Annotated in this window: 55 protein-coding genes, 2 tRNA genes, 4 pseudogenes and 1 riboswitch (2 of these 62 cut by a window edge); of the genes and pseudogenes, 41 read left to right on the top strand and 20 right to left on the bottom strand. The window is 71.7% G+C overall.

Going from position 1 to position 55,144, the window contains the following annotated elements; translation table 11 throughout:
- From dxs to ACZ5C2_RS21915, 4 genes are all read left to right on the top strand, one after another.
- Positions 1–1,316: the 3' portion of a 1-deoxy-D-xylulose-5-phosphate synthase gene (dxs, locus tag ACZ5C2_RS21930; protein WP_468793394.1), read on the top strand. It extends 598 nt beyond the left edge of the window; the window shows 1,316 of its 1,914 coding nt (coding positions 599–1,914); the start codon falls outside the window, past its left edge; its stop codon occupies positions 1,314–1,316.
- Positions 1,313–2,728, top strand: coding sequence for an aspartate aminotransferase family protein (locus ACZ5C2_RS21925; protein WP_468793391.1), 1,416 nt, complete (start codon positions 1,313–1,315; stop codon positions 2,726–2,728). The genes dxs and ACZ5C2_RS21925 overlap by 4 nt, the downstream gene beginning before the upstream one ends.
- A gap of 82 nt (positions 2,729–2,810) precedes the next feature.
- Positions 2,811–3,452 (top strand): helix-turn-helix domain-containing protein, encoded by a 642-nt coding sequence (locus ACZ5C2_RS21920; RefSeq protein ID WP_468793388.1) that lies wholly within the window; start codon positions 2,811–2,813, stop codon positions 3,450–3,452.
- On the top strand, positions 3,449–3,577 hold the full coding sequence (locus ACZ5C2_RS21915; RefSeq protein ID WP_468793386.1) for a DUF6126 family protein: 129 nt from the start codon (positions 3,449–3,451) through the stop codon (positions 3,575–3,577). The genes ACZ5C2_RS21920 and ACZ5C2_RS21915 overlap by 4 nt, the downstream gene beginning before the upstream one ends.
- A 47-nt stretch (positions 3,578–3,624) precedes the next feature.
- Here the strand turns inward: ACZ5C2_RS21915 and ACZ5C2_RS21910 are convergent, their stop codons facing one another.
- Positions 3,625–4,422: a tyrosine-protein phosphatase gene (locus ACZ5C2_RS21910; protein ID WP_468793383.1), complete on the bottom strand. Its 798-nt coding sequence runs from the start codon at positions 4,420–4,422 to the stop codon at positions 3,625–3,627.
- Between the two features lie 170 nt (positions 4,423–4,592).
- Between ACZ5C2_RS21910 and ACZ5C2_RS21905 the strand changes: the two genes are divergently transcribed.
- The 8 genes and pseudogenes from ACZ5C2_RS21905 to ACZ5C2_RS21870 form a co-directional block, all read left to right on the top strand.
- On the top strand, positions 4,593–6,665 hold the full coding sequence (locus ACZ5C2_RS21905) for an alpha-galactosidase (RefSeq protein ID WP_468793380.1): 2,073 nt from the start codon (positions 4,593–4,595) through the stop codon (positions 6,663–6,665).
- 313 nt (positions 6,666–6,978) lie between these two features.
- A riboswitch (cyclic di-AMP (ydaO/yuaA leader) is annotated at positions 6,979–7,143 on the top strand.
- A 2-nt stretch (positions 7,144–7,145) separates the two neighbouring features.
- Entirely contained in the window at positions 7,146–8,111 is a 966-nt protein-coding gene (locus tag ACZ5C2_RS21900) for a M23 family metallopeptidase (RefSeq protein WP_468793376.1), read from the top strand.
- A 204-nt stretch (positions 8,112–8,315) separates the two neighbouring features.
- Entirely contained in the window at positions 8,316–9,101 is a 786-nt protein-coding gene (locus tag ACZ5C2_RS21895) for an SGNH/GDSL hydrolase family protein (RefSeq protein ID WP_468793406.1), read from the top strand.
- Between the two features lie 24 nt (positions 9,102–9,125).
- Positions 9,126–9,581, top strand: coding sequence for a GNAT family N-acetyltransferase (locus ACZ5C2_RS21890; protein WP_468793373.1), 456 nt, complete (start codon positions 9,126–9,128; stop codon positions 9,579–9,581).
- Positions 9,582–9,643: 62 nt separating this feature from the next.
- Positions 9,644–10,837 carry an MBL fold metallo-hydrolase gene (locus tag ACZ5C2_RS21885; protein ID WP_468793370.1) on the top strand — a complete coding sequence of 398 codons (1,194 nt, stop codon included), beginning with the start codon at positions 9,644–9,646 and terminating at the stop codon, positions 10,835–10,837.
- A 405-nt stretch (positions 10,838–11,242) separates the two neighbouring features.
- A pseudogene (locus tag ACZ5C2_RS21880) lies at positions 11,243–11,647 on the top strand (aldo/keto reductase); the annotation flags it as partial.
- Positions 11,647–11,979, top strand: coding sequence for a hypothetical protein (locus ACZ5C2_RS21875; protein WP_468793367.1), 333 nt, complete (start codon positions 11,647–11,649; stop codon positions 11,977–11,979). The pseudogene ACZ5C2_RS21880 and the gene ACZ5C2_RS21875, both read left to right, overlap by 1 nt.
- Positions 11,976–12,455: pseudogene (locus tag ACZ5C2_RS21870) on the top strand (amidohydrolase family protein); the annotation flags it as partial. The gene ACZ5C2_RS21875 and the pseudogene ACZ5C2_RS21870, both read left to right, overlap by 4 nt.
- A gap of 115 nt (positions 12,456–12,570) precedes the next feature.
- Here the strand turns inward: ACZ5C2_RS21870 and ACZ5C2_RS21865 are convergent.
- On the bottom strand, positions 12,571–13,263 hold the full coding sequence (locus ACZ5C2_RS21865) for a FadR/GntR family transcriptional regulator (protein ID WP_468793364.1): 693 nt from the start codon (positions 13,261–13,263) through the stop codon (positions 12,571–12,573).
- Positions 13,264–13,944: 681 nt separating this feature from the next.
- Between ACZ5C2_RS21865 and ACZ5C2_RS21860 the strand changes: the two genes are divergently transcribed.
- The 11 genes from ACZ5C2_RS21860 (at position 13,945) to ACZ5C2_RS21810 (ending at position 22,936) form a co-directional block, all read left to right on the top strand.
- The gene (locus ACZ5C2_RS21860; protein ID WP_468793361.1) at positions 13,945–15,825 is read left to right on the top strand and encodes a sensor histidine kinase; all 1,881 of its coding nucleotides are present in this window, start codon (positions 13,945–13,947) and stop codon (positions 15,823–15,825) included.
- 68 nt (positions 15,826–15,893) lie between these two features.
- Positions 15,894–16,328, top strand: coding sequence for a roadblock/LC7 domain-containing protein (locus tag ACZ5C2_RS21855; RefSeq protein ID WP_468793358.1), 435 nt, complete (start codon positions 15,894–15,896; stop codon positions 16,326–16,328).
- A gap of 2 nt (positions 16,329–16,330) precedes the next feature.
- Entirely contained in the window at positions 16,331–16,702 is a 372-nt protein-coding gene (locus tag ACZ5C2_RS21850) for a DUF742 domain-containing protein (RefSeq protein WP_468793355.1), read from the top strand.
- Positions 16,680–17,309, top strand: a complete 630-nt coding sequence (locus tag ACZ5C2_RS21845) for a GTP-binding protein (protein WP_468793353.1) — start codon at positions 16,680–16,682, stop codon at positions 17,307–17,309. Before ACZ5C2_RS21850 ends, ACZ5C2_RS21845 begins: the two co-directional genes overlap by 23 nt.
- A gap of 60 nt (positions 17,310–17,369) precedes the next feature.
- Positions 17,370–17,945, top strand: coding sequence for a GAF domain-containing protein (locus ACZ5C2_RS21840; protein WP_468793350.1), 576 nt, complete (start codon positions 17,370–17,372; stop codon positions 17,943–17,945).
- 227 nt (positions 17,946–18,172) lie between these two features.
- Positions 18,173–19,201 (top strand): L-threonine 3-dehydrogenase, encoded by a 1,029-nt coding sequence (gene tdh, locus ACZ5C2_RS21835; RefSeq protein WP_468793346.1) that lies wholly within the window; start codon positions 18,173–18,175, stop codon positions 19,199–19,201.
- A gap of 29 nt (positions 19,202–19,230) precedes the next feature.
- A complete protein-coding gene (locus ACZ5C2_RS21830; RefSeq protein WP_468793343.1) occupies positions 19,231–20,430 on the top strand; it encodes a glycine C-acetyltransferase in 1,200 nt (399 codons plus the stop codon).
- Positions 20,431–20,466: 36 nt separating this feature from the next.
- Positions 20,467–21,372, top strand: coding sequence for a LysR family transcriptional regulator (locus ACZ5C2_RS21825; RefSeq protein WP_468793340.1), 906 nt, complete (start codon positions 20,467–20,469; stop codon positions 21,370–21,372).
- A gap of 44 nt (positions 21,373–21,416) precedes the next feature.
- Positions 21,417–22,004 (top strand): helix-turn-helix domain-containing protein, encoded by a 588-nt coding sequence (locus tag ACZ5C2_RS21820; RefSeq protein WP_468793337.1) that lies wholly within the window; start codon positions 21,417–21,419, stop codon positions 22,002–22,004.
- The gene (locus tag ACZ5C2_RS21815) at positions 22,001–22,546 is read left to right on the top strand and encodes a GNAT family N-acetyltransferase (protein WP_468793334.1); all 546 of its coding nucleotides are present in this window, start codon (positions 22,001–22,003) and stop codon (positions 22,544–22,546) included. The genes ACZ5C2_RS21820 and ACZ5C2_RS21815 overlap by 4 nt, the downstream gene beginning before the upstream one ends.
- A gap of 30 nt (positions 22,547–22,576) precedes the next feature.
- On the top strand, positions 22,577–22,936 hold the full coding sequence (locus ACZ5C2_RS21810; protein WP_468793331.1) for an MmcQ/YjbR family DNA-binding protein: 360 nt from the start codon (positions 22,577–22,579) through the stop codon (positions 22,934–22,936).
- Between the two features lie 298 nt (positions 22,937–23,234).
- Here ACZ5C2_RS21810 and ACZ5C2_RS21805 read toward each other — a convergent pair whose 3' ends face one another.
- The gene (locus tag ACZ5C2_RS21805) at positions 23,235–24,158 is read right to left on the bottom strand and encodes a transketolase family protein (protein ID WP_468793328.1); all 924 of its coding nucleotides are present in this window, start codon (positions 24,156–24,158) and stop codon (positions 23,235–23,237) included.
- 40 nt (positions 24,159–24,198) lie between these two features.
- Positions 24,199–24,906, bottom strand: a complete 708-nt coding sequence (locus ACZ5C2_RS21800) for a transketolase (RefSeq protein WP_468793326.1) — start codon at positions 24,904–24,906, stop codon at positions 24,199–24,201.
- 135 nt (positions 24,907–25,041) lie between these two features.
- Here ACZ5C2_RS21800 and ACZ5C2_RS21795 point away from each other — a divergent pair.
- The 7 genes and pseudogenes from ACZ5C2_RS21795 (at position 25,042) to ACZ5C2_RS21765 (ending at position 30,940) form a co-directional block, all read left to right on the top strand.
- Positions 25,042–25,115, top strand: a tRNA-Pro gene (locus ACZ5C2_RS21795).
- Positions 25,116–25,484: 369 nt separating this feature from the next.
- Complete coding sequence (locus ACZ5C2_RS21790) at positions 25,485–25,805, top strand: hypothetical protein (RefSeq protein ID WP_468793323.1); 321 nt, start codon at positions 25,485–25,487, stop codon at positions 25,803–25,805.
- 438 nt (positions 25,806–26,243) lie between these two features.
- Positions 26,244–26,546: pseudogene (locus tag ACZ5C2_RS21785) on the top strand (response regulator transcription factor); the annotation flags it as partial.
- A 159-nt stretch (positions 26,547–26,705) separates the two neighbouring features.
- A complete protein-coding gene (locus tag ACZ5C2_RS21780; RefSeq protein WP_468793321.1) occupies positions 26,706–27,989 on the top strand; it encodes an ABC transporter substrate-binding protein in 1,284 nt (427 codons plus the stop codon).
- Between the two features lie 5 nt (positions 27,990–27,994).
- Positions 27,995–28,903 (top strand): carbohydrate ABC transporter permease, encoded by a 909-nt coding sequence (locus ACZ5C2_RS21775; protein WP_468793403.1) that lies wholly within the window; start codon positions 27,995–27,997, stop codon positions 28,901–28,903.
- Positions 28,903–29,736 (top strand): carbohydrate ABC transporter permease, encoded by an 834-nt coding sequence (locus ACZ5C2_RS21770; RefSeq protein ID WP_468793318.1) that lies wholly within the window; start codon positions 28,903–28,905, stop codon positions 29,734–29,736. Before ACZ5C2_RS21775 ends, ACZ5C2_RS21770 begins: the two co-directional genes overlap by 1 nt.
- A gap of 25 nt (positions 29,737–29,761) precedes the next feature.
- On the top strand, positions 29,762–30,940 hold the full coding sequence (locus ACZ5C2_RS21765) for an ABC transporter ATP-binding protein (protein WP_468793315.1): 1,179 nt from the start codon (positions 29,762–29,764) through the stop codon (positions 30,938–30,940).
- A gap of 9 nt (positions 30,941–30,949) precedes the next feature.
- On the opposite strand, the gene ACZ5C2_RS21760 is transcribed toward ACZ5C2_RS21765, so the two are convergent.
- The 6 genes and pseudogenes from ACZ5C2_RS21760 to ACZ5C2_RS21735 all read right to left on the bottom strand — a co-directional run bounded on the left by ACZ5C2_RS21760 (position 30,950) and on the right by ACZ5C2_RS21735 (position 34,212).
- Entirely contained in the window at positions 30,950–31,486 is a 537-nt protein-coding gene (locus ACZ5C2_RS21760) for an NUDIX hydrolase family protein (RefSeq protein ID WP_468793312.1), read from the bottom strand.
- 22 nt (positions 31,487–31,508) lie between these two features.
- Complete coding sequence (locus ACZ5C2_RS21755; RefSeq protein ID WP_468793310.1) at positions 31,509–32,321, bottom strand: SAM-dependent methyltransferase; 813 nt, start codon at positions 32,319–32,321, stop codon at positions 31,509–31,511.
- Positions 32,322–32,436: 115 nt separating this feature from the next.
- Positions 32,437–33,097, bottom strand: a pseudogene (locus ACZ5C2_RS21750) (HhH-GDP family DNA glycosylase).
- Between the two features lie 2 nt (positions 33,098–33,099).
- Complete coding sequence (locus tag ACZ5C2_RS21745; protein WP_468793307.1) at positions 33,100–33,432, bottom strand: DUF3140 domain-containing protein; 333 nt, start codon at positions 33,430–33,432, stop codon at positions 33,100–33,102.
- Between the two features lie 40 nt (positions 33,433–33,472).
- Positions 33,473–33,955, bottom strand: a complete 483-nt coding sequence (locus tag ACZ5C2_RS21740; RefSeq protein WP_468793304.1) for a Dps family protein — start codon at positions 33,953–33,955, stop codon at positions 33,473–33,475.
- On the bottom strand, positions 33,952–34,212 hold the full coding sequence (locus tag ACZ5C2_RS21735; protein ID WP_468793302.1) for a WhiB family transcriptional regulator: 261 nt from the start codon (positions 34,210–34,212) through the stop codon (positions 33,952–33,954). Before ACZ5C2_RS21735 ends, ACZ5C2_RS21740 begins: the two co-directional genes overlap by 4 nt.
- A 168-nt stretch (positions 34,213–34,380) precedes the next feature.
- On the opposite strand from ACZ5C2_RS21735, the gene ACZ5C2_RS21730 reads away from it, so the two are divergent.
- Both ACZ5C2_RS21730 and ACZ5C2_RS21725 read left to right on the top strand, forming a co-directional pair.
- Positions 34,381–35,568, top strand: coding sequence for a thiolase family protein (locus ACZ5C2_RS21730; protein WP_468793299.1), 1,188 nt, complete (start codon positions 34,381–34,383; stop codon positions 35,566–35,568).
- An 82-nt stretch (positions 35,569–35,650) separates the two neighbouring features.
- Positions 35,651–36,424 (top strand): sulfite exporter TauE/SafE family protein, encoded by a 774-nt coding sequence (locus ACZ5C2_RS21725; RefSeq protein ID WP_468793296.1) that lies wholly within the window; start codon positions 35,651–35,653, stop codon positions 36,422–36,424.
- Here ACZ5C2_RS21725 and ACZ5C2_RS21720 read toward each other — a convergent pair.
- Positions 36,410–37,858 (bottom strand): diacylglycerol/lipid kinase family protein, encoded by a 1,449-nt coding sequence (locus ACZ5C2_RS21720; RefSeq protein ID WP_468793293.1) that lies wholly within the window; start codon positions 37,856–37,858, stop codon positions 36,410–36,412. The genes ACZ5C2_RS21725 and ACZ5C2_RS21720 overlap by 15 nt on opposite strands.
- Positions 37,859–37,980: 122 nt before the next feature.
- Here ACZ5C2_RS21720 and ACZ5C2_RS21715 point away from each other — a divergent pair, with 122 nt between their 5' ends.
- On the top strand, positions 37,981–38,730 hold the full coding sequence (locus ACZ5C2_RS21715; RefSeq protein ID WP_468793291.1) for a cobalt-precorrin-6A reductase: 750 nt from the start codon (positions 37,981–37,983) through the stop codon (positions 38,728–38,730).
- Between the two features lie 121 nt (positions 38,731–38,851).
- Here the strand turns inward: ACZ5C2_RS21715 and cobF are convergent, their stop codons facing one another.
- Positions 38,852–39,625 carry a precorrin-6A synthase (deacetylating) gene (cobF, locus tag ACZ5C2_RS21710; protein ID WP_468793288.1) on the bottom strand — a complete coding sequence of 258 codons (774 nt, stop codon included), beginning with the start codon at positions 39,623–39,625 and terminating at the stop codon, positions 38,852–38,854.
- A 56-nt stretch (positions 39,626–39,681) separates the two neighbouring features.
- Entirely contained in the window at positions 39,682–40,206 is a 525-nt protein-coding gene (locus tag ACZ5C2_RS21705) for a DUF309 domain-containing protein (RefSeq protein ID WP_468793286.1), read from the bottom strand.
- 99 nt (positions 40,207–40,305) lie between these two features.
- On the opposite strand from ACZ5C2_RS21705, the gene ACZ5C2_RS21700 reads away from it, so the two are divergent.
- Together ACZ5C2_RS21700 and ACZ5C2_RS21695 are read left to right on the top strand one after the other, a co-directional pair.
- A tRNA-Pro gene (locus ACZ5C2_RS21700) sits at positions 40,306–40,379 on the top strand.
- 137 nt (positions 40,380–40,516) lie between these two features.
- Positions 40,517–41,191 carry an NUDIX domain-containing protein gene (locus tag ACZ5C2_RS21695; RefSeq protein ID WP_468793284.1) on the top strand — a complete coding sequence of 225 codons (675 nt, stop codon included), beginning with the start codon at positions 40,517–40,519 and terminating at the stop codon, positions 41,189–41,191.
- Here ACZ5C2_RS21695 and ACZ5C2_RS21690 read toward each other — a convergent pair.
- Complete coding sequence (locus ACZ5C2_RS21690) at positions 41,178–42,119, bottom strand: endonuclease/exonuclease/phosphatase family protein (protein ID WP_468793282.1); 942 nt, start codon at positions 42,117–42,119, stop codon at positions 41,178–41,180. The two genes, ACZ5C2_RS21695 and ACZ5C2_RS21690, sit on opposite strands and share 14 nt — an antisense overlap.
- Before the next feature lie 208 nt (positions 42,120–42,327).
- Here ACZ5C2_RS21690 and ACZ5C2_RS21685 point away from each other — a divergent pair, with 208 nt between their 5' ends.
- The gene (locus ACZ5C2_RS21685) at positions 42,328–43,308 is read left to right on the top strand and encodes an aldo/keto reductase (protein WP_468793280.1); all 981 of its coding nucleotides are present in this window, start codon (positions 42,328–42,330) and stop codon (positions 43,306–43,308) included.
- A 15-nt stretch (positions 43,309–43,323) separates the two neighbouring features.
- On the opposite strand, the gene ACZ5C2_RS21680 is transcribed toward ACZ5C2_RS21685, so the two are convergent.
- The 5 genes from ACZ5C2_RS21680 to iolC are packed head-to-tail and all read right to left on the bottom strand — an operon-like array spanning position 43,324 to position 48,833.
- Positions 43,324–44,109: a GntR family transcriptional regulator gene (locus ACZ5C2_RS21680; protein WP_468793278.1), complete on the bottom strand. Its 786-nt coding sequence runs from the start codon at positions 44,107–44,109 to the stop codon at positions 43,324–43,326.
- 52 nt (positions 44,110–44,161) lie between these two features.
- Positions 44,162–46,033 (bottom strand): 3D-(3,5/4)-trihydroxycyclohexane-1,2-dione acylhydrolase (decyclizing), encoded by a 1,872-nt coding sequence (iolD, locus tag ACZ5C2_RS21675; protein WP_468793276.1) that lies wholly within the window; start codon positions 46,031–46,033, stop codon positions 44,162–44,164.
- On the bottom strand, positions 46,030–46,923 hold the full coding sequence (gene iolB / locus ACZ5C2_RS21670; RefSeq protein ID WP_468793274.1) for a 5-deoxy-glucuronate isomerase: 894 nt from the start codon (positions 46,921–46,923) through the stop codon (positions 46,030–46,032). The genes iolD and iolB overlap by 4 nt, the downstream gene beginning before the upstream one ends.
- 28 nt (positions 46,924–46,951) lie before the next feature.
- Entirely contained in the window at positions 46,952–47,827 is an 876-nt protein-coding gene (locus ACZ5C2_RS21665) for a Cgl0159 family (beta/alpha)8-fold protein (RefSeq protein WP_468793272.1), read from the bottom strand.
- Between the two features lie 13 nt (positions 47,828–47,840).
- Positions 47,841–48,833: a 5-dehydro-2-deoxygluconokinase gene (iolC, locus tag ACZ5C2_RS21660; RefSeq protein ID WP_468793270.1), complete on the bottom strand. Its 993-nt coding sequence runs from the start codon at positions 48,831–48,833 to the stop codon at positions 47,841–47,843.
- A gap of 318 nt (positions 48,834–49,151) precedes the next feature.
- Here iolC and ACZ5C2_RS21655 point away from each other — a divergent pair, with 318 nt between their 5' ends.
- The 5 genes from ACZ5C2_RS21655 to ACZ5C2_RS21635 are packed head-to-tail and all read left to right on the top strand — an operon-like array spanning position 49,152 to position 54,107.
- Positions 49,152–50,171 carry a sugar ABC transporter substrate-binding protein gene (locus ACZ5C2_RS21655; RefSeq protein WP_468793268.1) on the top strand — a complete coding sequence of 340 codons (1,020 nt, stop codon included), beginning with the start codon at positions 49,152–49,154 and terminating at the stop codon, positions 50,169–50,171.
- Positions 50,171–51,247 (top strand): ABC transporter permease, encoded by a 1,077-nt coding sequence (locus tag ACZ5C2_RS21650; protein ID WP_468793266.1) that lies wholly within the window; start codon positions 50,171–50,173, stop codon positions 51,245–51,247. Before ACZ5C2_RS21655 ends, ACZ5C2_RS21650 begins: the two co-directional genes overlap by 1 nt.
- A 5-nt stretch (positions 51,248–51,252) precedes the next feature.
- Positions 51,253–52,158: an ATP-binding cassette domain-containing protein gene (locus ACZ5C2_RS21645; RefSeq protein ID WP_468793264.1), complete on the top strand. Its 906-nt coding sequence runs from the start codon at positions 51,253–51,255 to the stop codon at positions 52,156–52,158.
- A gap of 1 nt (position 52,159) precedes the next feature.
- Positions 52,160–53,062 carry a sugar phosphate isomerase/epimerase family protein gene (locus tag ACZ5C2_RS21640; RefSeq protein WP_468793261.1) on the top strand — a complete coding sequence of 301 codons (903 nt, stop codon included), beginning with the start codon at positions 52,160–52,162 and terminating at the stop codon, positions 53,060–53,062.
- A 25-nt stretch (positions 53,063–53,087) separates the two neighbouring features.
- On the top strand, positions 53,088–54,107 hold the full coding sequence (locus tag ACZ5C2_RS21635; protein ID WP_468793259.1) for a Gfo/Idh/MocA family protein: 1,020 nt from the start codon (positions 53,088–53,090) through the stop codon (positions 54,105–54,107).
- A gap of 47 nt (positions 54,108–54,154) precedes the next feature.
- On the opposite strand, the gene ACZ5C2_RS21630 is transcribed toward ACZ5C2_RS21635, so the two are convergent.
- On the bottom strand, positions 54,155–55,144 hold the 3' portion of the coding sequence (locus ACZ5C2_RS21630; RefSeq protein ID WP_468793256.1) for a Gfo/Idh/MocA family protein. Its footprint extends 183 nt past the window's final position; the window shows 990 of its 1,173 coding nt (coding positions 184–1,173); the start codon falls outside the window, past its right edge; it ends in the stop codon at positions 54,155–54,157.

The raw sequence follows: 55,144 nt of genomic DNA, 5'->3' as shown, positions 1-55,144 counted from the left end.
GTGTGCTGGCCTGGGGGAAGGACGTTCTCCAGCGCACGCCCGTGGTCGGCCTCACCGTCTACGAGGCGTTGCACGGTGCGAAAAAGGGCTTCAAGGACGCCTTCGCCCCGCAGGGCCTCTTCGAGGACCTCGGTCTGAAGTACCTCGGCCCGATCGACGGCCACGACATCCTGGCCGTGGAGTCCGCGCTGCGCCGCGCCAAGCGGTTCCACGGACCCGTTCTGGTCCACTGCCTCACCGAGAAGGGCCGCGGCTACGAACCCGCCCTCGCCCACGAGGAGGACCACTTCCACACCGTCGGCGTGATGGACCCCCTCACCTGCGCGCCCCTCGCCCCGCCCGGTGGTCCGTCCTGGACCTCCGTCTTCGGCGAGGAGATCGTCCGGATCGGCGAGGAACGCGAGAACGTGGTGGCGATAACCGCCGCCATGCTGCATCCGGTGGGCCTCGGTGCCTTCGCCGAGCGGTTCCCGGACCGGGTGTGGGACGTCGGCATCGCCGAGCAGCACGCGGTCGTGTCCGCGGCCGGACTGGCGACCGGCGGCCTGCACCCGGTCGTCGCCGTCTACGCCACCTTCCTCAACCGCGCCTTCGACCAGCTGCTGATGGATGTGGCGCTGCACCGCAGCGGAGTGACCTTCGTCCTGGACCGGGCCGGAGTGACCGGCGTCGACGGGCCCTCGCACAACGGCATGTGGGACATGTCCGTCCTCCAGGTCGTCCCCGGCCTGCGCATCGCCGCGCCGCGCGACGCCGACCAGTTGCGCGCCCAGCTGCGCGAGGCGGTCGCCGTCGACGACGCTCCCACCCTCCTGCGGTACCCGAAGGAGTCCGTGGGCCCGGCGATTCCCGCGCTGGGCCGTGTCGGCGGCATGGACGTGCTCCTGCGGCCGGACGCACCCGAGGTGCTGCTGGTGGCCGTCGGCGTAATGGCGCCGGTCTGCCTCCAGGCCGCCGAACTGCTCCGCGCGCGCGGCATCGGATGCACGGTCGTGGACCCACGCTGGGTCAAGCCGGTCGACCCGGCCCTCCCGCGGCTCGCCGCCGGGCACCGTATGGTGGCCGTCGTCGAGGACAACAGCAGGGCGGCCGGGGTGGGTTCGGCGGTGGCGCTGGCACTGGGCGACGCCGAGGTCGACGTACCTGTACGGCGGTTCGGCGTCCCGGAGCAGTTCCTCGCGCACGCCAAACGCGGTGAGGTGCTCGCCGACATCGGCCTCACTCCCGTCGAGATCGCCGGACGGATCAGCGCGAGCCTCGCCGTCGGCGAAGAGCTCGGGAAACAGCCACAGGACCCACAGGAGCACCAGGCATGACCACCGCGGAGTCCGTGCCGGACTCGTCGGAGACCGGGGATTTCGACCTCGGCGCGCTGCTGGCCGAGCGCGGGGCGGAGCGCTACGAGCTGCACACCCGGTACCTCAACCACCAGCTCCCGCGCATGCTGCACACCATCGGCTTCGACAGGGTCTACGAGCGGGCGGAGGGCGCCCATTTCTGGGATGCCGACGGCAACGACCATCTGGACATGCTCGCCGGGTTCGGGGTGATGGGGCTGGGCCGCCATCACCCCGTGGTCCGCAGGGCGCTGCACGACGTCCTGGACGCCTCCCTCGCCGACCTCACCCGTTTCGACTGCCAGCCGCTGCCCGGCCTGCTGGCCGAGAAGCTCCTCGCGCACAGCCCTCACCTGGACCGGGTGTTCTTCGGCAACAGCGGCACCGAGGCGGTCGAAGGCGCCCTGAAGTTCGCCCGGTACGTGACCGGCCGACCGCGTGTCCTGTACTGCGAGCACGCCTTCCACGGCCTGACCACCGGCTCCCTGTCCGTCAACGGGGAAGCGGGCTTCCGGGACGGCTTCGCCCCGCTGCTGCCGGACACGGCCGTACCGCTCGGGGACCTCGACGCCCTGGAGCGGGAGCTGCGCCGGGGGGACGTGGCGGCCCTGATCGTCGAGCCGATCCAGGGCAAGGGCGTGCACGAGGCGCCGCCCGGTTATCTGCGTGCCGCGCAGGACCTGCTGCACCGGCACAAGGCCCTGCTGATCGCCGACGAGGTGCAGACCGGGCTGGGCAGAACCGGCGACTTCTACGCCTACCAGCACGAGGAGGGGGTCGAGCCGGACCTGGTGTGCGTGGCCAAGGCGCTCTCCGGCGGCTATGTGCCGGTCGGCGCGACCATCGGCAAGGACTGGATCTTCAAGAAGGTCTACTCGTCGATGGACCGGGTGCTGGTCCACTCGGCCAGCTTCGGGGCCAACGCTCAGGCCATGGCGGCCGGCCTCGCGGTGCTGTCGGTCATGGAGAACGAGCAGATCGTCGCGAAGGCCCGGAGCACCGGCGAGCTGCTGCGGACCCGGCTGGCCGCCCTGACCGGCACGTACGAGCTGCTCGCCGACGTCCGCGGCCGGGGCCTGATGATCGGCATCGAGTTCGGGCGGCCCCGGTCGCTGAAGCTGCGCTCACGCTGGACCATGCTCCAGGCCGCCCGCAAGGGGCTCTTCGCGCAGATGGTGGTCGTCCCGTTGCTGCAGCGGCACCGGATCCTCACCCAGGTGTCCGGCGACCACATGGAGGTGATCAAACTGATTCCGCCGCTGATCATCGACGAGGGGGACGTGGACCGGTTCGTGGGTGCCTTCACCGCCGTGATGGACGACGCGCACGACGGCGGACTGATCTGGGAGTTCGGCAGGACACTGGTGAAGCAGGCGGTTGCCAACCGCTGACCGGGGCGGGCGAGCGAGTGAGCGTTTTGCCTCTGAGGCAACAAAGTTGCCACAGGGGTAAATTGCTGGGTCAATGAGGGGCATGAGCTCCTCCGAGGCTTCCGAGGCCTCCGAGACCGAACCGTCGGCCGAGCCGGCCGGCGCGGTCCCCGCGGTCGCGCCGCAGCTGCGTGCCCTGCGGCGACGGGCCTCCCTGACCCTGGAGGCCGCCGCCCGTGACGCGGGTCTGTCGCCCGCCCATCTCTCCCGGCTGGAGACCGGGCAGCGTCAGCCCTCGCTGCCGATGCTGCTCTCCCTCGCCCGCGTCTACGGTACGACGGTCTCCGAGCTGCTCGGTGAGGCGGCCCCCGGCCGGCACGCCGTGGTGCGCGCCGCCGACATGGACTCCACGGTGGCGGGCGGCTGGACATACTGGCCGGCCGGCGCCCCCGGGCGCGGTATGCAGGCCCTGCGGGTCCGTGTGCCGCACGGTTCCCAGGGCGACATGGTGCGCGTCCACCCCGGGGAGGAGTGGCTGTACGTCCTCAGGGGGCGGCTGCGGCTCCGCCTCGGGGACACCCTGCACCGGCTGGCCCCGGGGGACAGCGCGCACTTCGACTCGCTGACCCCGCACCGTATCGCCGCGTCCGACCCCGACGGGGTCGAGCTGCTGTTCGTCCACACCCTGCTGCAGAGTCCCACGGCCGCGCTGTGCCTGGGCCCGATCCACGGAGACACGACATGACGGGCAAAGACATCGAGGAGAAGATCCCCCGCGCCTTGTGGGTGCGGCTGTTCGTCTACGTGGTGGTGGGGCACCTCTTCGCGGCCTTCATCTACTTCCTGTTCGAGGTGGCCCCCAAGAAGTGAGGTGATCCCCGGACGGTGGGGCCTGACGCGCACGACGGGCCCCGGCCTCAGTCGAGCATGCGCTCGCGCAGCCGCTCCCGGACTCCGGTGGTGAGCCCGAGCGCCCGCTCCAGATAGGTCTCCACGCCGCCCCACGTCTCCTCGACGGTCTCGAACGCGGCCGACAGATACTCCGCGCGCGCGTCGAACAGGGGGTTGAGCAGTTCCATGACCTCGGGCGAGTAGGCCGAGGCGGAGCTTCCGCTGCGGCGCACCTTGTAGCGGCGGTGCGTGGCGTTCGACTTCAGGTAGTCGTCGACGATCGCGTCCCGTTCGACGCCCAGGGCGAGCAGTGTCACCGCGACCGACAGACCCGCACGGTCCTTGCCTGCCGCACAGTGCATCAGCGCGGGAACGTTGTCCTCGGCGAGCGAGCGCAGCACGCGGGCGTGCTCGGCGGTGCGCTCCTTGATGATCAGGCGGTAGGAGCTGATCATCCGGGCCGCCCCCTTGCCGTCCGCGAGGACCGAGCGCAACTGGTCCAGGTCGCCGTCGCGGACCATCTTCCAGAATTCGGCGCCGTCGGCCGGGTCACTGAGCGGCAGGTTCACGTTCCGCACGCCCGGCAGTTCGACGTCCGCCCCCTCCAGCCTCTGGTCGGCCGCGTTGCGGAAGTCGAAGATCGTGTGCAGCCCGAGCGAGGAGAGGAAGGCGGCGTCCTCCGCGGTCGCGTGGGCGAGGTGACCGCTGCGGAACAGCACTCCGTGCCGCACCCGCCGGCCGTCCACGGTCGGCAGTCCGCCCACGTCGCGGAAGTTGCGCACCCCGGCCAGTTCGGGTTCGGTCGACGGGATCTGTTGCGTCACGAAGGACTCCTCCCACTCGGCGCCGTCGGCGCGGCTCGTCGACGGGCACCACTCGACGATACGACATGCCTGCCTGGGGCAATGAGTTGTCCACAGGCATTGTCCGGACGCCGCACACCCCCGATGATGTTGGTGTCTGATCGCATCTGTTCAGGTCTGTGGGAGGTCCGGTGACGCAGGTCTCTGAGGACGGCCGTACGTGGCTTCTGCCGGGTCCGGCCTGCAGCTACGCGCTCCATGTCACGGACCGGGACGAACTGGTGCACCTGCACTGGGGCCCGCGGATCGGACTCGCCGACGCGGAGGCCCTGGCCGCGCGTCCACTGCCCGACGACTGGCCGTTCGAGTCCCGCCTCGACGGACGCGAGGAGTATCCGGCCGAGGGCGGCCCCCGGTTTGTCCGGCCCGCCCTTTCCGTCCGTGCGGGCGGCGGGCGGCGCGGCACCGAGTGGGCCTTCGAGGGACACGAGACCGGCGACGACGGCCTCCGCCTCCGCTTCCGCGACGGCGGTCTGGCCGTCACCCTGCACTACCGGCTGCGCGGCGACGTGATCGAGCGTTGGGCGGCGCTGCACAACAGGGGTCCGGCGGTCGAACTGCTGCGCGCCGACTCGGCCACCTGGACCCTGCCCGACCGCGAGCACTGGCGGCTGTCCCAGGTGCACGGGCGCTGGGCCGCGGAGTCCCGGCTGACCCGCTCCCCGCTCACCTACGGCGAGAAGGTCATCGGCAGCCGCCGCGGCCACACGGGCCATCAGCACCTGCCCTGGGTCGCGCTCGACACCGACGCGACCGAGGAGCGCGGCGAGGTCTACGGCTGCGCTCTCGGCTGGTCGGGGTCCTGGCGCATCTCGGTGGCGCAACTCCCCGATGCCCGTGTGCAGATCACCGGCGGTGCGGGACACGACGACTCGGGCCTGCTGATGCTGGGCACGGACGAGACGTACGTCACACCGGTCTTCGCCGGTCTGTGGAGCGACCAGGGCTTCGGCGGTGCCAGCCGCGCCTGGCACGCCTACCAGCGGACCCATGTCGTACCGGACGCGGACCGGGACCGGCCGGTGCTGTTCAACTCCTGGGAGGCCACCGGATTCGACATCTCCGAGGAGCGGCAGCGGGCGCTCGCCGAGCGGGCCGCCGCGATGGGCGTCGAGCTGTTCGTCGTCGACGACGGATGGTTCGGTGCCCGTACGAGCGACCGGGCCGGGCTCGGCGACTGGACGCCCCACCCCGACCGCTTCCCGGGCGGCCTGAAGCCGCTCGCGGACCATGTGCACGGGCTCGGGATGCGGTTCGGCATCTGGGCCGAGCCGGAGATGGTCAACCCGGACCGCGACCTGTACCGCGCGCACCCCGACTGGGTGCAGTTCCAGCCGGGCCGCCGTCGTACGGAGTTCCGCAACCAGCTCGTGCTCAACCTCGCGCGGGACGACGTCCGGGAGCACCTGTGGGAGCGGCTCGACGCGCTGCTCTCCAGTGCCCCGGTCGACTATGTGAAATGGGACTTCAACCGCTGCTTCACCGATGCCGGCTGGCCGGACGACCCCTACCCGCAGCGGTTGTGGACCGACCACGTGCGCGGGCTCTACGCCTTGCTGGACCGGCTGCGGGCGGCGCATCCGGACGTGGCCTTCGAGTCCTGCTCGGGCGGCGGCGGCAGGGTCGACCTGGGCATCCTCTCCCGTACGGACCAGGTGTGGCCCTCGGACAACACCGATCCGCTGGACCGGCTCGCCATTCAGTACGGCTTCAGCCAACTCCACCCGGCCCGGGTGATGGCCGCATGGGTCACCGACAGTCCGAACGTGATGCGGGGCGGGCAGGCCGCTTCGCTGCGTTTCCGGTTCGTCAGTGCCATGGCCGGGGTCCTGGGAGTCGGGGGCGATCTCGCGCGGTGGACCGGGGAAGAGCTCGCCGAGGCGCGGGAGTGGGTGGCGCTCTACAAGGAGATCCGGCCCGTGGTACAGCGCGGCGACCTGTACCGGCTGCGCCCGCCGGAGGGCGGGCTGAGCGCGGTGCAGTACGTCCTCGGCGACGAGACCGTCGTCCTCGCCTGCCTTCAGGCGCGGCGCTTCGGGGAACCCGTCCCCGCGCTCCGGCTGCGCGGCCTCGACCCGGCCGCTTCGTACGAATGCCGCGAAACGGGCGAAGTGCATCGTGGCGTCCTGCTGTCGCACCACGGACTGCCCACCGGTCTGCGGGGAGATCTGGATGCCTCGGTGTTCCGGCTACGACGTCTGTGATCGACCGATTCAGGTGTTCTGTCCGATTAGGCCGCTTCGGTATAACGTGCCCCGATAGAAAAGGAGATGGTGGTGGGGTGCGTGAGCATCGTCATATTCGTGACGATGTGTTGTCGCCATGCTCACGTAATTCAGTGGCATGGCAAGGGAATTCGCGGGCCCACAGCAATCACGGTCGACGCTCGGTGACGTCATTTCCTCCCGTGGATCACGGAAAAGCACGTTCGCGGGAAACCTCCGCTTGTCCCTTCGCGTCCGGGTCGCTTACGTTCCCAACCGATCCGGACGGACGCCTAATCCTGCCGCCGCCCGGAGCCCGCACACACTGACCCGTGTACGGCAGGAGCGGGGGACCCACAGGTACGACTGCCTGTTCCGGTCTCCGGAACGGCTTAGGGGTTAAGTCGCGTGAAATCGCGGCCGGGCATCTCCAGCCCGAACCCGACAGCTCACCTCGTAGGCGCCGGAGAGGAATGCGTCATGCCCGCCAAGGGTAAGCACCGCCGTACCAAGACTCAGCGTTTCACCCGCTCCATCGCCGTCGCCGGAACCGGTGGCGCCGCACTGGCCCTGCCGCTTCTCGGCGCCACCGGCGCGTCCGCCGCCACGCCGCAGACGGCCCCCGAAAAGGCCGTTCAGTCCCTTTCCGTCGCCGGCCACAAGGCCACCGCCGAAAAGGGCGACGGGGCCCGCACCTACACCGTGAAGGCCGGCGACTACCTCGCGAAGATCGCCGAGACGGAGCACGTCGACGGTGGCTGGAAGCAGCTCTACGCGGACAACCGCGAGGCCGTCGGCGACGACCCGTCGCTGATCCACCCCGGTCTGAAGCTCTCCGTCGACGGCAAGGCCGCCACGAGCGCACCGAAGAAGTCCGCTTCGCCCAAGGCCGGGAAGCCCGCCGCGCCGAAGGCCGGGAAGCCTGTCGCGCCGAAGGCCGCGAAGCCCGCCGAGAAGCCGGCGCAGCAGTCGTCCGAGCGGTCCGCGGAGCAGGCGTCCCCGCAGGCCTCCACCGGGACGACGGTGAACCAGGCCGCCTCCGGTTACAGCTCCCCGGTGCCGGGCGGCGGCGTCGGTACCGCCTACAAGGTGGCCGGCAGCATGTGGTCCAGCGGCTACCACACCGGTGTCGACTTCAGCGTCCCGACCGGGACCTCCCTGAAGGCCGTCGGCTCCGGCACGGTCGTGTCCGCGGGCTGGGCCGGCGCGTACGGCAACCAGGTCGTCATCCAGCTCGCCGACGGCCACTACGCCCAGTACGCCCACCTGTCCTCGCTGTCCGTCTCGGCCGGCCAGAGCGTGACCGGCGGCCAGCAGGTCGGCCTCTCCGGCTCCACCGGCAACTCGACCGGCCCGCACCTGCACTTCGAGATCCGCACCACCCCGAACTACGGCTCGGACGTGGACCCCGTCTCCTACCTCCGCTCGAAGGGCGTCTCCCTCTGAGCCCCGCGGAACCTTCCTGACACGCGCGCCGAAGGCCGGACCCCGATCCCCGGGTCCGGCCTTCGGCGTATTCCGGAATTGACCAACGTTTTGACAGTGGCTTATCTCACCGCGCGTCAACCCTTTCCTACGGTCGCGTAGGTCACATCAAAAGGTGAATCATGACCTGCTGTGGCAGACGATTCGAAGAGTGACAGCAGAAGAGTGATCGGGTCGTACGTGGCGCTGGGGGACAGCTTCACCGAGGGCGTCGGCGACCCCGGCCCCGACGGGGCGTTCGTCGGCTGGGCCGACCGGTTCGCCGTGCTTCTCGCCGACCGCCGGCCCGAAGGGGATTTCGAGTACACCAACCTCGCCGTGCGCGGAAAGCTGCTGGACCAGGTCATGACGGACCAGCTGCCCATGGCCGTGGAACTCGCCCCCGATCTGGTCTCGTTCTGTGCGGGCGGCAACGACATCCTCCGTCCGGGCTCCGACCCGGACGAGGTGGCCGAGCGCTTTGAACGGGCGATCGCGGCGCTCACGGCGGTGTCGGGCACCGTGATGGTGACGACCGGGTTCGACACCCGCGGCGTGCCCCTCCTCAGGCATCTGCGCGGCAAGATCGCCACGTACAACGGGCACGTACGGGCCGTCGCCGACCGCTACGGGTGCCCGGTGCTCGACCTGTGGTCCCTCAGGAGCGTCCAGGACCGCAGGGCCTGGGACGCCGACCGGCTGCACCTGTCGCCCGAGGGACACACACGGGTGGCGCTCCGCGCGGGACTGGCCCTCGGCCTGGAGGTCCCCGCCGACCCGGAGCAGCCCTGGCCGCCCCTGCCGCCCCGCGGTGCCCTCGATGTCCGCCGGGACGACGTCCAGTGGGCGCGTGAATACCTGGTGCCGTGGATCGGCCGCCGGCTGCGCGGCGAGTCCTCGGGTGACCACGTGATCGCCAAGGGCACGCTGTCGCCGGACGACATCAAGGTATGGATCGACTCGGTGGCGTGAGATCCCGCAGGCAGCGTGATGACCATGCGGGATGGGGAGATGCGACCGGCGGTCCAGGCGGACGCCGAGACGGTGGCCGAGCTGCGCGCGGTGGTGTTGCGCGCGGACCTGGAGCGGCTCGGGCGCTACGACGGCCGGCGGGTGCGGCAGCGGCTGCGTGACGGCTTCGACCCCGCCCACACCTGGGTGATCGAGGCGGCCGACGCCTTCGCCGGCTGCGTGGCCCTGCGCCCCGCCGGGGAGTGCCACTGGCTGGAGCACTTCTACCTGGCCCCGGAACATCAGGGCGGTGGCATCGGTTCGGGCGTGCTGCGGCGCCTGCCGGAGCGGTGCGACCGCGACGCTGCCGCCGTCCGGCTGAACGTGCTGCGGGGCAGCCCGGCCCGGCGGCTGTACAAGCGGCACGGCTTCACCGCGGAGACCGAGGACCCGGTGGACGTGTTCATGGTGCGCGAGCCGCTCCGGAGGTCTCGGCCGTGACCGGCGCCACGGTGCCGGACCGGCCGCACATAATGGATGTCTGAACTACTCCTGGAGGTACCGTGGCCGGTTCCCGTTTCCCGAGCCCTGGGCTCAGTGCCCTGCGGCCCGTGGCCTTCGGCACGGACCCGAGTGGTGAGCGCATGGCCCGCATCCGCAGATCACCGCACTTCAAGGACGGCGTGTTCCAGAACCCGGGCGGCACCGCCCGGATCCGTCCCTCGGGCGCGGCGCGGGACCTGGCGAAGGTCTACTTCGACAAGGACAGCCGGTCCCGCCGCACCCCGAACGGCGACATCCCGGTGTACCCCACCACCCTCGCCGACATCTCCCGCCCGCCCGCCACGGGGCTGCGCCTGACGTGGATGGGCCACTCCGGCGTCCTCGCGGAGATCGACGGGCACCGGGTCCTCTTCGACCCCGTGTGGGGTGAGCGCTGTTCGCCGTTCCCCTTCGCCGGGCCCAGGCGCCTGCACCCCGCGCCCCTGCCGCTGGCCGCGCTCGGCCCGGTCGACGTCGTGGTGATCTCCCACGACCACTACGACCATCTGGACCTGCCCACGATCAGGGCACTGGCCGGCACCGACACCCTCTTCGCCGTGCCCCTGGGTGTCGGTGCGCATCTGGAGCGCTGGGGCGTGTCCGAGGGCCGGCTGCGCGAACTGGACTGGCACGAGACGACGAGGGTCGGCGGTCTCACCCTGACCGCCACCCCGGCCCGCCACTTCTGCGGCCGGGGCCTGCGCAACACCCAGCACACCCTCTGGGCCTCCTGGGTGGTCGCCGGCGAGGAGCACCGGATCTACCACAGCGGCGACACCGGCTACTTCGACGGCTTCCGGGACATCGGCACCGGCCACGGCCCGTTCGACGCGACGATGATCCAGGTCGGCGCGTACTCGGACTTCTGGCCCGACATCCACATGACGCCCGAGGAGGGCGTCCGGGCCCATCTCGACCTGCAGGGCGGCGGGGCGGCCGGTGTGCTGCTGCCCATCCACTGGGGCACCTTCAATCTGGCGACGCACGCGTGGGGGGAGCCGGGGGAGTGGATGAAGGACGTGGCCGAGGAGGCGGGGCAGGCGGTGGCGTTCCCGCAGCCGGGGGAGCCGTTCGAGCCGGCGGGGAGGTTGCCGGTCGCGCCGTGGTGGCGGGCGGTGTCCGGTCCGATCGCCCGTCCGTGGCGCCGTTCCCGGATCACTGAGGGGGCGGCCGAGTCGAGCAAGGGCGATCTCGACCTCGCTGGTGAGCGGTGACGTCGGTCGGGGACGAGTTGGGGGAGATGGTCCGGATGCCGGAGCGTCTTCCGGCTGAGGTGCTGGATTGTTCCACCAGTACTTCTCGTAGCACTTCGCGTCGGGGCGGTCCGGCGGGTTGGCGGAGTCGCAGTTGTTGTTGGTGTTGCAGAAGGCGTCCAGCGGCGGCTTCACCCGGTCGCGCTGCCCTGGGTTGACCTACCAGGCGGGCCGGAAACCGGCGCCGGCGAACCCGGACCCGCCGGGCCAGTCCTGCCGTCCGTCGGTGGAGTAGGAGTAGCCGGTGTCCATGGACCAGGCGGCCCAGCGCATCACCTTCTCCTCGTACGGCCGGTTCTGGGGCTACGCGGCGTCACGCGTGCTCAAGTGCCTTGCAACGCCGATCGAGTCCCAACCGGTAGGCCGCGCTACACCCTCCTGGATCAGTCCGGGCTCGTCGAACTGCTGCCGCTCGCCGCCGAGCGGGGCGTCGGCGTCGTCGTCGGAGGCGTCTTCAACTCCGGTCTGCTCGCCGACCCGCGCCCCGGGGCCACCTTCGACTACGCCCCGGCGAGCCTCGACACGCTGTCCCGGGCACTGGAACTCCAGTCGGTCTGCGAGCGGCACGGGGTACCCCTGCGCGCCGCCGCCCTGCGCTTCCCGTTCGGATCCTCCGCCGTCACCAGCGTCCTCACCGGAGCTCGCAGCGCGGCGGAGGTCCAGGACGCCGCCGCCCTGCTCGGCCGCCCAGTCCCGGACGCGCTGTGGGCGGATCTCAAGGAACGCGGGCTGCTCCCCGCCGATGTGCCCACCCCCCAGGACACCGACTGATGCTCCTCGCCCTGTTCTCCACCTGCTGCAACGACACCATGTTCCCGGGCACCGGCCGGGCGGTGGTCCCGGTCCCGGAGCGGCTCGGCCACACCGTCGACTTCGCGCAGGAGCGGACCCGCCGCGGACGGATGCACGTCAGCACCGGCTACCGGCCGGAGGCCGTTGTGCCGGCGGAGCGGTGCGAGGACCACGCCCGGCGGCTCGCCGAGCCGGAACACCTCCCGGCCGGCGCGGCCTGGCAGGCGCGGACGGCCGGCCTCCCCGATGTCGTCCACGACTGCTCCGAGGACGGCGCGGGGGCGGGACTCCCGGTGGTGTGGGAGCTGTGACCGGCAGGCGGATCATCGACGCGCACCATCACGTCTGGGACCTCACGACCCGGTCGCAGCCCTGGATCACGGGCGAGGGCCTCGCGCCGCTCGCCCGTTCCTGCTCGGCCGCGGATCTCGCCGCCGAGGCGCGGGCGGCGGGCGTGACCGGCACGGTCGTCGTGCAGACCGTCCGCGTGCCCGAGGAGACGCCCGAACTGCTGGCACTCGCCGCCGGCAGCGACCTGGTCGCGGGTGTGGTCGGATGGACCGACCTCACCGCACCGGATGCCGCCGACGCGATCGCATCGCTGCGGGAACGGCCCGGCGGCGACCGGCTGGTGGGCATTCGCCACCAGGGGCAGGAGGAGCCCGACCCGCGCTGGCTGCTGCGCCCGGACGTCCGGCGCGGGCTGGCCGTCCTGGCCGGGGCCGGGCTCGCGTACGACCACGTCGTCAAGCCCCACCAACTGCCCGCCGCGGTGGAGGCGGCCGCCCGGGACACCGGACCTTCGTCAGGACACGTCCGACGGCCGCGCGGACACTCGGCGTTCCGGCGTTCCGGCGTTCCGGCGTTCCGGCGGGAAAGGGGGGACAGGGGCCGACGTGCCGTCAGGGCGCCGGCCGCAGCCCGCCGAGAGTGCCGCGCAGCCACTGTTCGACACCTGCCACGTGGACCGTCATCCAGGACCGGGCCAGCTCGGGGTTCCGGTCGGCGATGGCCTCGTGGATCGCCCGGTGCTGGTCGCGCGTGCGCTCCACCGCGCCTTCCTGGGGCAGCCCGCGCCAGACCCGCGCCCGTGCGGTCGGACCGGAGAGCCCGTCGATCAGCGAGCAGAGCACCGGGTTGCCGGCGCCGGAGGCGATCAGATGGTGGAACTCCAGGTCGTTGGCGATGAGTTCGTCCAGTGACGCCTCCCGCGGAAGGCGGTCGAGCACCTCCGCCAGCGCGGCGACGTCCTCGCCCGGCATGGCCCGGGCGGCCATGGCCGCGGCGGCCGGCTCCAGGATCCGGCGGACCTCGAGGAAGTCCAGCACCGTGTCGTCATGGTGGAAGTCGATGACGAAGCCGAGCGCGTCCAGCAGCAGGCCGGGCTCCAGACTGGTCACATACGTCCCGTCGCCCTGACGTACGTCGAGCACCCGGATCAGTGAGAGAGCCTTGACCGCCTCGCGCAGGGAGTTGCGCGACAGCCCCAGCCGCTCGGCCAGATCCGCCTCCTTGGGCAGCCTCTCACCCGGGCGCAGCTCGCCGTCCACGATCATTGCCTTGATCTTCTCGATCGCCTCGTCGGTGACCGGCACGGTGACCTCCTCATCCCCTGGAGGGCGACTATACGTCGGATGAATCAGTGCCGTGATGGCACCGATTCCCTCCCTCGGCGCATCCCGTGGACCGGGGGGAAGCCACGTCCCGTCCGGTCCACGACGACCTGGACCGCCATCGAAACCCGTCGACCCTTTCGCTACGGAGAGTAATGTTCTGGCCGAAGTGGAGAGAGGGTCGACGGCTGCCGGGAGCCGTGCCTCGTCGGCCCCGAGGCGGCTGGGCGGCGTATCGGCGCGGTGCCGTGCCGCTGGACCCCGTTCGGGTTCGCGGACTCCTCCGAGGTCACTTGTGACCAGCATTGATCACTTGTTACCCACTCCCGATCCCATGTGCTGAACGGTTATCGGTCTGTCGTACGACGCCTCATACCAGAGCGCGATGCCGTCCGCACGAGTTTGTCAACTGCCCACCGCACATGATGCGGTGGTGACTACGGTGAGTGTCGGTCGGAAGGCGCGACGACTCACACCGCAGGGCGCGTTCGTGCCGAGGGCCGCGTCGACGAGTCGGGATCAGGGAGCGGGGACCGGTACGTGCAGCCACAAGGCGGACGAGGGAGTCGACGGGGCGAGACGCCCCGGCACCCGGGCCCGGCCGGCGCCCCGGGCCCGGCCGGAGCGCAGGGCGCCGTCCCCACGCCGGCGCCCGTCGGCACCATGATCGTGGCGCGCGTGCCGGACCACGGCGGCCCGCGCCCCGGCGATCCCCGGGCGCACAGGGCCGGTCCGGCCCCCCGGGCGGAAAGGCGCGAGGGCGGACGGCACGGACGGCCACCCGCGCGAACCGCTCCCGCGCTGCCCGAGACGCACATACGGCCCCAGCTCCTGCGCCTCGCGGTGCTGCCGCCCGTCGCGGTGGCGCTCAGCGCCTGCGCGGCCGTGCTCTTCGCCGTCCGCTCCACCGGAGTACGGCCGGGCCCCACCCTGTGGGCCGTACTCGGCGGCGCCACATCGGTGACCTTCGCCGCCGTCGTCATCGCCGCCGTGGCCGCCGACCGCGCCGCCCGCACCGTGTACGACCGCATCGGCTCCCTGCGCCGGAGCACCGCCCGGCGCGAGGCCGATCTGCACGCCCTCGTCGAGGCACTGCGCCACGGCGACACCCCGCCCCCACGGGCACGGCACGGGGAACCGGCAGAGGACGCCGACGAGTTCGACCTCCTCGCCGCCGACCTCACCCGTGCCCACGACGGTGCCGTCACCGCCGTCGTACAGGCCTCCCGGCTCTCCAGCCAGGCGGGCAGCGAACAGAAGCTCGAGGTGTTCGTGAACCTCGCGCGGCGTCTGCAGTCCCTGGTGCACCGAGAGATCTCCCTCCTCGACGAGATGGAGAACGAGATGGAGGACCCCGATCTGCTCAAGGGCCTCTTCCATGTCGACCATCTCGCCACCCGCATCCGCCGCCACGCCGAGAACCTCGCCGTGCTCGGCGGGGCCGTCTCCCGGCGGCAGTGGAGCAATCCGGTCTCCATGACGGAGGTGCTGCGTTCGGCGATCGCCGAGGTCGAGCAGTACTCGCGGGTCAAACTCGTCCCGCCGATCGACGGCACGCTGCGCGGGCACGCCGTCGCCGACGTCATCCACCTGCTCGCCGAACTCGTCGAGAACGCCACGGTGTTCTCCGCCCCGCACACCCAGGTGCTGCTGCGGGCCAGCCTCGTCACGTCCGGGCTCGCCATCGAGGTCGAGGACCGCGGGCTCGGTATGCCCCTCGCCGAGCAGGACCGGATGAACGCGCTGCTCACCGACCCCGACCAGGTGCATGTCGCCAGCCTGCTGGCCGACGGCCGCATCGGACTGTTCGTGGTCTCCCAGCTCGCCAAGCGGCACAGCATCCACGTGCGGCTCCAGGCCAACATCTACGGCGGCATCCAGGCCGTGCTCGTGCTGCCCCAGGCACTGCTCGGCACGGAGCCCGGCGCCCTGGCCGGCGGACAGGGAGCGGCAGCGGTACCGCAGCCGCAGGACAGTGGCACCGGAACCGTCCCGACTGCCCGTCACGTGCCCGCCGGACCGCGCCCGGTCACCGGGCCGGCACCGGTCTCCCCGCACGGCGGCGCCGCGCACCCACCCGCCGTACCGCTCACCCCGGTGGCACCCCCTCCCCGCACCCAGGCCCCGCACGGCGACACCGGCGCGGTCGCCCCGCCGCTGCCCATGCGGGGCGCCCATGAGGTGCGCCCCACCCCCGCCGAGGCCGTGCCCGGCATTCACCACCGCGACCGGGACGCCCCCGCCGACCACGGGACCACGCCCCTCACCCCGCGCGGCACCACGGTGCGCGGCACCATGGGCCGACCCCAGCTGCCCCGCCGCCGCGCCCAGGAGCACATCGCACCCCAGCTTCGTGACGGTCCCGCCCCCCGCCAGGACCCCGAGTACCCCGCCGGCCACGACCCCCATCTCATGGCGGCCTTCCAACGGGGCATCAGCCTCGCGGAGTCCCAGCAGGAGTTGTCCGCCGCCCCGCGGCCGTCCGTGGCCGCACCCCGCATGGACCACACCGCCCGGCAGGACGGGAGCGCACCCGCCGGATGACCACCCCCTTCCCCACCCCCACCTCCAGCGCTCCCGCAGACCTTCGTACCCCAAGGAGTCGATCCACCATGGCGAGCGATGCGCCGACAGCCCAGGTATCCGACCTCGACTGGCTGATGAGCGGCCTCGTGCAACGCGTACCGCACACCAACAGCGCCGTACTGCTGTCCTGCGACGGGCTGGTCAAGTCCGTGCACGGACTCGACGCCGACAGCGCCGACCACATGGCCGCACTGGCCTCCGGCCTGTACTCCCTCGGCCGCAGCGCCGGTATCCGCTTCGGTGACGGCGGCGACGTCCGCCAGGTCGTCGTCGAGCTCGACTCGACGCTGCTGTTCGTCACCACCGCCGGCTCCGGCACCTGCCTCGCGGTGATGGCCGGCCGTGAGGCCGACGCCGCGGTGCTCGGCTACGAGATGGCGATGCTGGTCAAGTCCGTCCGCCCGTATCTGGTGACCGCACCCCGGCAGCAGGGCGTCGAACCCCCGGCGATGAGGCCTTGAGCGTGAAGGCGGCAGGCGACGGGCCGTGGCTCGACGACGCGGCCGGCCGGCTGGTGCGCCCCTTCACGGTCAGCAACGGCCGTACCCGCCCCACTGTCGCTCTCGACCTGTTGTCGCAGGTGAGAGCCACCGGCGCCACCCCCCTCGGCTACCTCGGTCCCGAGCACGCGCAGGTCCTCGACCTGTGCCGCGCGCCCGTCCCGGTCGCCGAGGTTTCCGCCCATCTCAGGCTGCCGGTGGCCGTCACCAAGGTGCTGCTGGCGGACCTCGTGGAATGCGGGGCGCTGACCGACAAACCCCCCGAGTTCCACCACAACCCGACGGACCGGGCCCTTCTGGAGGCAGTGCTCGATGGACTACGACGACAGCTCTGACCGGGTCGACGGCGCACATGACGGTGACGATCCGTTCCCCACCGCACTCAAGGTCCTGGTGGCGGGCGGGTTCGGCGTGGGCAAGACGACCTTCGTCGGCGCAGTCAGCGAGATCGCGCCGCTCAGCACGGAGGAACTCCTCACCACGGTCGGCGCCGCCACCGACAACCTCGACGGCATCGAGAACAAGGTCGAGACCACCGTGGCCATGGACTTCGGCCGCATCACCCTCGACGCGCAACACGTGCTGTACCTGTTCGGCACACCCGGCCAGGAACGGTTCTGGTTCATGTGGGACGAGCTCTGCGAGGGCGCGCTCGGCGCGGTCATCCTGGCCGACACCCGGCGCCTGGAGGAGTGCTTCGCGGCGGTCGACTTCTTCGAGCAGCGCGGCCTCGGATTCATCGTCGCCGTCAACGAGTTCGATGGAGCCTTCCGCTACGACCCCGGGGAGGTGCGTGCCGCCCTCGACCTCCCCGCCGCCGTCCCCGTGGTGTGCTGCGACGCCCGGACCTCCAGTTCGGGCGTCCGGACCCTGCTGACCCTCGTCCGCCACCTCATCGTCCACGCCCCGGCCGCCGCGACGGGGTACGGCGCCCACAGGTGATCCCCGCACCCCCTCTCGGAGCCCGCATATGATCTTCGCCCACATCCTGGGAGCCCGCCCATGAGCTACGACCCGCCCCGCCCGGCCGGTCGTCTGCTGCTCACCCCCGAGGACAAGGAGGCCCCGGCCCGCATCCGCAGGCTGAGCGGGCTGGGGCTGGGAGACCGTCCCGAACCCGCGCTGGACGCCTTCGCCTACGGTCTCGCGGAGTTCACGGGCGCGCCGTACGCCATGGTCAACTTCCTCGGCGAGGACGGGCAGTTCTTCGCGGGCCTGCGCACCCCGGCCGTCGCGCCGGCCGTCCGCGGCGACGGCAGCGGCGCCCTGCTGGGGCGGGTGCTGCCCCGCGATCACGGCTTCTGTCCCCATGTGGTGGCCCGGCGCAGGGCGCTGGTCCTGGAGGACGTGAGCGACTACCCGAGGTTCGCGGGCAATCCGGTGGTGGACGAGTTCGGCATCCGCTCCTACCTGGGCGCGCCGCTCGTCGACAGCACCGGCATGGTGCTGGGCACCGTCTCGGTCACCGACGTCCAGCCGCGGGCCTGGGGCCGGCCGGGGCTCGCCGCCATCAAGGCGCAGGCCGCGGATCTCGTCCAACGGCTGGAGCGCCGGGAGGCCGGCGGGCTGCCGTTGTGAGGTCGGCGGGGCTGCCGGTGGGGAGGCCGGCGGCTGCCGGCGGTGAGGGCCTTCGCCGCCGCCGATGGGGTGACGGCGTGAAGCAAAGCTGTGGTCGCGCTTAAGAAATCCTCGATGGACCGGTGAGGGTGCTGTACGGCAGATTGCAGTGCGATTCCACTCCTCCTCCCGGACCGGGGGCGCCACGGCGTGCCCGGGGCCGGGACTCACCCTCAGGAGCCGTAGCGTTGAAGGCGCTGGTCAAGGAGAAGGCGGAGCCCGGGCTGTGGCTCGCGGACGTCCCGGAGCCCGCCGTCGGACCCGGCGACGTGCTGATCAAGGTGCTGCGCACCGGCATCTGCGGCACCGACCTGCACATCCGGTCCTGGGACGGCTGGGCCCAGCAGACGATCAGCACCCCGCTGGTCCTCGGACACGAGTTCGTCGGCGAGGTCGTGGAGACCGGCCGCGACGTCCCCGACATCACGAGCGGTGACCTGGTCAGCGGAGAGGGCCATCTGGTGTGCGGCAAGTGCCGCAACTGCCTGGCCGGACGCCGCCACCTGTGCCGGGCCACGGTCGGCCTCGGCGTCGGACGCGACGGCGCCTTCGCCGAGTACGTCGTGCTCCCCGCCACCAACGTCTGGGTGCACCGGGTCCCCGTCGACCTCGACGTTGCCGCCATCTTCGACCCGTTCGGCAACGCCGTGCACACCGCGCTGTCCTTCCCGCTCGTCGGCGAGGACGTCCTCATCACCGGCGCCGGCCCGATCGGTCTGATGGCGGCCGCCGTGGCCCGGCACGCCGGCGCGCGCAACGTCGTGATCACGGATGTCAGCGAGGAACGCCTGGAGCTCGCCCGCAAGATCGGCGCGACCCTGGCGCTGAACGTCGCCGAGTCGACCATCGCCGACGGGCAGCACGCCCTCGGACTGCGTGAGGGCTTCGACATCGGCCTGGAGATGTCCGGCCGCCCCGAGGCCGTGCGGGACATGATCGACAACATGACGCACGGCGGCCGGATCGCGATGCTCGGCCTGCCGGCCGAGGAGTTCGCGGTCGACTGGTCCCGCGTCGTCACCTCGATGATCACCATCAAGGGCATCTACGGCCGTGAGATGTTCGAGACCTGGTACGCCATGTCCGTCCTGCTGGAGGGTGGCCTGGACCTCGCCCCGGTGGTCACCGGCCGCTACTCCTACCGCGACTTCGAGGCCGCCTTCGAGGACGCGGCCGCCGGCAAGGGCGGCAAGGTCATCCTCGACTGGACCGCGTAAGTCATCCGCCCCCCTAGGAGCTTCCCGACATGTTCGACTCCGTGCGCGACGACCTGCGCACCACCCTCGACGAGATCCGCGCCGCAGGCCTGCACAAGCCCGAGCGCGTCATCGGCACCCCGCAGTCCGCCACCGTGAACGTCACCGCCGGCGGCCGCCCCGGCGAGGTCCTCAACTTCTGCGCCAACAACTACCTCGGCCTCGCCGACCACCCCGAGGTGGTCGCCGCCGCCCACGAGGCCCTGGACCGCTGGGGCTACGGCATGGCGTCCGTCCGCTTCATCTGCGGCACCCAGGAGGTGCACAAGGAACTGGAGGCGCGGCTGTCGGCGTTCCTCGGCCAGGAGGACACGATCCTCTACTCCTCCTGCTTCGACGCCAACGGCGGCGTCTTCGAGACCCTGCTCGGCCCGGAGGACGCGGTGATCTCCGACGCGCTGAACCACGCGTCGATCATCGACGGCATCCGGCTCTCCAAGGCCCGCCGCTTCCGCTACGCCAACCGCGACATGGCCGACCTCGAGCGTCAGCTGAAGGAGGCCGCCGAGGGCGGTGCGCGCCGCAAGCTGATCGTCACCGACGGCGTCTTCTCCATGGACGGCTACGTGGCCCCGCTGGGCGAGATCTGCGACCTCGCCGACCGGCACGGCGCGATGGTCATGGTCGACGACTCGCACGCCGTCGGCTTCGTCGGCCCCGGCGGGCGCGGCACGCCCGAACTGCACGGCGTGATGGACCGCGTCGACATCATCACCGGCACCCTCGGCAAGGCGCTCGGCGGGGCCTCCGGCGGGTATGTCGCCGCCCGCGCGGAGATCGTCGCCCTGCTGCGCCAGCGCTCCCGCCCGTATCTGTTCTCCAACACGCTCGCCCCGGTGATCGCCGCCGCCTCGCTGAAGGTCCTGGACCTGCTGGAGTCGGCCGACGACCTGCGCGTCCGGCTCGCCGAGAACACGGCTCTGTTCCGCCGCCGGATGACCGCGGAGGGCTTCGACATCCTCCCCGGCGACCACGCGATCGCCCCGGTGATGATCGGCGACGCCTCCCGCGCGGGCCGCATGGCGGAGCTGCTGCTGGAGCGCGGGGTGTACGTGATCGGCTTCTCGTACCCCGTGGTGCCGCAGGGCCAGGCCCGTATCCGCGTCCAGCTGTCCGCCGCGCATTCCGCCGAGGACGTCAACCGCGCGGTGGACGCCTTCGTCGCGGCACGGGCGGAACTCGACGCCTGAGCGGAGCACACCGAGCGATTTGAGACAATCGCATCCATGATCGAGGCGCGGCGGCTCCACATCCTCCGAGCGGTGGCGGACCACCGCACGGTCACGGCGGCAGCCGCCGCGCTGTATCTCACCCCCTCCGCGGTCTCCCAGCAGCTCGCCGCACTGGAACAGGAGACCGGCCACCGTCTCGTCGAGCGCGGTGCCAAGGGGGTACGGCTCACCCCGGCGGGCGAGATCCTGCTCAGCCACACCAACGCCGTCCTCGCCCAGCTGGAGCGGGCCGAGGCCGAGCTGGCCGCCTACGGTTCGGGGGAGGCCGGTACCGTCACGGTCGCCGCCTTCGCCACCGGCATCGCCCAGGTCGTCGCGCCCGCGGTGGCCCGCCTCGCCGCCTCGGCGCCCGGCATCCGCATCCGGGTCCAGGACGCCGAGGGGGACGCCAGCCTGCCCATGGTCCTCGACCGGCTGGTCGACGTCGCCGTGGCGGTCGAGTACCGCGGGGCTCCCCCCGCCGACGACCCGCGACTGGCCCACGTGCCGCTGTACGCGGAGCCCTTCGACGCCGTCGTCCCGGTCACCCACCGCCTGGCCGACACCGCGGAGGTGCCGCTCGCCGAGCTGGCCAAGGACCCCTGGATCGGTCCGTACCCCGGCAACCCGTGCCACGACGTGGTCGTCCTCGCCTGCGAGAGCGCCGGGTTCCAGCCCCGTCTCGAGCACTCCTCGGACGACTTCCGCGCGGTGGTGGCCCTGGCTTCGGCGGACGGCGGCGTCGCCCTGGTGCCCCGCTCGGCGCTGCGCGGCATGGATCTCGCGGGCGTGGTCGTCCGTCCGGTCGACGGCGTGGCGCCGACCCGCAGGGTCTTCGCCGCCGTGCGCCGGGGTGCCGAGGAGCACCCACTGATCCGTCCGGTCCTGGACGCGCTCCGCGCGGCGGCCGAAGAAGCGTAGGACGCCCCTCCTCCTCATCTCGAATATGGGATATCTTCCCGAATATGAAACAGGAGGAGGCGGGGCCGCCGGCCCCGGATCCCGTCGACGTGAAGCTCGGCGGCCGGCTGGCGGAACTGCGGACCGAGCACGGCTGGTCCCTCGGAGAACTGGCCGAGCGCACGGGCATCAGCCGGTCCACGCTCTCCCGCGCGGAGCGGGCGGAGACCAGCCCCACCGCCTCCCTGCTGAACCGCCTCTGCGCCGTCTACGGCCGCACCATGTCCCAGCTGCTCAGCGAGGTCGAGGAGGAACCGGCGCCGGTGGTGCGCGCCGCCGACCAGGCGGTGTGGGAGGACCGGGCCTCGGGATTCGTCCGCCGGTCCGTGTCCCCGCCGCACGGCGGGCTGCGGGGCGAACTCGTCGAGGGGCGGCTCGCCGCCGGGGCCGACATCGTCTACGACCGCCCGCCCGTGCCCGGCCTGGAACAGCACATCTGGGTCCTGGAAGGGGCGCTCCGCATCACGGCCGGGGGGACCGAGCACCACCTCGGCGACGGCGACTGCCTCAGGCTGCGCGTCTGGGGCCCGACCCGGTTCCGCTGCCCCGGCCCCGGGGACGTCCGCTACGTCCTGGCGGTGGTGCGGCCGTGAACGTCATCCGCCCCGACGCCGCTCACCTGCTGCGGCTGGCCGAGGAGCTGGCCGAACTCCTGACCGACACCGTGGACGGTGGTGCCTCGGTCGGCTTCCTCGGCCCGCTCGACCGTGCGGAGGCGGTCGCCTGGTGGCGGGAACGGTGCGCGGCCGTCGCCGCCGGCCGGCTCACGGCCTGGGTGGCGTACGAGGAGCCCGGACGTGTCCTCGGCACCGTCGGCCTCGCCCTGCCCGACAAGCCCAACAGCACGCACCGCGCGGAACTGGTGAAGCTGATGGTGCACCGCGCGGCCCGCGGCCGGGGTCTCGGCCGAGCCCTGCTGGCCGCCGCGGAGGAGGAGGCCACCGCGCGGGGCATCACCCTGCTGCACCTGGACACCGAGACCGGCAGCCCCGCCGAGTACCTCTACCGCACCTCCGGCTGGACCCCCGTCGGAGCCATCCCGGACTACGCTGCGGACCCGGCCGGGGTGCTGCGGCCGACGACGATCTACTACAAGCGTCTCGGAGCGGCCGCGACATCGCCCGCCACCAGGTGATTGTCAGTGACGGCCGCTACGGTGCCTGCCATGCCGGATGCCGAAGACGTACGACGGATCGCCCTGTCCCTGCCGGACACGACGCAGAAGATCGCCTGGAGCATGCCCACGTTCCGGGTCGCGGGCAAGATGTTCGCCACCCTGCCCGAGGACGAGACCTCCATCGCCGTGCGCTGCCCCAAGGAGGAGCGCGACGAACTGGCCCTCGCCGAACCGGGGAAGTTCTGGATCGCCGGCCACGAGGCACAGTTCGCCTGGGTCAGGGTCCGCCTCGCCGCCCTGGAGGACGAGGGCGAACTGCGTGACATCCTCGCCGACTCCTGGCGCCAGGCCGCTCCGACCCAGCTCCTGGAGTCCCACCCCCGGCTGGGGCTGCCTCCCGCGGACTGAGGACCGACCGGGCAGGGGCGGCGCTCCGTGGCATGATCCCGCACCGCGGGCCCGCCCCGGCCGGGAGAGGGCTCCGGCGGCCACTGGGGAGCGCGGGGCCGGCCACGTGTCCGGCCCGGAGGCGATGACGGGGAGCGCCGCCCGTGCGGTCGCGGGACTTCGCGCTCTCGTCGCAAGGGGCGGTCGCCCGCGCTCGCGATGCGCGACCCGGTCCACGCGGAGGCTCGGCGTACCGCCTTCGCCCACGCCGCCCGGAACACACCCGGGGACGCGGGCACGGGAAGACCTGGCCCCCGCGTCACGCGTCCGCCGGCACCGTCCCGCCCGCACCGACGAACCGTCCGATCCGTGCCCGCAGCGACCGGGCGTCCAGACCGTGCGCGGCGACATGCTCGTCGATCCGCCCGTACCGCCGCAGCTCTGCCCGGCCCACGCCGAGCCCCAGCACCCGGTGCGGCACATCGGCCAGCGCGTCGTTCGCCGCCGCCGTCGACGTACCCGCCAGATACGGCTCCACCAGGACCACGTCCGTCCCGGCCGTCCCGGTGGCGTGACGCAGACCGGCCGCGTCGAAAGGCCGGACGGTCGTGGCGTACAGCACGGTGACGTCCAGGTCACGCGTGGCGTCCAGCACGGCGTCCAGCATCGGTCCCACGGCGACCACGACCCCGGAGCGTCCCTCACGGACGGTGCGCAACCGCTCCCCGTCCACGGGGAGCCCGCGAGCGTTGGACTGCAGCGACAACCGTACGTAGACCTTGTCGTCGCCGGCCGCCACCGCATGCCGCAACAGCGTCTCGGCCTCGTCCGGATGACCCGGCACATGCACGGTCCAGCCGTCCAGGGTGTCCAGCAGGGCCACATCGCCCGGGGCCATGTGCGTGTAGCCGCCGGCCGGCCAGTCGAAGGAAGCGGCGGCGCTCACCAACACCGCTCCCACGTCCTGGTGTCCCAGATCCAGCTTGACCTGCTCGAACGGCCGCTCGACCAGAAAGCTCGCGAAGGTGTGCACGACGGGCCGCAGCCCGGTCAGTGCCATCCCGGCCGCCGCTCCGACCAGCAGCTGCTCCCGGATGCCCACATTGACGACCCGGTCCGGATGCCGGTGCAGTGCCTGGCCGAAGTCGGCCAGGCCGATCTCGGCGAGTACCACCGCGACCCGCGGGTCCTCGTCGAGCAGCCGGGTGATGACAGGGGCGAAGCGCTCACGCATGCTGTCCACGAGAGATCGGTCCTTTCCATGGTGAAGAGACTGGGGAACGTCACGCGTTCTTCGACTCGACCCGGGCCACCACCGCGTGCGGCCTGCCCGGGTGCGGTGCGGTGAACGCGGCGTACAGCGCGTCGTGATCACGGCCGTCGACCGTGGACGCGGACCAGCCCGCCGCCCCGAAGCGCGCGGCGATCCCGCCCGGCCGGGCATACGAAGCGGAGGAGTTGTCGATGACGACGGTGTGCAGCTGCTCCAGGCCGGCGGGTCCGGCGAAGGCGATCGCCTCGTGGTTGCTGCCTTCGTCCAGCTCGGCGTCCCCGATCAGCGTCCACACCCGCGGTTCGTCGAGCCCCTGGGCGCGCAGGCCCAGCGCCGTGCCGACGGCGATCGGCAGGCCGTGGCCCAGCGACCCGCTGCCGATCTCCGCCCCCGGCACCAGCACGCGGTCCGGGTGGTGGCCGAGCGGAGAGTCGTACGATCCGAATCCCGGCAGCCAGCCGGCCGGCAGGAAGCCCTTGGCGGCCAGTACGGCGTAGTACGCCATGGGTCCGTGCCCCTTCGACAACAGGAACCGGTCCCGCCCGGGGTCGTCGATCCGCTCCGGCCCGACCCGCAGGACCCGGTCGTACAGCACCCACAGCGCGTCCAGCGTCGACGTCGCGGCCGGACCGTGCTTCTCGTCACCGGTCATGAGCCCCATCAAGGACGGCAGATCCGTGAATCCGTAGGTGCGCGTCTGTTCCTCGGTGATCGTCATACAGCCATCGTTCAACCTCAATCAAAGTTGAGGTCAAGTCCCGGCCGGCGATAAACGGATGCGCGATCACCGTCCCGAGTGCGGTATGGTTTCCGTGCGCGTTCGGCCGGGGGAATCCCCAGGTCAGACGGGCAACGGGACGTGGCGCAGCTTGGTAGCGCACTTGACTGGGGGTCAAGGGGTCGCAGGTTCAAATCCTGTCGTCCCGACTTGCTGAGGGGCAGTCGGAGGCCGTACCGGGGAGACCCGGACGGCCTTTCGTCATGTCCGCACACCCGTCGCCGGCCCGGCCTGCCACCACGGTTGCGCGGGGCCGGGGGAGTACCGCCAAGGTTTACCGGGAGCGTCAACCGGCGGGCTGACGATCCGCCGGAGCCGGCCGCATACCGTCTGTTGGCGAGCGGGGAACACCCCGCTGACGGGGGCCGCAGGGGGGGCGGGCATGAACTCACCCATGACCAGGAACGGGCAGGGCGAGGGCGCTGCTCGCCCCTCTCTGCGCGGCGCTGACCGCCGGCACGGCCGTCGTGGTGGCGGGATGCGGCCCGCCCGCGAACCGGCCGCCGCCCGCGGACACGGTGAAGCCGCGTGATCTGACGTACGCCGAACAGATCACGGTCGAGCGCGGCGAGGAGATCCTCGTCAAGAAGTGCATGAGGGAACATGGCTTCCCGTACTGGATCGGCCCGATCGCGAGTGTCGCGGACCGCCAGGGCCACGGATACGTGCTCACCGACGTCGCCTGGGCGAAGCAGTACGGCTACGGCCGGGAACTCGAGGAGAGGGCGGAGCGGGCACGGCTGACGAACCGCAACGCCGCCTACGCGCGGAAACTGAACAAGCGGGACCTCGTCCGCTACAACAAGACCTCGACGGCACGCCGGAGACAGGTGTGGTGAAGGTCGAACTGCCGCTGGGCGGCACGGTGTGGACGCCCCGGGACGGCTGCCGGTCCACGGCCATGAAGGAGCTGTACGGTGATCTGCCCACCTGGTTTCGCGCCAAGAAGACGGCCCAGAGTCTCACCGCCCTCTACGCCCCCGACATCGGCGCCGACCCCCGTTTCAAGCGCGCTGTCCACGCCTGGGCGGCCTGCATGCGCGAAGCCGGTCACCCGTACGCCACCCCACGTGACATCCGCGAGAAGCGTCCCCTGATCACCAAGGGCATGAGCCGGGACTCCGCGCGGGCGACCGAGGTGCGACTCGCCGTCGCCGAGGCGACCTGCGCCAACGACACCCCGCTGGCCCGCACCGCACGCACCCTGGAACGCCGAGGCCGCCGCGCCGCCCGGCCCCGCTCCGTCGTCGGGAAGGCCGGCGCTGCCGCGCGTGCTGGTCGCGCGCGGCGACATGCTGTTCGCGCCGAGCGTCACCCGCAGACTCATCGAGGCGTACGTGCAGCGCTCGAGGCCGGTACCGGACTCGCCGGCGTCCCTGGAGGCGCTCACCGCCCGGGAACGGGAGGTGCTGCTGCTCACGGCGCGAGGACTGTCCAACACCGAGATCGCCGAGCAGCTCTTCATCAGCGAGGCGACGGTCAAGACCCATCACAACCGCACCATGACCAAGCTCGATCTCGACAGCCGAGCCCAGGCCGTCGTGGTGGCGTACGAGACCGGTCTGGTGATTCCCGGCGGCTCCGACGCTGAACCGCCGCCCTCACCTTCGAGCCCACATGGGCGAATCCTCCTCGAATGTCCTTGGTGCCGCCCTGTGTGCTGCTTAACCTTCGCCGGGTAGGCACCGCCGCGGGGTCCGACACCGACGCCGCCGTCCCGGGAGCGAGGTGTGGAGCGCGTGCACGCGAGGCGCGGATGGACCGGAAGACCGCGACGGACGCGGGCGCTGGTCGCGCTGACCCTGCTGGCATCGACGCTCGCCGCCTGCGGCGGCGACGACAACACCTCCCGTCCCACCCTCAACTGGTACAACTTCCCGGACGACTCCGGCGCCCTGCAGCAGGCCGCGGACCGGTGCAGCCGGGCGTCCGGCGGCCGCTACCGGATCAGCTACAACAAGCTGCCCCGGGCCGCCGACGGCCAGCGCCAGCAGCTGGTCCGCAGACTTGCCGCCGAGGACGACTCCCTCGACATCCTGGGCCTCGACGTCACCTGGGCCGCCGAGTTCGCCGAGGCCCGCTGGATCCGGGAGTGGACCGGCGGGACGAAGCGCCGGGCCACCGAGGGCACGCTCCGCGTTCCCCTCCAGACCGCCACATGGAAGGGCAGGCTGTACGCCGTCCCGTACAACACCAACATCCAGCTCCTGTGGTACCGCAAGGACCTGGTGCCCACCCCGCCCACGACTTGGTCCGAGATGCTGGACATGTCCCGCGACCTCGCCCGGCAGGGCAAACCGCACTACGTGGAGATCCAGGGCGCCCAGTACGAGGGCCTCACCGTCTGGTTCAACTCCCTGCTCAACAGCGCGGGCGGCACCATCCTCAACCCGAGTGCCACCGAGCCCTCCCTCGGCCCGCCCGCCGTCCGCGCCGCCTCGGTCATGCGTGACCTCGCGAACTCCCCGGCCGCCGATCCCTCCCTGCCGAACCAGATGGAGGACCAGAACCGCCTGGCCATGGAGTCGGGCGTCGCGGCCTTCGAGGTCAACTACCCGTTCGTCTATCCGTCGATGAGGTCCAACAACCCGCGGCTGTTCAAGGACTTCCGCTGGGCGCCCTACCCCCGTGTCGACGCCGCCCGCCCCGCCCGCCCCACCATCGGCGGCATCGACCTCGCCGTCAGCGCCTACTCCCGCCACCCCGACCTCGCGTTCGAGGCCGCCCTGTGCCTGCGCAACCGGGAGAACCAGCTCACCGCCGCGCTCGAGGGCGGACTGCCGCCCACGCTGCGCGCTCTGTACGACGAGCCGGAGTTCATGAAGGAATACCCCTTCTCCAAGGAGGTGCTGGCCTCCCTGGAGAAGGCGAGCGTACGGCCGGTCACCCCCGCCTACCAGAACGTGTCGATCGCCGTCTCCCACACCCTGTCCCCGCCGTCGGAGATCAAGCCCGAGAGCGCGGTCGACACCATCAGGGAACAGATCGACCAGGCCCTTCGATCCGAGGGTGTGATCCCGTGAGCACCATGGCAGGACCGGCGAAGGGCAGGAAGGCCCTCTCCGCCGGCGCCAGACAGGAGCGCCGACTGGGCTGGCTGCTGTGCGCGCCGGCCGTCCTCGTCATGGTGGCGGTGACCGCCTATCCCATCGGCTACGCGGTCTACCTGTCCCTCCAGCGCTACGACCTGCGCTTCCCCGCCCGTGCCGAGTTCGTGGGCCTGAGCAACTACGGTTCGGTGCTGTCCTCGCCGTTCTGGTGGGACGCCTTCTGGGTCACGCTGTTCCTCACCGTCGTGTCCGTGGCCATCGAACTCGTCCTCGGCATGGGCCTCGCCCTGGTGATGCACCGCACGCTCTTCGCACGCGGCACGGTGCGCACGGCGGTGCTCATCCCGTACGGCATCGTCACCGTCGTCGCCGCCTTCTCCTGGCAGTACGCCTGGACCCCCGAACTCGGCTACCTCGCGGAACTGCTGCCCACCGGCGACGCCCCGCTCACCGAACAGTGGCCCGCGCTGTGGCTGATCATCCTCGCCGAGGTGTGGAAGACCACCCCGTTCATGGCGCTGCTCCTGCTGGCGGGCCTCGCACTGGTCCCGGAGGAGACATTGAAGGCCGCCATGGTCGACGGCGCCACCCCCTGGCAGCGGTTCACCAAGGTCATGGTGCCGCTGATGAAACCGGCCATCCTGGTCGCCCTGCTCTTCCGCACCCTGGACGCCTTCCGGATTTTCGACAACATCTACATCCTGACCTCGGGCGCCCACGGCACCGGCTCCCTGTCCATCCTCGGCTACGACAACCTGTTCACCGCGCTGAACCTGGGCATCGGGTCGGCGATCTCAGTCCTGATCTTCATCTGTGTCGGGATCATCGCCTTCACCTTCGTCAAACTGTTCGGCGCCGCAGCGCCCGGCGCGGAGGTGAAGCGCTGATGGCCGCCGCGGGCACGACACACGCGACCCGGTGGGGCGTCGTCAACGTCGTCGTGGTGCTGTACGCCCTGTTCCCGGTGTGGTGGATCGCCGCACTGTCGTTCAAGGACCCGGGCACCCTCACCGACGGCAACTACATCCCCCGGGACTGGACCTTCGAGAACTACCGGGGCATCTTCGCGACCTCCGAGTTCACCCGGGCACTGATCAACTCGATCGGCATCGCCCTGATCGCCACCGTGATCGCGGTGCTCCTCGGCACCATGGCCGCCTACGCGGTGGCCCGGCTGCGGTTCCCCGGCAAGCAGGTTCTCATCGGCATGTCGCTGCTCATCGCCATGTTCCCGCCGATCTCCCTGGTGTCCCCGCTGTTCAACATCGAGCGGATCATCGGGATCTTCGACACCTGGCCCGGGCTGATCATCCCGTACATGACCTTCTCGCTGCCGCTGGCGATCTACACCCTGTCGGCGTTCTTCCGGGAGATCCCCTGGGACCTGGAGAAGGCCGCCAAGGTGGACGGGGCCAGCCCCGCGCAGGCCTTCCGGCTGGTCATCGTCCCGCTGGCCGCGCCCGGCGTGTTCACCACGGCCATCCTCGTGTTCATCTTCTGCTGGAACGACTTCCTGTTCGCGATCTCGCTGACCTCCACCGAGTCCGCGCGCACGGTGCCCGCCGCGATCGCGTTCTTCACCGGCAGTTCGCAGTTCCAGCAGCCCACCGGGTCGATCGCCGCCGCAGCCGTGGTGATCACCGTCCCGATCATCATCTTCGTCCTGCTCTTCCAGCGGCGGATCGTCGCCGGACTCACCTCCGGCGCGGTCAAGGGATGAGCATGAAGGCAAGGAGAAGCCAGCCATGGCCGAGATCGTCCTCGAGGGAGTCACCAAGCGCTATCCCGACGGATCCCTCGCCGTGCGGGACGTGGATCTCGACATCGCCGACGGTGAGTTCGTGATCCTGGTCGGCCCTTCCGGGTGCGGCAAGTCGACCACCCTGAACATGATCGCCGGCCTCGAGGACATCACCGAGGGCACCCTGCGCATCGGCGGACGGGTCGTCAACGACCTCGCCCCCAAGGAGCGGGACGTCGCCATGGTGTTCCAGAGCTACGCCCTCTACCCGCACATGAGCGTGCGGGAGAACATGGGCTTCCCACTGCGGCTGGCGAAGGTGGACAAGGCGACCGTCGACAGCAAGGTCGAGGAGGCCGCCCGGGTGCTCGACCTGATCGAGTTTCTCGACCGCAAACCCGCCAACCTCTCCGGCGGCCAGCGCCAGCGGGTGGCCATGGGACGGGCGATCGTCCGCGACCCCAAGGCCTTCCTCATGGACGAGCCGCTGTCCAACCTGGACGCCAAGCTCCGCGTGCAGATGCGCACCCAGATCTCGCGGCTGCAACGCCGCCTGGGCACCACCACCGTGTACGTCACCCACGACCAGACCGAGGCGATGACCCTCGGCGACCGGGTCGTCGTGATGCGGCAGGGCCTGGTCCAGCAGGTCGGCACCCCCGCCGAGCTCTACGGCACGCCGCGCAACCTGTTCGTCGCCGGTTTCATCGGCTCCCCGGCGATGAACTTCCTCAACGCCTCCCTGTCCGGCGGCACTCTGCGCACCCCCCTGGGCGACCTTGCGCTCGGGGACCGCGCGCGTCAGGCACTGGAGCAACGGAAGGCACCCCGCGACGTCATCCTGGGCCTGCGTCCCGAGGCCTTCGAGGACGCGAGCCTGGCCCGCGACACGGGCGGGCCCGTCATCACCGCGACCGTGGACGTACTGGAGTCCCTGGGCTCCGACGCGTACGTCTACTTCAGCGCCGAGGGAGGACCGGTGACCACCGCCGAACTGGAGGAACTGGCCATGGACTCGGGGCTGGCCGACACCGGTGCCGGGACGGCCCAGCAGATCGTGGCCCGGCTGGACGCCGCCACCCGCGCCCGTGAGGGCGCACCCGTAGAACTCCGGGTCGACATGGGCAAGGCCCACGTCTTCGACCCGTCGACGGGCAGCAACCTCACCCACCCGGAGCGCTGACGTCCTCGGTCAGATCGCGCAGCCCGCGTGCGCCAGCGCCTGCTTCAGCAACACGCCGTGTCCGCCCGGCATCTCACTCTGCACGGCCGCCGACACGGCCTCCTGCGGGCTGAACCACACCAGGTCCAGCGCGTCCTGCCGGGGCCGGCAGTCACCCGCCACCGGCACGATGTACGCCAGTGACACCGCGTGCTGACGAGGATCGTGGAACGCGGTGATGCCCTGGGTGGGGAAGTACTCGGCGACCGTGAACGGCTGGAGCGACGCCGGCACGCGGGGCAGCGCCACCGGGCCGAGGTCCTTCTCCAGATGCCGCAGCAGGGCGTCACGGACGCGTTCGTGGTGCAGCACCCGGCCGGAGACCAGAGTCCGGCTGACCGTTCCGTCGGGTCCGATACGCAGCAGCAGACCGACGCTGGTGACTTCGCCGCTGTCGTCCACACGCACGGGGACGGCCTCGACGTAGAGGATCGGCATCTGGGCGCGCGCCATCTCCAGTTCGTCGGAGGACAGCCAGCCCGGCGTGGTTTCGGTCATGTCAGACATTGCTTGATCATACTTTCAGCGGTCAGGGCTTCACGGCCACCGCGCCGTACTGCGGCACCACGAGGGTGGAGCCGGACGCGGCATGCCACTGCGAGCAGGACACCAGACCGGGCTCGACGAACTCCAGCCCTTCGAAGAACGCCGTGATGTCCGCAGCACCGCGGGCGGTGATCGGGGGAGTGGCGTTCTCGTTCCAGAACTCCATGGCGGGCACCTGCATCTCGCCTCCGACCCCCGGGTCGGAGGTGGGGTGCGTGAGGACCAGGAAGCTCCCGGAGGGCACCGCCGCCATGATCCGGCGCACGATGTCCCGTGCCTGGTCGGTGTCGAGTACGAAGTTCAGGATGCCGAGCATCATAACCGCCACGGGACGGGTGAAGTCGAGGGTCTCGGCGGCCCGTTCCACGATGGCGTCCGGATCGCGCACATCGGCGTCGACGTAGTCGGTGGCACCCTCGCCGCTGCCGGTCAGTAGGGTACGGGCGTGCACCAGCACGATCGGGTCGTTGTCGACGTAGACGATCCGTGAGTCCGGCGCGATGCGCTGGGCGATCTCATGGGTGTTGTCCGCGGTCGGCAGCCCCGTGCCTATGTCGAGGTACTGCCGCACTCCGCGTTCCCCGGCCAGATACGTCACCGCCCGGCCCAGGAATTCCCGGTCGGCGCGGGCGATGTCCCGGATGACGGGGATGATCGAGGCGACGTGGTCGCCGACCTGCTGGTCGACCTCGTAGTTGTCCTTGCCGCCGATCCAGTGGTTCCACACGCGCGCGTTGTGCGCCACACCGGTGTTCAGCCTTGCCGACCCGCTCGGCGGGGTGTGGCTCTCACTCACGTCGTCTCCCTCTCCCCTGCCCGTGCGGGCACGTCGGACCACTGCGGACATTGTGCCGTGCGGTGATCACGTTGTCCCGTGAAACGGGGGAGTCGAAGACGGGGATGACGGAGAGTCACCGGGACGCGGCCCGGGCCAGGGCGTCCCCGGTCACGTCCTTGTCGAGCGCCGCCCGCACCAACGCGGCTGCGAGGAGCGCCGGTTCGGTGCGTCCCGCCAGGTCGGGAAGACGCTCCGGGGCCTGGAGCAGCTTCAGCCGTCGCGCGCCCTGACGGGCCTTCGCGTCCAGGTACGGGGATGCCTCCGGCCAGATCCGCGGGGCCTCGCGCAGGAAGATGCCGGCACCGGTGGGGCCGATGCCGGGGAACTCCTTGAGGAGCCGGCGCAGTTCGCCCACATCCTCGTCCGCCTCATCGCGGAGCCCGCGCAGTCGCCGCCCCAGCGCTCGGTCAACAGCTGGGCAGCTTGGCCCAGTTGGGTGGCCGTAGCTCGTCGTGGCGCGGGTGGCCGCCCCGGCCGAGCGCGTCCACCCGTTCCTGCCAGTCCGCCTCGGCCATGCGGCGGGGGTCGCGCAGCCCCGCCTCGTGCAGGGCACGGGCGGAGGCCACGGCGATCGATCCCTTGATGCCGGCACTGAGCAGGTGGGCCGGCACGAGCAGCCGGTACAGCGGCTGCGGAGTGTCCCGCAGGGGGATGCCGGCCTCTTCCGCGTAGGTCTCGCCGTGCGCGTCGACGAGGGCGCGCAGCACGGCCCGCTCCTCGTCCCGGCCGGCCACGGTCAGGTCTTGAGCGGGTCGTGACCCAGCGTCATCAACTGGTGCCGGCGGGCCGTGTCCCCGGCAGCGGGCTCGTTCTCCAGGTCGGCCTGCCCGGTGACGGTGTCGACGACCTCCTCCATCACGCGCAGGTCGTCCTCGGTGAGGTCGGTGCGCCGCTTCTGCAGGATGGCGAGCACCTGCTGCCCGGTCTCCGAGCCCGCCCGGTCGGGCAGCGGTTCGGTCGTCTCGTCGGCGTCGCTCACCCGCAGCCAGGCAGCCAGTTCCGCCGAGGTCATGTTCACCACGCGGTGGAAGTCCTCCCACAGCGCGTCCATCTCGAGGGCGTCGCTCATGATGTGCCCCTCACGTACGTGTATGCGGGTGCCGGGACGGTCAGGACTCGCCGGGGAAGTTCTCCGCCTCGAACATCCAGCGTTGCTTCTCCAGTTCCGCGGTGATCGAGATCAGCAGGTCCTGAGTGACCAGGTCCGCCTTCTCGGTGGCATCGATGCGCTCGCGCAGGCGTGTCACCGCCGCGCCGAGCGCCTCCGTCATCACCCGCACGGCCTCCGAGTCGTGCAGCCAGCCCTCCTTCGGAGCCGGCAGCGAGAAGACCTTGGCGATGGTCTCCGGGCGGCCGTCCGGCGGCACGCCGAGCGCGGCGGCCCGCTCGGCCACCGTGTCGGCCTGGGCGCGCGCGGCCGAGACCACCTCGTCCAACTGGAGGTGGACGGAACGGAAGCGGGGACCCACGACGTTCCAGTGCGCCTGCTTCCCGATCAGTGACAGCCCGAGCAGGTCCACCAGGGTGTCCTGGAGGGCCTCGCAGGATATCCGGCGTGCCTCGTCGGGCAGGGTGCTCCTCACGACGGTCATGAAGTGCTGTTCCTCCTTCTCGTTCCGTGCGTGGTCCCGCGGAGCAGGGCCTCGCGCTCGTCCTCGCCGGTGCCGCCCCAGATGCCCGAGGTCAGTCCGCTGTCGAGTGCGAAGTCCAGACAGTGGCTTCTCACCCGGCACCGCGCGCAGACACGCTTGGCGGCGACGGTGTCCCGCACCGCCGGTCCGATCGAGCCCACGGGGAAGAACAGCTCGGGGTCCTCTCCCGCGCAGGCCGCGCTCCGCAACCACTCCATGAACGCGCGGGTGCCCGTGGCCCTCCTGGGCAAACACGAAGGGGGCGGCCGCGACCGGATCTTCCCAGCGAACCGGACGCCGGTCTATAGTCCAAAACTAGCAGTGCTAATCACGAGGAGTCCCGCCGGTCACGGCACCGCGGCCGGCGTGGGGTCAGGAGTCCAGTCGTGCGTCCCGTCCACTTCGCGGCCGCCCGCCGCACCCCCATCGGCAAACTGCGCGGAGCCCTCTCCACGGTACGGCCCGACGACCTCGCCGCCGCCGTGATCCGCACCCTGGTCGCCGAGGTGCCCGAGCTGGACCCGGCCCGCGTCGACGACGTCTACTGGGGCGCCGCGAACCAGGCCGGAGAGGACAACCGCAACGTCGCGCGCATGGCCGCTCTGCTCGCCGGGCTCCCCGAGTCCGTCCCGGGCGCCACGGTCAACCGGCTGTGCGCCTCCGGCCTCGAGGCGGTCACCACCGCCGCCCGCACCATCGCGGCCGGCGAGGCCGACATCGTGATCGCGGGCGGCTCCGAGTCGATGAGCCGCGCCCCCTTCGTCCTGCCCCGCCCCGACGAGGCCCTCCCGCACCGGATGGAGACCGCCGACACCCGGCTGGGCTGGCGGCTGGTCAACCCCGTGATGAAGGAGCTGCACGGCCTGCTGGCCATGGGAGAGACGGCCGAGGAGGTCGCCGCCCGGTACGGCATCGCGCGCGAACGCCAGGACGAGTTCGCGCTGCGCAGCCACCAGCGGGCCGCCGACGCCCGCAGAGACGGTCACTTCGACGACGAACTCCTGCCCGTGACCCGCCCGGACGGGGAGGTCGTCGACACCGACGAGTGCATCCGTGAGGACACCTCGGTCGAGAAGCTGGCCCGGCTGAAGCCCGTCTTCCGGGCCGGCGGTTCGGTGACCGCGGGCAACGCGTCCCCGATGAACGACGGCGCGGCCGGTCTGATCCTCGTCAGCGAGGAGGCCCTGAACGAACTGGGACTGGAGTCGCTCGGCCGCTACGCCGCCGGAGCCTCCGCGGGCGTCCACCCGGACGTGATGGGCATCGGCCCGGTGCCCGCCACGCGCAAGGTGCTCGCCCGCGCCGGCTGGACCATCGGCGATCTCCAGGAGGCCGAGTTCAACGAGGCGTTCGCGGCCCAGGCACTCGCCTGCGTGGACCAGCTCGGCATCGACCCCGGCCTGGTCAACCCCAGCGGCGGCGCGATCGCGCTGGGCCACCCACTGGGCTGCTCAGGCGCCCGCATCCTCACCACCCTCCTCCATCGCATGCGCCGCACCGGCGCCGAGCGCGGCCTGGCGACGATGTGCGTGGGGGTGGGGCAGGGCAGCGCGGTGCTGGTCGAGCGGCACTGAGCACCGAGCACCGCCCCGGGAGCCATCAGGCGGGACTGTCCTTACCGGGGTCCGTTGCTTGCGCATAGCATCGGACCCCGCGATGAACACCATGAACCTCTGGCACCTGAGCGGCTGGGAATTCGCCGCGCTCGCCTTCGCCGCCCTGCTCGTCGGCTTCTCCAAGACCGCCGTCAGCGGCGCCAACACGGTCAGCCTGGCGATCTTCGCCGCCGTGCTGCCCGCCAAGGCCTCCACCGGCGTCCTGCTGCCCATCCTGATCGCCGGGGACGTGCTCGCCGTCCTCACCTACCGCCGGCACGCCCACTGGCCCACGCTGTGGCGGTTGTTCCCGGCGGTCGCGGCGGGTGTCGTCGTCGGCACCGTGTTCCTGATGTGGGCGGACGACGGGATCGTACGGACCTCGATCGGAGCGATCCTGCTGCTGATGGCCGGGGTGACGGTCTGGCGGCGGCGCCGGGCAGACGCGGAGGAGGAGCCCGATGCCGTCACCACGAGGGCCGGCCGCGCCAAGGCCCGCTCCTACGGCGTCCTCGGCGGGTTCACCACCATGGTCGCCAACGCCGGCGGCCCCGTGATGTCGCTGTATCTGCTCTCCGCCGGCTTCCGCAAGCTGGGGTTCCTGGGGACCTCGGCGTTCTTCTTCCTGATCGTCAACACCTCCAAGCTGCCCTTCAGCGCCGGTCTCGGTCTCATCGACGCCGATTCGCTCCTGCTCGACGCCGCGCTCGTGCTGTTCGTGGTGCCCGGCGCGCTGCTCGGAAGATGGGCCGTGAACAGGATCAACCAGCGCCTGTTCGAACAGTTGGTGATCGCGGCGACCGTGGCGGGCGGCGTCCAGCTACTGGTGCGCTGAGGAGGACCCGGCCGACTCGCCCTGCCCGCCCGGACCCGTCCCCTCGTGCGGCCGGTCCGATGGCTGGGGGCCGTGCGGCGCGGCGTGAGGGAGGTGGTGGCGGCCCGGCGCGGCGGTACGGCCGACCGTCGCCGCGAGCTTGCGCAGCCGCCGCCAGTCCAGCCGGGGCGGCGCCGAGGTGACGCCGGGCCGCCTGCGCGGGACCCGGACGCGGAGCACACCCGGCGCGATACGGCAGCGGACGGGGGCCGGCAGCACCATGGCCTCCCCGTCGACGCCGGCCTCGATCTCCTCGCGGTCCGCCTCGATGACAACCTCGGGTGCGGTCAGGACGGTCAGCCCGCTCGGGTCCGGGTTCAGCAGCAGCGCGGCCGCACCGACGGCGCCCTCGAGCCTGACGCCGAGTACGCCGAGCGCGGCGGAGTCGAGCCGTTCACGCCGGCCGAGTCCGAAGGGGTCGCCGGTGCGGTACGGATTGTTGCTGACCAGCACGGCCTGCGGAGCGGTGAGCGTCGTGTCGCCGGCGCGCGCGACCAGCCGGGGGCCCTGCTGGCCGGTGAGCAGGTCCGGCAGCATCTCCAGGCTGGTGCCGATCTTGTCGTCCCGGTAGGCGGGACTCTGCACGATCGCCGCGTAGGCGCCGAAGGACGCGTTGTTCACGAACGGCTGGTCGCCGGCGAACCCCAGGTCGACGCGGAGTTCCACGCCGTCGGTGAGCGCGTCGAGACAGGCGGCCGGATCCCCGCGGTCGAGGCCGAGATCCAGGGCGAAGTGGTTACGGGTCCCGGCGCTGATGACCAGGAACGGGACGTCGTGCTCGGCGGCCACGGCCGCGACCAGTGCCTGGGTGCCGTCGCCACCGGCGGCGCCCAGCAGGTCGGCCCCGTCCGCGACGGCGGCGCGGGCCAACTCGGTGACGTCGTGCTGCTTCCCGGGCTCGAGCAGCACCACCCGGGCGCCCAGCCGCTCGGCCTTCTCCCGCAGCCGGAACCGGCCCACCTTGCCACCGCCCGACCGGGGATTCATGATCAGCACCGGCTTGCGGGGCGGCGGCAGTCGCCGCTCCCGCCCAGGGGCGTGCCCGCCGCCCGTTCCGCGCAGTGCGAATCTGCCGCTCCACACCGCCAGACCCCACAGGGCCAGGGACACCAGCAGCGCCCAGAACAGAGTCACGGCGAACAGCGCGAGCAGACCCGCGGGCACACACACGGCGATCAGCGCGGACACCCACCGCAGCGGTCCCCTCCGGGTCAGCGTCCACCACACGGCGGCCGCGCTGAGCGCCAGTCCCGCGACCCCGCACACCAGCAACAGCAGACCGCGCAGCCCGCCGTAGACCAAGGGGGTCGCCACGGCGAGCGCGGCGGCGGCCAGCGCCCCCCGCGCCGCCCAGCGCTGGGCGTGATAGCCCCGCTCGCTCCAGTGCACGGCCATGACTCCTCCAGTCGCCCGGCGTCATCGTAGGGCGTGAACGCACATGTGTGCGGCCGGACGGGTGATCACCGGCGGGCGGACCGGTGCCGTCCGCGCGGTCCGTTCCTCGTACCCTCGCTTCCATGTCCTCGCACGTCCTCGTCCTCGGCGGCACCACCGAGGCCCGCGAACTGGCCACCGCCCTGACCGGCCGCCCCGGAACCAGGGTGACCACGTCGCTCGCCGGACGGGTCAGCCGGCCGGGCGCGGTCGCCGGCGAGGTACGCGTGGGCGGATTCGGCGGAGCGGAGGGACTGACGGCCTGGCTGCGCGAGCGGCACGTGGACGCCGTGGTCGACGCGACGCACCCGTTCGCCGGGACCATCACGGCGCACGCCGCACGGGCCGCGGCCGTCACCGGCGTGCCCCTGGTGGTGGTGCGCCGCCCCGGCTGGCGACCGGTCCCCGGGGACCGCTGGCACCCGGTCCCCTCACTGGCGGCGGCGGCCGGGCTGCTGCCCGGGCTCGGGCAGCGGGTGTTCCTCACGACCGGACGGCTGGGCCTCGCGGCCTTCGCCCATCTGACGGAACCCCACTTCCTCGTGCGGTCGGTGGACCCCCCCGAGCCGCCCCTGCCGGCGGACACGCGTGTCCTGCTGGCCCGCGGCCCCTTCACGGTGGCCGACGAGACGGCCCTGCTGCGCGACCACCGCGTCGACGTGCTCGTGACGAAGGACAGCGGCGGAGCGGCGACCTCCGCCAAACTCACCGCGGCCCGCGACCTCGGCCTCCCGGTCGTCGTCGTACGACGCCCACCCCTGCCGGAGGGAGTCACCGCGGTCGACGACGTGCCGGCGGCCCTGCGCAGGCTGGGCGTTCTCGACCGTTCGTGAGGCGCAGGGCAGCTCAGCCCGTGTCCGAGGCCCGTGCCGGCACGCGCCCGACCGCGCTCCGGCACAGGCCTCGGACACGGCGCTCCGGCCGCCCGGTGGGCTTCCGGCCGCGGGCGGGTGCTCAGTCCCCGGAACGTCTGCGGCGCAGCAGGTACGTGTCCATGATCCACCCCTTGCGCTCACGGGCCTGCGCCCGCAGCGACTCGATGCGGGGAGCGGCCTCGGCGAGCGGACCGGAGACGAGGATCTCGTCCGGGGTTCCGATGTAGGCACCCCAGTAGATGTCGATGTCCTGGTCGGCGTACGCGCGGAAGCTCTGGTGGGCGTCCAGCATCACCACCACGTCGTCCACACCCTCCGGGAACCCCTCGGCGAGTCGCCGCCCCGTGGTGATCTGGACCGGGCGGGAGACGCGGTTGAGCCCCGTGCGGTGCCGGGCGGCAAGTGCCGAGACACTGCTGATACCCGGTACGACGTCGTAGTCGAAGGCGACACGACCGCGCCCCAGGACCTCCTCCAGCACGCCGATCGTACTGTCGTACAGCGCCGGGTCCCCCCAGACCAGGAACGCCCCCGTCTGGCCCTCCCCCAGTTCCCCGGAGATCATCCGCTCGTAGAGGTCCGCGCGGGCGCTGCGCCAGTCCCCGACGGCGGGGGAGTAGGCCGGTCCGCCGGCCGCCCGGTCCCGCTCCGGGTCACGTGCCTCGACGACGCGGTAGGCACCCCCCGGTATGTGCGCCTCGAGCATGTCCCGGCGCACCCGGGTCAGGTCGGCCTTCGCCTCGCCCTTGTCCAGGATGAAGAACACGTCCGTGCTCCGCAGTGCCCTGACCGCCTGCAGGGTCAGCTGGTCGGGGTCGCCCGCGCCGATACCGATGACATGAATCTCTCGCACGCCCCCGAGTCTGCCGCACGGCACTGACAGCGCGTGCACCGCACCCGATCCCTCCGTCAGGAGGCCCCCCGCAGCCGGGGCGCCCGCGCCCCCGCGTCCACCGCGGCGCCCGCCTCCACCTCGGCCGCCAGTTCCCGGGCCCAGACGATCACAGCGGGAAGATCGATCCCGTGCGGCCGGTGACCGGCTCCCGCGGCCCACGCCTCCGCCGCGCCGGCACCGCGCCGCAGCAACCGTGCCCCGCCGGTCACGTTCCCGCGCGCGGCATGGGTGAGGCCCACGGCGAGCTGGGCCAGTCCCCGCCACAGCTCGCGCTCCTCCTCCGGCCCCGACTTCCAGGCGTCCTCGAAGACCTCGTGCGCGTGGAAAGGCTTGCCCTCGTCCAGCAGCCGCTGCGCCTCCGTCACGCTCTCCTCCGGCCGCCGCACCACCCCCTCGGGCTGCCGGGGCACGCCCCGCGTGCCGTACGGCAGGGGCCGCCCGAGCCCGTCCCGGGGCCGCGCGTTGCGCGCCCGCCCGTCGCTGTCCCGGTCCCGTGCGGCGGCCGTCCTGCCCGGCGAAGTGCTGTCCATGCTGCCCATACGCCGATTGTCCCAAGTCCCGGCCCGCTTCGGGCAGGCCCGGGGTGTGAGGTAAAGTGCTGTTCGCGCGATCACGCGGTTCACCGCACGTGAGCGCACCGGGACGTGGCGCAGCTTGGTAGCGCACTTGACTGGGGGTCAAGGGGTCGCAGGTTCAAATCCTGTCGTCCCGACTTGCGACACAGCAGGTCGTCGGGCCGTATCGGATGCTCCGGTACGGCCTTTCGTCTGTCCCCCGGCCCGTCAGCCGCGCCGTGATAGAAGCGGGCATGACCACTGTGCACCCGCCCTCCCAGCCGTCGGACCGCCGATGACGGCCGGTATCGACACCCCGGACCGCCGGGGCCGCACCGGACTCGACCGGACCGGCCGTGACCTCACCGGCAACCCGCGCGTGCGGGTCCGGGACGTGAAACTGCTGTCCAGCCACTGGTACATCGAGCGCAGCACGACCTTCGACCTCCAGCGCGCCGACGGGTCCTGGAGCACCCAGGAACGCGAGACGCACGACCGCGGCAACGGCGCCACCGTGCTCCTCTACGACACCGAACGCGACACCGTGCTGCTCACCCGCCAGTACCGCTTCCCCGTCCACGTCAACGGCCACCCCGACGGCCTGCTGATCGAGACACCGGGAGGCCTGCTCGACGACGAGGACGAGCACCCGGAGGGCGCCGTACGCCGCGAAGTGGTGGAGGAGACCGGCCACACCATCGGCCCGGTCCAGCATGTCTTCGACGTCTACATGAGCCCCGGCTCGGTCACCGAACGCGTCAGCTTCTACGCCGCCGCCTACGGTCCCTCGACCCGCACCCACGAGGGCGGCGGCCTCGACGAGGAGGGCGAGGACATCGAGATCCTCGAACTGCCCTTCCGCCAGGCCCTGCGGATGATCCGCACCGGCGGGATCAACGACGCGAAGACCATCATGCTCCTCCAGTGGGCCGCCCTGGAGGGCCCCTTCGCCCGCGTCAGCGCAGGGTGATCCCGGCCGCCACCGGCAGATGGTCGCTGCCGGTGGCGGGCAGGACACGGATGTGGTCGACGGTGGCCGAACGGGCCATGACCTGGTCGATCCGGGCCAGTGGCAGCGCGGCGGGGAAACTGAAGGCGAATCCCTGCCGCGGCACGTTCATGCGTGAGGTCAGCGGGGCCAGTCCGCGGTCGTCGACCGTGCCGTTGAGGTCGCCCAGCAGCACCACCGTGTCCAGCCGCTCGGCGGCCAGCTCCCTGCCCAGCAGGCCGGCACTCTCGTCACGCCGCGAGGACGCCAGGCCGCCCGCCCCGATACGGACCGAGGGCAGGTGCGCGACGTACGCCGCCATCTCGCCGTACGGCGTCCGGACCACGGTCCGCAGGCCACGGCTCCAGGGCTCCGCGATGTCCCGGGGCCTGATGTCCAGCGTCCGGGCATCGCCGAGCGGATGCTTCGACCACAGCCCGACGGTGCCCCGGACCACGTGGTACGGATAGTCCGCGGCAAGCGTCTCCTCGTAGACCGACAGCGCCGGGGGCACCAGCTCCTGCAGGGCGATGAGATCGGGCCCCGCCCCGGCCAGGGCACGGGCGGTGCCCGCCGGGTCGGTGTTCCCGTCACCGACGTTGTGCTGCACCACGGCCAGGTCACGCGGTCCCGGCGTCGCCCCCGGCAGCAGCAGCCCTCCGAAGAGACACGTCCACGCCGCCGTGGGCAGGAGCAGTGCCAGCAACGCGACGGCCGAACGGCGCAGCAGGGCCAGACCGCACAGCAGGACGATCACCAGGCCGAGCCACGGCAGGAACACCTCCAGCAGACTGCCCAGACGGCCCGGCGCGTTGGGCACCACCCCGTGGAACACCAGCAGCCCGGCCGTCACCACCGCGAACCCGGCGAGCACCAGCCCCCGCGTCCACACCCGTCGGTCCCGCCCCACCGCTGTCCTCCCCGTCGGTGTCGCACCGCTCTCCCGCTCCACGCCTGCCCCCGTCCGCTCCGCTCGTCGTTCAGGACGAACCACCGGGCGAACCGGTTTCCGCCGGGACACGGAGGACGATGCGGCACGCTTGACCTGGAGCGCACTTCAAGAGGAAGACTCCCGTTCCGTGCCCCGCCAACGGGGTACGAACCGGAAGGAATCCGTCATGAAGTACCGCACCATGGGCACCGGTCCGCACAGCCGCCGAGTGAGCGTGCTCGCGCTGGGCGCGATGCTGTTCGGTTCGGTGACCGACGAGAAGACCGCCTTCACCCTGCTCGACCGCTATGCCGAAGCCGGCGGCAACTTCATCGACACGTCCGACAACTACGCCTTCTGGACCGACGGGGGCCAGGGCGGACAGAGCGAGGAACTGCTCGGCCGCTGGCGGCGCAGCCGCGGCGTCGGTGACGAGATGGTCTTCGCCACCAAGCTCGGTGCCCGCCCCCTCGCCCCCGGCACGAGCTACACCGACAACCCCGAGGGCCTGTCCGCGAAGGTGATCCGGGAGTCGTCGGAACGCAGCCGCGAACGGCTCGGACTGGAGCGGCTGGACCTGCTGTACGCGCACATCGACGACCACACCGTCCCGCAGCGCGAGACGGTCGAGGGCTTCGCGGCCCTCGTCGCCGACGGCACCGTGGGGCTGCTCGGCGTGAGCAACCAGGCGGTGTGGCGGGTGGAGCGGGCCCGCGCGCTGGCGGCGGCGGCCGGACTGCCCGGCTACGAGGTCGTGCAGTACCAGCACAGCTATCTGCGTCCCCGCTTCGACGTCCCCGAGGACCTCTTCCCCGACGGAAGCCTCGGCCACGTCGGCGCGGAACTGGCCACCTATCTCCGGGCGGAGCCCGACCTCACCCTGGTCGCCTACTCGCCGCTGCTCAAGGGCGCCTACGCCCACCCCGGACGGCTGCCCCACGACTACGACCACCCGGGCACCCCCGCCCGCCTCGCGGTGCTCCACGAGGTCGCCCGGGAGGCCGGGGCGACGCCCGGCCAGGTGGTGCTGGCCTGGCAGCTCGGCCACGACCTGCCGATCGTTCCGCTGGCGGGAGTGTCGTCCCTGGCCCAGCTGGAGGAGAACCTGGCGGCGGTGGACCTGGAACTGACGGCGGAGCAGCGGGCCCGGCTCGACGCGGCGCACTGACCCGCCGCGCCGGCCTCAGGACCTGACCAGCAGCTGGAAGTCGAACGAGTAGCGGGACGCCCGGTAGATGTGGGTGCCGTACTCCACCGGCCGGCCCGTGTCGTCGTACGCCGTGCGCTGCATGGTGAGCAGGGCGGCGCCCTCCTTCTCGTCCAGACGGGCGGCCTCCCGCGCGGTGGCCGAGCGGGCGCCGACGGTCTGGCGGGCGCTGTGCAGGGTGATGCCGGCCGAGCGCAGCATCCGGTACAGACCGGTCGCCTCCAGGCGGGCGCTGTCCAGGTCCAGGAGGCCCGACGGCAGGTGGTTGCGGAGCAGGGCGACCGGCTGCCCGTGGGTGGAGCGCAACCGCTCCAGAAGGACGACCTCGGCGCCCTCCGCGAGGCCCAGTGCCGCGGCCACGTCGGGGGAGGCCGGGACCGTCTCGTTGCGGACCACCTGGGTGGCCGGGCCCTGACCGGCGGCTTCCAGGTCGTCGTAGAGGCTGCTCAGCTCCAGGGGACGCCGGACCTTGGTGTGCACCACCTGCGTCCCCACCCCGCGCCGCCGGACGAGCAGTCCCTTGTCGACGAGGGACTGGATGGCCTGACGGACGGTGGGGCGGGACAGGCCGAGGCGGACCGAGAGGTCGACCTCGTTGCCCAGGAGGTTGCCCGGTGCGAGGACCCCGTGCTCGATCGCGGCCTCCAGCTGCTGCGCGAGCTGGTGGTACAGCGGCACCGGACTGCCCCGGTCCAGGGTGAAGTCCAGGGTGCTCAGCGCGGGTTCGGTCGCGGTACGTGCGCGGTCACCGGTCTTCGCCATGGAACGTATCTCCCTCATGGGACTCGTAGGAGCGCGGACGGTGCGGGCGGGTTCACAGGTGGCGGCGGCGTGCGGCGACCTGTGAGTCGTACCGTTCGCGGGCCCGGGCGGCGGCCTCGCGGGACGCCACCTCGGCCACCGGCACGTCCCACCACGCCTCGGCCGGGGGAGCGGTCGGCGTCGGGTCGGTCTCGACGTACACACAGGTCGGACGGTCACAGGCGCGGGCCTCGGCCAGCGCGTTCCGCAGTTCGCCCACCGTTTTGGCCCGCAGAACGCGCATGCCGAGGCTGGCCGCGTTCGCGGCGAGGTCGACGGGCAGCGGCGCGCCGGTGAAGGTCCCGTCGGCGGCCCGGTGACGGTAGGCGGTGCCGAAGCGTTCGGCGCCCACCGACTCCGACAGACCGCCGATGGAGGCGTACCCGTGGTTCTGAATCAGGACCAGCTTGACCGGGAGGTTCTCCTGGACGGCCGTGACGATCTCCGTCGGCCCCATCAGATAGGTGCCGTCGCCGACCAGCGCCCAGACGGGGGTGCCGGGAGCGGCCTGCTGGACGCCCAGCGAGGCCGGGATCTCGTAGCCCATGCAGGAGTAGCCGTACTCCAGGTGGTACTGGCGGGGACTGCGCGCGCGCCACAGCTTGTGCAGGTCGCCGGGGAGCGAACCGGCCGCATTGATCACCACGTCCTCGTCGCCGACGACCGCGTCCAGCGCGCCGAGCACCTGTGTCTGAGTCGGTACGGCGCTGTCGTCGCCGGCCCGGTAGGCGGTCTCGACGACCCGCTCCCAGCGCTCCTTGCCGGCCCGGTACTCCGCCTCGTACGCCTCCTCCACGCGGTGTCCGGCCAGCGCCTCGGTGAGCCGCTCGAGACCGGTCCGCGCGTCGCAGACCAGCGTGCGCGCCGCCAGCTTGTGGGCGTCGAAGCCGGTGATGTTGAGATTGACGAAGCGCACGTCCGGGTGCTGGAAGAGGGTGCCGGAGGCGGTGGTGAAGTCGGTGTAGCGGGTGCCGATGCCGATCACCAGGTCGGCGTCGCGGGCGAGTTCGTCGCTCACCGCCGTGCCGGTGTGGCCGATGCCGCCGAGATCGGCGGGGTGGTCGTGGCGCAGGGAGCCCTTGCCGGCCTGGGTGGAGGCGACCGGGATGCCGGTGGCGTCCACCAGCGTCCGCAGCGCCTCCTCGGCCTCGCTGTGGTGGACCCCGCCGCCCGCGACGACCAGCGGCCTCCGTGCCGCCCGTACGGCCTCCACGGCTGCCGCCAGCTCCACCGGGTCCGGAGCGGGACGCCGTACGGACCAGACGCGCTCGGCGAAGAACTCCTCCGGCCAGTCGTACGCCTCGGCCTGCACGTCCTGCGGGAGCGCCAGCGTCACCGCGCCGGTCTCGGCCGGATCGGCGAGCACCCGCATCGCGTTCAGCGCGGAGGGGATCAGTGCCCCGGGGCGGGTGACGCGGTCGAAGTACCGTGACACCGGCCGGAGTGTGTCGTTGACCGATACATCCGCCTCCACGGGGTGTTCCAGCTGCTGGAGCAGCGGGTCGGCGGCGCGCGAGGCGAAGTAGTCGCCGGGGAGCAGGAGCACCGGCAGCCGGTTGACGGTGGCGAGGGCGGCACCGGTGACCAGGTTGGTCGCGCCGGGGCCGATGGAGGTCGTCACCGCCTGCGCGGACAGCCGGTTCAGCTGACGGGCGTACCCGACCGCCGCGTGCACCATCGCCTGCTCGTTGCGGCCCTGGTGGTACGGCATCACGTCCGCGTGCTCGACGAGTGCCTGGCCGATCCCGGCCACGTTGCCGTGGCCGAAGATGCCCCACGTGCCCGCGATCAGCCGACGGCGCACGCCGTCCCGCTCGGTGTACTGGGCGGACAGGAACCGCACCAGTGCCTGGGCGGTCGTCAGTCGGCGGGTGGTGGCGCTCATGCGGACCTCTCCGGTGCGGTGTAGAGGGGGAGTCGGGGGTCGACGCCCTGGTCCTGCCAGGTGTCGCGGATCCAGGCGTGGTCGGGGTGGTCGCAGATCAGCCAGGCGCGTTCGTCCTCGGGCCCCGCCATGACGTTGAGGTAGTACATGTGGTGGCCGGGCACGGCCATGGACGGGCCGTGCCAGCCGTCCGGGATGAGGACCACGTCGCCGTCCCGCACTTCCGCCAGCACGTCCGTGTCACGGCCCGGGCCGGAGGGGGAGACGCGCTGGTAGCCGAGGCCGGGGGTGCCGTCGTGGGCGGCGAACTCGAAGTAGTAGATCTCCTCGAGCACGGACTCCTCGCCCGGCCGGTGCTCGTCGTGCTTGTGCGGCGGGAAGGACGACCAGTTGCCGCCCGGGGTGAGCACTTCGACGGCGATGAGCCGGTCGCACTCGAAGGTGCCCGCCGCGCCGAAGTTGTTGACCTGCCGTGAACAGTTCCCGGTCCCGCGCAGCTCGACGGGCACGTCGGAGGACGGCCCGTACCGGGCGGGCAGCCGGCGGGTGCACCGGGCGCCGGTGAGCGCGAACCGGCCACCGCCGGCCGAGGACACGCTCGCCCGGGCGCCGCGCGGGACGTAGACGAAGTCGGTCACGCCGTCGAACACACTGGTGCGGCCGGTGAGTGCGAAGGTGTCGTGGCCGAAGTCGTCGGCCACGGCGACCGTGCATCCGCCGCTCAGCGGCAGCACGATCCACTCGCTCCCGCCGGCGTCGAAGGTGTGCGCGCCGCCCGGCGGCAGCTCCAGGACCCGCAGACTCGAGTAACCCCAGCCGGCGGACTCGGGGGTCACGTCGACGACGTAGGGGCCGGCGGAAGCCTTGCCCGCGGGAAGGTGATACGTCATGCGGTGCCTCCGTGTTCGTACGGGCTTGTCACAGCAGGCCGACGGCCGTGTCGACCGCCTTCTCCACACTGCCGTCGGCCGGATAGAGCAGCGAGCGGCCGACGACCATCCCCTGCACGGTGGGCAGCCGCAGCGCCTTGCCCCACCGCTCGTACGCCGCCTCCTGGTCGCCGACCTCGCCGCCGAGCAGCACCACGGGCAGTGTCGAGGTCCGCAGCACCTCCGCCATGTCGTCGACGTCATCGGTGACGGGGAGTTTCAGCCAGGTGTAGGCGGAGGTGCCGCCCAGTCCGGAGGCGATGGCGATGGAGCGCGTGACGGCCTCGGCGGACAGGTCGTTGTGCACCCGGCCGTCGACCCGGCGGGAGAGGAACGGCTCCACGAACACCGGCAGCCGGTGTTCGGCCATCGCGTCGACGGCGCGGGCGGCGGACTCCAGGGTGGTCAGTGAGCCTGGGTCGTCGTAGTCGATCCGGACCAGCAGCTTGCCGGCGTCGAAGCCCAGCCGGGCGATGTCCTCGGCACGGTGGCCGGTGAAGCGGTCGTCCATCTCGAAGGACGCGCCGGCCAGGCCGCCGCGGTTCATCGAACCCATGACGACCTTGTTCTCCAGCGCCCCGAGCAGCAGCAGGTCCTCCAGGATGTCGGCGGTGGCCAGCACCCCGTCCACGCCCGGCCGGGACAGCGCGGTGCAGAGACGTTCCAGCAGACCGGCGCGGTCCGCCATGGCCAGGCGCCGGCCGCCGATGCCGAGTGCGCCCCGGGCGGGGTGGTCGGCGGCCACGATCATCAGCCGGCCGCTGTCGCCGATCAGCGGGCGGCGGGCCCGGCGGGCGGCCGCCTCGGCGACGGCCTCCGGGTTGCGGGCCCGGACCGTGGTGAGGTCGGGGATGCTGAGGTTCAAGGCAGGGCTCCGTTCAGGACTGGCTCGGCAGGCCCGCCGCGTCCGGCGACGCGGCCCGCGCGAGGAGGTCCGCCACCTCCGGCCCGGTCGGCATGGCGGACGAACAGGCGAGGCGCGAGGCGACGAGGGCGCCGGCGGCGTTGGCGTGGCGCATGGTCCGTTCCAGGGTCCAGCCGGAAAGCAGACCGTGGCAGAGCGATCCGCCGAAGGCGTCGCCGGCGCCGAGGCCGTTGACCACCTCGACCGGCACCGGCGGCACCTCGGCCCGGGTGCCGTCGCGGTGCACGGCGAGCACGCCCTTGGGCCCCTGCTTGACCACGGCCAGTTCCACTCCGGCCGCCAGCAGCGCCTCGGCGCAGACTTCCGGCTCGCGCGCGCCGGTGGCGACCTCGCACTCGTCGAGGTTGCCGACCGCGACCGTGGCGTGGCGCAGCGCCTCGCGGTAATACGGGCGGGCCTGGTCGGGATCGCGCCAGAACATGGGCCGCCAGTCCAGGTCGAAGACGGTGGTGCCGGCCTTGTCCCGGGCCGCGAGGGCGTCGAGGGTGGCCGAGCGGCTCGGCTCCTCGCTCAGGCCCGTGCCGGTGATCCAGAAGATCCCCGCCGCGCGTACGGCGGCCAGGTCCAGCTCGTGGGTGTGGATCTCCAGGTCCGGGGCCTTGGGGCGGCGGTAGAAGTAGAGGGGGAAGTCGTCCGGCGGGAAGATCTCGCAGAATGTGACGGGGGTGGGGTGGGCGGCGACCGGGGTGACCCAGCGGTCGTCCACACCGAAGTCGTTCAGCGCTTCGTGCAGATAGGTACCGAAGGGGTCCGCGCCCGTACGGGTGATCACGGCTGCGGAGCGGCCCAGCCGGGCGGCCGCGACCGCCACGTTCGCGGCCGAACCGCCCAGGAACTTCCCGAATGTCTCCACCCGCGACAGCGGCACACCGGTCTGCAGGGGGTATAGATCGACCCCGATGCGACCCATGGTGATCAGGTCGAAATACTGTGGTGAGTCGGCCATGAAGCGATGCTCCTGAAACGCTTGGGGATGCGGGCCCCAGGACGCCCTGCCACGGTGGGGACGTGGATTCCTGGGACCTTGCCGCCTCTCAGGTGTAGGTCTCCGAGGGCGGCGATGTCAATAGTTTGTACTTACATTCGGACGAGCGCGTGAAATGATGTCTTAACAAAGTATTGACAGCAGCCGCATCTGGGGATTGGATCGCGTCCCAGCACGACAGTGTGTGCCACGGCACACACCCGGACTCCGGGGGTTCTGGGCCACCGAACCCCCGGGCTCCCGCCCTTTCCCCGCGTAGCACAGTGAGGTGCAGTACAGATGGACCGCTCTTCTCTCGTCCGCTCCCGTAGAATCGCGCCGTTCGTCGCGGCCGCGGCGGCAGCCGCCCTGACCCTGGCCGGCTGCTCCAGCGATTCCGGCGGCAAGAAGTCCGAGGAAGGCGGAGCCGACGCCTCGGCGGGCAAGGCCTCGACGCCCCGTATGACGGTCGCCCTCGTCACCCACCAGTCCCCGGGTGACACCTTCTGGGACATCGTCCGCAAGGGCGCCCAGGTCGCCGCGGACAAGGACAACGTCAAGCTCGTCTACTCCGCCGACCCCAACGCGGGCAACCAGGCCAACCTGGTGCAGAACGCGATCGACCAGAAAGTCGACGGCATAGCCGTCACCCTCGCCAAGCCGGACGCGCTCAAGGGCGTCATAGCCAAGGCCGAGGCGGCCGGCATCCCGGTCGTCGGCCTCAACTCCGGCGTGAGCGACTGGAAGGACCTCGGCCTGCTGGAGTTCTTCGGCCAGGACGAGTCCGTCGCGGGCGAGGCCTTCGGCAAGAAGCTCAACGAGGTCGGCGCCAAGAACACCGTCTGCGTCGTCCAGGAACAGGGCAACGTCGGCCTCACCCAGCGCTGCGACGGCCTCAAGAAGACCTTCAAGGGCAAGACCCAGGTCCTCAACGTCAACGGCACCGACATGCCCTCGGTGAAGTCGACCATCACGGCCAAACTCAAGCAGGACTCCTCCATCGACTACGTCGCCACCCTCGGCGCCCCGTTCGCGCTGACCGCGGTGCAGGCCGTGGACGAGTCCGGCAGCAAGGCGAAGATCGCCACCTTCGACCTCAACAAGGAACTGACCAAGGCCATCCAGGACGGCTCCATCGAATTCGCCGTGGACCAGCAGCCGTACCTCCAGGGCTACCTCGCCGTCGACGGTCTGTGGCTCCACAAGAACAACGGCAACTACAGCGGCGGCGGTGAGCAGCCGGTCCTGACCGGCCCGGCGTTCGTCGACAAGTCCAACGTCGACGCGGTCTCCGAGTTTGCCGCGAAGGGCACTCGGTGATGAGTGTGGCTCAACAGGCTGAGCCGGCGGTGACCCCACCGCCGGCTCCCGGCCCCCGGGAGAGCGACGGCCGCACGCGGCGGCGCCCGCTGGCGCTGCGGCTGCTCGCCCGGCCCGAGGTCGGGGTGTTCCTCGGCGCCGTGGCCGTGCTGGTGTTCTTCCTGTTCGCCGCCCCGCCGGTGCGCGACGGCAGCTCGATGGCGAACATCCTGTACCAGTCGTCGACCATCGGGATCATGGCGCTGCCCGTGGCCCTGCTGATGATCGGCGGCGAGTTCGACCTCTCGGCCGGTGTTGCCGTCGTGACCTCGGCGCTGACCGCGAGCATGCTCAGCTACCAGCTCACCATGAACGTCTGGGTGGGCGTGGTCGTCGCCCTGGTGGTGTCCCTCGCCGTCGGCATGTTCAACGGCTGGATGCTGGTCAAGACCGGGCTGCCCAGCTTCCTGGTCACCCTCGGGACCTTCCTGATCCTGCAGGGCGTCAACCTCGCGGTGACCAAACTCGTCACCGGCAACGTCGCCACCGACAACATCAGCGACATGGACGGCTTCGACCAGGCCAAGGCCGTCTTCGCCTCCAGCTTCGACGTCGGCGGCGTCCAGGTGAAGATCACCGTCGTGTGGTGGCTCGTCTTCGCCGCCCTGGCCACCTGGGTCCTGCTGCGCACCAAGTACGGCAACTGGATCTTCGCGGTCGGAGGCAACAAGGACAGCGCCCGCGCGGTCGGTGTCCCCGTCACCTTCACCAAGATCTCGCTGTTCATGCTGGTCGGCTTCGGTGCCTGGTTCGTCGGCATGCACAACCTTTTCTCCTTCAACACCGTGCAGTCCGGCGAGGGTGTGGGCCAGGAGCTCATCTACATCGCCGCGGCGGTCATCGGCGGCTGTCTGCTGACCGGCGGCTACGGCTCCGCGATCGGCCCGGTCTTCGGCGCCTTCATGTTCGGCATGGTGCAGCAGGGCATCGTCTACGCCGGCTGGAACCCCGACTGGTTCAAGGCATTCCTCGGCGTGATGCTGCTCGGTGCCGTCCTCATCAATCTGTGGGTCCAGCGCACGGCGACCCGGAGGTGACCGCAATGACCGACAAGACCTCCGCCCACGGTGCCGTCCTCAAGGACACCCCGCCGGACGGCGACCGCCCCCTGGTGGAACTGCGCGGTGCCGGCAAGGCCTACGGCAACATCCGCGCCCTGCACGGCGTCGACCTCACCGTCCACCCCGGCGAGGTGACCTGCGTCCTCGGCGACAACGGCGCCGGCAAGTCCACCCTCATCAAGATCATCTCCGGGCTGCACCAGCACACCGAGGGCGAGTTCCTCGTCGACGGCGCCCCGGTACGCTTCTCCACCCCGCGCGACGCCCTCGCCAGGGGCATCGCCACCGTCTACCAGGACCTCGCGGTCGTCCCGCTGATGCCGGTGTGGCGGAACTTCTTCCTCGGCTCCGAGATGACCAAGGGCCCCTGGCCGGTCCGCCGTCTCGACATCGACCGGATGAAGAAGACGGCCGACGAGGAACTGCGCAACATGGGCATCGTCCTGGACGACCTGGAGCAGCCCATCGGCACCCTCTCCGGCGGCCAGCGCCAGTGCGTCGCCATCGCCCGCGCCGTCTACTTCGGCGCCCGCGTCCTCATCCTCGACGAGCCGACCGCCGCCCTCGGCGTCAAGCAGTCCGGCGTGGTGCTGAAGTACATCGCGATGGCCCGCGACCGCGGCCTCGGCGTCATCTTCATCACCCACAACCCGCACCACGCCTACATGGTCGGCGACCACTTCAGCGTGCTGCGCCTGGGCACCATGGAACTCAGCGCCGACCGCAGCGAGGTCAGCCTCGAGGAGCTGACCAACCACATGGCCGGCGGCGCCGAACTGGCCGCCCTCAAGCACGAGCTGTCGCAGGTCCGCGGCGTCGACACCGAGGAGCTCCCCGAGGAGGACGCCCTCCAGGCCCCCGCAGCAACTCCGGAAGGAAAGTCCTGACATGGCAGTCGCGCTCGACCGCATCCGGGTCGGCTCCGCCCCCGACTCCTGGGGCGTCTGGTTCCCCGACGACCCCCAGCAGGTGCCCTGGCAGCGCTTCCTCGACGAGGTCGCCGAGGCCGGCTACTCCTGGATCGAACTCGGCCCCTACGGCTACCTCCCGACCGACCCGGCCCGCCTCACCGACGAGGTGAGCCGGCGGGGTCTCAGGGTCTCCGCCGGCACCATCTTCTGCGGACTGCACCGCGGCCCCTCCGAGTGGGACGCCACCTGGGAACAGGTCAGCCGGGTCGCCGCGCTCACCCGGGACATGGACGCGAAGCACCTCGTCGTCATCCCGTCCTTCTGGCGCGACGACAAGACCGCCGAGATCCTGGAACCCCCGGAGCTCACCACCGAGCAGTGGGGCCACCTCAGCACGGGCATGGAACGTCTCGGCCGCGAGGTGAAGGAGACGTACGGGCTCGACATCGTCGTCCACCCGCACGCCGACACCCACATCGACACCGAGGAGCACGTCGAGCGCTTTCTCGACTCGACAGACTCCTCCCTGGTCAACCTCTGCCTGGACACCGGCCACTACGCCTACTGCGGCGGCGACAGCGTCAAACTCATCGAGACCTACGGCGAACGCATCGGCTACCTGCACCTCAAGCAGGTCGACCCGGAGATCCTCGCCGACGTCGTGAAGAACCAGATTCCGTTCGGTCCCGCCGTCCAGCGCGGAGTGATGTGCGAACCGCCCGCCGGCGTCCCCGAACTGGGCCCGGTCCTGACCGCCGCCCAGAAGCTGGACGTGGACCTGTTCGCCATCGTGGAGCAGGACATGTACCCGTGCGAGCCGGACAAGCCGCTGCCGATCGCCGTACGCACCCGCACGTTCCTCCGCTCCTGCGGCGCCTGACGACCCGGAAGGGGAGGCGAGAGACATGAACCGGCGCGAGCCACTGCGCATCGCCGTCGTCGGCACCGGCCGTATGGGCGCCGACCATGTACGCCGGATCGACCGGGTCATCAATGGCGCGCGGGTCACCGCCGTCGTGGACATCGACGCCGAACGGGCCAAGGCCGTCGCCGCAGGCATCGACGGCTGCACCGCCCACACCGACCCGGCCGCCGCGATCGCGGCGGCCGATGTCGACGCCGTGGTCATCGCTTCCCCGGGGCCGGCCCACGAGGCCGCGCTGCTCGCCACGTTCGAGCGGGATCTGCCCGTCCTGTGCGAAAAGCCGCTCACCCCCGACGCGGCCTCCGCCCTGCGCGTCATGGAAGCCGAACAGGCCCTCGGCCACCGCAGGGTGCAGGTCGGCTTCATGCGCCGCTACGACACCGAGTACGTCCGTCTGAAGGCGCTGCTGGAGACCGGACAGCTGGGTCGCCCCCTGATGCTGCACAACCGGCACCGCAACGTGGCCAGTCCGCCCTTCTTCACCAGCTCCATGCTGATCAGCGACTCCGTGGCCCACGAGGTGGACGCCACCCGCTGGCTGCTCGGCCAGGAGATCAGTGCCGTGACGGTCCTGCGCCCCACTCCGTCCGCCGGTGCCCCCGAGGGACTGCGCGACCCGCAGTTCGTCGTCCTGGAGACCGCCGGCGGTGCGATCTCCGACGTGGAGATCTTCGTCAACTGCGGCTTCGGCTACCAGGTGCAGGCCGAGGTGGTCTGCGAACGCGGCACCGCCCGCATCGGCGACGGCCATGCCCTGGTCACCAGCATGGCCGGCCGCTGGGGCGGCACCATCACCCAGGACTGGACCGACCGCTTCGCCCAGGCCTACGACGACGAGCTCCAGACCTGGGTCGACACCACCCGCCGCGGCGAGATCACCGGACCCAGCACCTGGGACGGCTACGCGGCGGCGGCGGTCTGCGAGGCGGGGGTGCGGGCGCTGGAGGAGGGCGGCCGGGTGGAGGTCGACATGGTGGAGAAGCCGGCACTGTACCGGTGACATCACGAGTACGGCCGCCCCCTCGAAGGGCGGCCGTACTCGTGATGTCAGCCGAGCGTGGTCCGCGGGCGCGGGCCGAGCCCGGCCGCCTCGTAGCACGCGTCGATCAGCCGCATCGTCGTCACCGCGTCGTCCGGGTCCAGCGGCAGCGGAGCGCCCTCGCGCACGCGGGCGGCGAACGCCTCCAGCTGGTACGTGTACGACGAGCGGGTGCCGAGGTGTTCCGTGCGTTCGCCGCCCCCGGTGCGGATCACGACGCGGTCGTCCTGCTGCGGAAGCACGAAGTTCGGGGCCGTCACCTCTCCCCGGCTGCCGGTCAGCCGGATGCTCATCTCCAGCCGGTCGTACGCCATGTGGCAGCGGGCCGCGCCCGTCGCACCGCCCGGGTACTCCAGCTCGGCGTCCAGCCACTCGTCGACGCCCGGCGCGCCCGCCCGCTCACCGGCCCGTGCGGAGCGCAGCCACGGGGCGCCGCCGGCCCAGGGGGCCAGCATGCGCAGCGCGTGCAGGCCGTAGCAGCCGAGGTCCATCAGGGCGCCGCCGGCCAGCGGCAGCGACCAGCGGGGGTCGGTGGCCTGCGGGGCCGGGATCGCCACCATGGCCTCCACATGGCGGAGTTCGCCGAGCTCACCGGAGGCCAGCAGTTCGTGCAGCCGCCGGGTGACCGGGTGGAAGAGGTAGTGGAAGGCCTCCATGAAGACGGCGCCGGACGTCGACGCCGCCTCCCGCACCTCCTCCGCCTCCGCCGCGTTGCTCGCCGACGGCTTCTCCGACAGGACGTGCTTGCCGGCCGCCAGCGCCGCCAGGTTCCACGGCCCGTGCAGACCGTTGGCGAGCGGGTTGTAGACGACGTCGACCTCGGGGTCGGCCAGCAGCTCGGCGTACGAACCGAGAGTCCGCTCCACGCCGTGCGCCTCGGCGAAGGCCTCCGCGCGGGAGCGGTCGCGGGGGGGGGGGGGGGGGGGGGGGGGGGGGGGGGGGGGGGGGGGGGGGGGGGGGGGGGGGGGAGGGGGGGGGGGGGGGGGGGAGGGGGGGGG

This window comes from Streptomyces sp. NPDC031365 (assembly GCF_055569765.1).
The sequence above is the reverse complement of the archived record's forward strand: the minus strand, read 5'-3'. Positions and strand labels throughout refer to the sequence as shown.

Bases quoted from the DNA above. Each gene is read 5' to 3' on its own strand.
- ACZ5C2_RS21920 (WP_468793388.1), top strand. From the start codon at position 2,811: ATGAGCTCCTCCGAGGCTTCCGAGGCCTCCGAGACCGAACCGTCGGCC.
- ACZ5C2_RS21765 (WP_468793315.1), top strand. From the start codon at position 29,762: ATGGCCGAGATCGTCCTCGAGGGAGTCACCAAGCGCTATCCCGACGGA.
- ACZ5C2_RS21830 (WP_468793343.1), top strand. From the start codon at position 19,231: ATGTTCGACTCCGTGCGCGACGACCTGCGCACCACCCTCGACGAGATC.
- ACZ5C2_RS21740 (WP_468793304.1), bottom strand. From the start codon at position 33,955: ATGACCGTCGTGAGGAGCACCCTGCCCGACGAGGCACGCCGGATATCC.
- ACZ5C2_RS21810 (WP_468793331.1), top strand. From the start codon at position 22,577: ATGCCGGATGCCGAAGACGTACGACGGATCGCCCTGTCCCTGCCGGAC.
- ACZ5C2_RS21915 (WP_468793386.1), top strand. From the start codon at position 3,449: ATGACGGGCAAAGACATCGAGGAGAAGATCCCCCGCGCCTTGTGGGTG.
- ACZ5C2_RS21825 (WP_468793340.1), top strand. From the start codon at position 20,467: ATGATCGAGGCGCGGCGGCTCCACATCCTCCGAGCGGTGGCGGACCAC.
- ACZ5C2_RS21840 (WP_468793350.1), top strand. From the start codon at position 17,370: ATGAGCTACGACCCGCCCCGCCCGGCCGGTCGTCTGCTGCTCACCCCC.
- ACZ5C2_RS21745 (WP_468793307.1), bottom strand. From the start codon at position 33,432: ATGAGCGACGCCCTCGAGATGGACGCGCTGTGGGAGGACTTCCACCGC.
- ACZ5C2_RS21820 (WP_468793337.1), top strand. From the start codon at position 21,417: ATGAAACAGGAGGAGGCGGGGCCGCCGGCCCCGGATCCCGTCGACGTG.
- ACZ5C2_RS21645 (WP_468793264.1), top strand. From the start codon at position 51,253: ATGACCGACAAGACCTCCGCCCACGGTGCCGTCCTCAAGGACACCCCG.
- ACZ5C2_RS21770 (WP_468793318.1), top strand. From the start codon at position 28,903: ATGGCCGCCGCGGGCACGACACACGCGACCCGGTGGGGCGTCGTCAAC.
- ACZ5C2_RS21890 (WP_468793373.1), top strand. From the start codon at position 9,126: ATGCGGGATGGGGAGATGCGACCGGCGGTCCAGGCGGACGCCGAGACG.
- ACZ5C2_RS21655 (WP_468793268.1), top strand. From the start codon at position 49,152: ATGGACCGCTCTTCTCTCGTCCGCTCCCGTAGAATCGCGCCGTTCGTC.
- ACZ5C2_RS21640 (WP_468793261.1), top strand. From the start codon at position 52,160: ATGGCAGTCGCGCTCGACCGCATCCGGGTCGGCTCCGCCCCCGACTCC.
- ACZ5C2_RS21760 (WP_468793312.1), bottom strand. From the start codon at position 31,486: ATGTCTGACATGACCGAAACCACGCCGGGCTGGCTGTCCTCCGACGAA.
- ACZ5C2_RS21685 (WP_468793280.1), top strand. From the start codon at position 42,328: ATGAAGTACCGCACCATGGGCACCGGTCCGCACAGCCGCCGAGTGAGC.
- ACZ5C2_RS21860 (WP_468793361.1), top strand. From the start codon at position 13,945: ATGATCGTGGCGCGCGTGCCGGACCACGGCGGCCCGCGCCCCGGCGAT.
- ACZ5C2_RS21900 (WP_468793376.1), top strand. From the start codon at position 7,146: ATGCCCGCCAAGGGTAAGCACCGCCGTACCAAGACTCAGCGTTTCACC.
- ACZ5C2_RS21775 (WP_468793403.1), top strand. From the start codon at position 27,995: ATGGCAGGACCGGCGAAGGGCAGGAAGGCCCTCTCCGCCGGCGCCAGA.
- ACZ5C2_RS21725 (WP_468793296.1), top strand. From the start codon at position 35,651: ATGAACACCATGAACCTCTGGCACCTGAGCGGCTGGGAATTCGCCGCG.
- ACZ5C2_RS21720 (WP_468793293.1), bottom strand. From the start codon at position 37,858: ATGGCCGTGCACTGGAGCGAGCGGGGCTATCACGCCCAGCGCTGGGCG.
- ACZ5C2_RS21735 (WP_468793302.1), bottom strand. From the start codon at position 34,212: ATGGAGTGGTTGCGGAGCGCGGCCTGCGCGGGAGAGGACCCCGAGCTG.
- ACZ5C2_RS21845 (WP_468793353.1), top strand. From the start codon at position 16,680: ATGGACTACGACGACAGCTCTGACCGGGTCGACGGCGCACATGACGGT.
- ACZ5C2_RS21855 (WP_468793358.1), top strand. From the start codon at position 15,894: ATGGCGAGCGATGCGCCGACAGCCCAGGTATCCGACCTCGACTGGCTG.
- ACZ5C2_RS21875 (WP_468793367.1), top strand. From the start codon at position 11,647: ATGCTCCTCGCCCTGTTCTCCACCTGCTGCAACGACACCATGTTCCCG.
- ACZ5C2_RS21800 (WP_468793326.1), bottom strand. From the start codon at position 24,906: ATGACGATCACCGAGGAACAGACGCGCACCTACGGATTCACGGATCTG.
- ACZ5C2_RS21695 (WP_468793284.1), top strand. From the start codon at position 40,517: ATGACGGCCGGTATCGACACCCCGGACCGCCGGGGCCGCACCGGACTC.
- ACZ5C2_RS21705 (WP_468793286.1), bottom strand. From the start codon at position 40,206: ATGGGCAGCATGGACAGCACTTCGCCGGGCAGGACGGCCGCCGCACGG.
- ACZ5C2_RS21715 (WP_468793291.1), top strand. From the start codon at position 37,981: ATGTCCTCGCACGTCCTCGTCCTCGGCGGCACCACCGAGGCCCGCGAA.
- iolC (WP_468793270.1), bottom strand. From the start codon at position 48,833: ATGGCCGACTCACCACAGTATTTCGACCTGATCACCATGGGTCGCATC.
- ACZ5C2_RS21635 (WP_468793259.1), top strand. From the start codon at position 53,088: ATGAACCGGCGCGAGCCACTGCGCATCGCCGTCGTCGGCACCGGCCGT.
- iolD (WP_468793276.1), bottom strand. From the start codon at position 46,033: ATGAGCGCCACCACCCGCCGACTGACGACCGCCCAGGCACTGGTGCGG.
- ACZ5C2_RS21650 (WP_468793266.1), top strand. From the start codon at position 50,171: ATGAGTGTGGCTCAACAGGCTGAGCCGGCGGTGACCCCACCGCCGGCT.
- iolB (WP_468793274.1), bottom strand. From the start codon at position 46,923: ATGACGTATCACCTTCCCGCGGGCAAGGCTTCCGCCGGCCCCTACGTC.
- ACZ5C2_RS21925 (WP_468793391.1), top strand. From the start codon at position 1,313: ATGACCACCGCGGAGTCCGTGCCGGACTCGTCGGAGACCGGGGATTTC.
- ACZ5C2_RS21680 (WP_468793278.1), bottom strand. From the start codon at position 44,109: ATGGCGAAGACCGGTGACCGCGCACGTACCGCGACCGAACCCGCGCTG.